This window comes from Altererythrobacter sp. H2 (assembly GCF_035319885.1).
Classification (GTDB): domain Bacteria; phylum Pseudomonadota; class Alphaproteobacteria; order Sphingomonadales; family Sphingomonadaceae; genus 34-65-8.
Map to the genome: position 1 here is coordinate 727,545 of NZ_CP141285.1, position 57,671 is coordinate 785,215.

Genomic DNA, 57,671 nt, shown 5'->3' on the forward strand with positions numbered 1-57,671 from the left:
CATCAGCACCAGCCAGACCTTCCCCAGCAGCTTGTGGCGCGGCGTGCCCTTCGCCGCCAGCAACAGGTAACCGCCGAGCGGAACCGTGGGAATGACGGTCGCGACGTGGATGATGATCGGCAGCTTGGCGTAATGGTGCAGGTTGGGCACCATGCCGAGCGCCGCCTTGCCCAGCGCCAGCACCATGACAAAGGTCATGGTGAAGCAGGCCAGGCTGACGGCCGTGCGGGCCACCGGGCCGATATCGAACCCGGCGGCCGGGCGGCGTGCTGTGTTGGCGGCGGGGGCGGGGGCGGGGGTAGGGGCAGGGGCGGAAAGCGAAAGAGCGGTCATGGCTGGTCTCCTCTGGGGCATTCGTGGTTTGCCTGCCCAGAATGTCGCCGCACTGTTCGCGGGCAATCGCCCCTGCGCCAGCCGCACGGTCTGTACGTGAAATGAGGCGCTGGTGCGCGGGTTTGCCACTTTACGAAGCGCGAACGGGCGCTAGGCTGCCGGTCCATGCCAGACACCGCCACCACCCCCACAAGCCAGTCGCACCGGTTCTGGCGCAAGCTCGTGCTCGACTTGGCGGTCATGGTGGGGATCGGCGTGGTGCTGGCGGTGATCGGCCCGTTCGGGACGTTTGAGACCAGCCTGCCGGTCAGGCTCGCTTACTGGACCAGTCTCGCAGTGGCCGGATACGCCTTCTACCGTCCGATTGGCTGGCTGATCGAACATCATGGCCGGAAACTCGACCTGCCGACCTGGCTGCTGTGGACCGGCGCTTGCCTGATTGCGACGGTGCCGATGTCGCTGGCGGTGGCGGCAGTCGACCGCCTGCCATACGGGCAGCCGTTCCCGCCGTTCGAGGTGCTGGCGGTCAATTATGGCTACGTGCTGGTGATTGGCGCCATCGTGACCTTGCTGTTCTTCCTGTTTGACCCTGACCGGGCCGCGGCTGCGCAGGCCAAGGCGCTGCGGTTGCCCGAACCGGTTTCCGATTCTGTTCCGGCGCCGGTTTCGGAACCCGCGCCTGCGGTCGGGCGCTTCCTCGAGCGACTTCCGCCGCACCTCGGCACAGACCTGATCGCGCTGGAGATGGAGGACCACTATGTCCGCGCGCATACGGCGCTCGGCAGCGAGCTGATCCTGATGCGGCTGCGCGATGCCATCGCCGAACTGGACGGGATCGAGGGTCTGCAGGTCCACCGCAGCTGGTGGGTCGCGCGCCATGCGGTGGAGGATGTGCGCCGTGACGGGCGCAACCTGCGGCTGGTCCTGCCCGGCGGTCTGGAAGCCCCGGTCGCCCGTGCCAATGTGGCCGTGCTCAAGGAGCAGGGCTGGATCTGAGACCTCTCGCGGGGCTGCCGACCACGCTGCCCCATCGAATATGACCGTTCCGACACCCTGATATCACCGCACTGTCGCAGTCAGGTCGCGGTCGTTTCACACTTGATCGGTAGCCGCCCTGCAACCTTTCAGGGAGCACCCGATGTCCAGATTCATGTCCGTCCACGACGCCTTGCTCTGTTCGACAGTTTTGCTGCCGACTGCCGCATTCGCTCAAACTGCTGCGCCAGAGGCTGTTGTGGCCGACGATACCACCATCGTTGTCACCGCGCAGAAGATCGAGCAAAGGGCGGTCGATGTTCCGATCACCATTTCGGCCGTCAGCGGCGAGCGGATCAAGGATCTGGGGGTCAGCGATCTCGACGAACTGTCGAGCTATATCCCCGGCCTCAACATCCAGGAACAGAGCGCCAACAATCCCGGCATCGTGATCCGCGGGATCACCTCGGACAGCGGCTCGTCGCAGCAGGGCCCGCGCGTGACGCTCTATTATAACGGGGTCGATATCTCGCGCTCGCGGGGGTCCTATCAGGCAATCTACGATCTTGAACGGGTGGAGGTCATCAAAGGCCCGCAGGCAACCCTGTTCGGCACGGCTTCTGCCGTTGGCGCGATCAGCCTAGTGTCGGCCAGGCCGCGTCCGGGCCTGGCGGGTGAACTGACCGGCGGATACGGCAATTTCGACCAGACCCTGGTTGGCGGCTATCTCAACGCGGGATCGGACGTGGTGGCCGGGCGGATTGCTTTCGAAGGGCGGACACGTGACGGCTACGTCGAAAACCTGGCGGCATCGCAGGAGGAGGAACTCTACGCGCAGGATCAGCTGGGCGTTCGCGCCTCGTTGCGCTTCACGCCCACTGATGCACTGACGATAGACCTGGTCGGCACTTATGATCGCCAGCGCAACGGTGGCACACCCTTCATTTCGGGCACCCTGCCGACTGAAGCAGGCCCAGCCGATCCGTTCGGCGCGGCCAATCTGGGTGGTTCGCCCTTTTCCGCGCAGGCCCTGGGCAACAGCCAGCTGGGTCTCGACCGAGACGTCTATGACGCCAACTTCACGCTGGCTTACGGTTTTGCCGATGGCTGGACCTTTACCACGGTCAACGGATACCGCGAATTCGACAGTGCCGAAGTGTTCGACGCCGATGGCAGCGCCGCGCCTTATCTCGAGTTCGCCGAGATCGCCGATGGCTGGCAAATGAGCCACGAGGCGCGCTTCAGCTACGCTGATCCGTCATGGCGGGCATCATTCGGGTGGAACTATTTTACCGAGAAAGGGCGCCAAAACGTGCCCTTTTCGACTGAGGAAGGCGTGTTCATCCAGTGCCTGACCGGGGCATTCAGCGGACTAGGCGTCGCGTGCGTCAATCCCGCCGGTGCAGTGACTGCGCTCAATATCACCCCTGCTCTTTCCGGTGGCACCATCGCCGCGCTGCCATACAGTTCCGTATTCGAAAACCAGGGCGACAATCAGAGCTATTCGGTCTTTGCCGATGCCACCTGGATCGCTGCGGAGGCGCTTGAACTTACTGCCGGGGTGCGGTTGCTGATCGAAGAACGCAAGTCGGGCTTCATCTCCAGCGTGCCCGTGCCGGTGCTGCCGCAACTGCTGCCTGAGCCCAACCGGACTGGCCTGCTGCGAGCAGTGCCGTTCCTCAACTTTTCGCTCATCCCGGGCCAGATCGACACCGGTGGGCAGACGTTCGAGGCGGATCGCAGCTTCTCGGCCGTCTTGCCCCGGTTCAATGTCCTTTACCGCCTTTCCGATCAGGTCAACGTGTTCGCCACCGTATCCAAGGGCCGCCGGTCGCCGGTCGTCCAGTTGTCGGCGGCGCGGTCCGGTGGCTTTGCTGTGCCCAACCTGCAAGTGGTGCCACAGGAAACGGTCTGGAACTACGAGGTGGGTTTGAAGGGCGCGGCGGGCATCCTGTCGGGGTCACTTGGTATCTATTACCAGAAATATGACGGTTTCCAGGTCAGCGTGACGCAGTCCGATGGGAGCACACGCACGGAAAGCGCCGGCAAGGCGAGCAACCTGGGAGTCGAAGCCGAGGTGCAGCTGCGCCCTGCCAGCTGGCTCAGCCTGTTTGCCAACGCCGGCTATATCGACGGCGGAATCGACGAGAACAACGATTTCGCCCCAGCCTTTTCCGGTGCCCGTTTCCGGCTCCAGCCCGAGTGGCAGGCCGCTGCCGGTTTCACGATCGATGCGCCGGTCAGCACCGGCACCCGTTTCTTCGCCACGCCCAGTGTCACCCACCGCAGCCGGATCTTCTTTGAACTGCCCAACAGCCCGGTGACCTCGCAAGAGGCAGTCACCCTGCTCAATGCGCGCGCTGGGTTCACCTTTGCCGACGAGGCGTTAGAAGTCGCGGGCTTCATCCGCAATGCGACCAACGAACGGTACCTGCTGGATGCCGGCAACACCGGCGGGGCATTCGGCATTCCCACCTTCATCCCGGCGGAGCCCCGGTTCTATGGCGTGCAGGTGACCGCCCGCTTCAGGAACGCCGGGCTCTGACCCCAACAAAAACCTCCCCGAGCCGGGTGGCTCGGGGAGGTTTCTGCAACCCGAAGGGCTCTGGCGGCTCTTCGGTTAGATTGAGCCTTGCGGCTTACTGGTGGTACTTGGCGTAGCTGAGGTCGAACCGGTCGGCGTTCATCACCTTGGTCCAGGCCTTGACGAAGTCGCGCACGAACTTCTCTTCATGGCCCTTCTCGGCATAGACTTCACCTACGGCGCGCAGCTGCGAGTTGGAGCCGAACACCAGGTCAGTGCGGGTGGCGCGCCACTTTTCCGCGCCGGTCTTGCGGCACTTGCCGACGAACTCCTCGTCACCGCTGGTGTCGACCACCGACCATTCCGTGCTCATGTCGAACAGGTTGGTGAAGAAGTCGGGGGTCAGCTGGCCCTTGCGGGTGGTGAGCACGCCGTGGTCGGTGTTGCCGGCCACTGCGCCGAGTGCCCGCATCCCGCCGACCAGCACGGTCATTTCGGGGATCGACAGGCCCATCAGGTGGGCACGGTCAACCAGCAGTTCCTCGGTCTTCACGCTCGCCTTGCCCTTGAGGTAGTTGCGGAAACCATCAGCCAGCGGCTCGAGCGGCTCGAAGCTCTCGGCATCGGTCTGCTCGGCAGTGGCGTCGCCGCGGCCGCCGGTGAACGGGACGGTCACGTCGAAACCGGCATCCCTGGCCGCCTTTTCGACCGCTGCGGTGCCAGCCAGCACGATGGCATCGGCCATCGACAGGTTGCCGCGCAGTTCCTCGATCTTGGCGAGTACCTTGGCCAGTTCTTCCGGATCGTTCGCCTTCCAGCTGGACTGCGGAGCCAGCCGGACGCGGGCACCGTTGGCACCGCCGCGGTGGTCCGAGTTGCGGTAGGTCGCGGCCGAGGCCCAGGCTGCCTTGACCAGCTCGCTCACGGTCAGGCCGCTGGCGAGGATGGCCGACTTGAATGCGGCAACATCGGCGTCTGAAGGCGTGGTGCCAGCGGGAACCGGGTCCTGCCAGATCAGGTCTTCGGCCGGGACTTCAGGGCCCAGGTAACGGATCTTCGGCCCCATGTCGCGGTGACACAGCTTGAACCAGGCGCGGGCGAAGGCATCGTCCAGCGCCGCCTGATCATCACGGAAACGCTCGGAAATCTTGCGGAATTCCGGATCGCGCTTCAGTGCCATGTCGGCCGTGGTCATCATGGTCGGCACTTTCTTCGACGGATCGCGCGCGTCGGGAGCCATGTCTTCCTCGGTCTGGCCGATCGGCTGCCACTGGTTCGCACCGGCAGGGGACTGCACCAGTTCGTAGTCGTACTTGAACAGCAGGCGGAAGTAGTCGCCGCCCCACTGGGTCGGGTTGTTCGACCAGGCGCCTTCGATGCCCGAAGTGGTGATGTGGCCCTTGCCGATTTCGTCCTTGTCGGTCAGCCAGCCCAGGCCCTGCAGGGCCAGATGCTCGCCTTCCGGCGCACCGCCGAACGTGTCAGCCGGCTTGGCGCCGTGGGCCTTGCCGAAAGCATGGCCGCCGGCGGTCAGCGCGACGACTTCTTCGTCGTTCATCGCCATGCGGGCGAAAGTTTCGCGCATGTCGCGGGCCATGCCCACGTCATCGTGCGGGTTGCCGCCCGGACCTTCGGGGTTGACGTAGATCAGGCCCATCTGGATCGCGGCCAGCGGGTTTTCCAGCGCCTTGCCTTCATCGGGCAGGATGCGGGTGGCAACGCCCTCATTGACCCACTGCTCTTCGGTACCCCAGTAAACCGTTTCGGGCTCGAACACGTCCTTGCGGCCGCCGCCGAAGCCGAACACCGGGCCGCCCATCGATTCGATTGCGACGTTGCCGGTCAGGATGAAGAGGTCGGCCCAGCTGATGTGCTTGCCGTACTTCTGCTTGATCGGCCACAGCAGGCGGCGCGCCTTGTCGAGGTTGCCGTTGTCGGGCCACGAGTTGAGCGGGGCGAAACGCTGCTGGCCGCTCGATGCGCCGCCGCGTCCGTCACCGGTGCGATAGGTGCCGGCTGCGTGCCAGGCCATGCGGATGAAGAACGGGCCATAGTGGCCATAGTCAGCCGGCCACCAATCCTGGCTGTCAGTCATCAGCGCGGTCAGGTCAGCCTTGAGCGCGTTGTAATCGAGCGCGTTGAACGCTTCGCAATAATCGAAATCCTCGTCCATCGGGTCGGCGCGGCGACCGTCCTCCTTGAGGATTTCAAGCTGAAGCGAATCGGGCCACCAGTCACGGTTGGTGCGGCCAAGCAGGCTGCGGGCTGCGCCTGCGCCGGTCACTGGGCATCCGCCGCTCATTTCTCCGGTTTTCATGTCCATGGGGTGTTCCTCCGATAGTGTCATCTGGATAGGGGTGTGATGCTGCTCTGCCGCAGGGCCTTTGATTAGTCCAATCGATTAATTGCCAGATAGTAATCGCTTCTGCCGGTTTTAGCAGCGCGCATCCGCCAGCCGTGCGGGGCTTGCGGCAAATGCTGCCGGGCCCTAAGCGCCGCGGCCATGACAGACTATCCCAAGACCGCCCGCCTGATGGCCCGGGGCACCGCCTTCCTCGGCTGCGAAACCGCGATCATGTGCGGGGCGATGAGCTGGGTTTCGGAACGCAATCTCGTCTCCGCGATCAGCAATGCGGGCGGCTTCGGCGTGATCGCCTGCGGGGCGATGACGCCGGAACTGCTTGATGCGGAAATCGCCGCCACGCGGGCGCTGACCGACAAGCCGTTCGGGGTGAACCTGATTACCATGCACCCGGCCTTGTTCGATCTGATTGCGGTCTGCGGCAAGCACGGCGTCGGCCATGTCGTGCTGGCCGGGGGCATCCCGCCCAAGGGCAGTGTCGAGGCGATCAAGGCGAGCCAGGGAACTGCTGGCGGCGCCAAGGTGATCTGCTTCGCCCCGACGCTGGCGCTGGGCAAGAAGCTGCTGCGGTCAGGCGCCGATGCGCTGGTGATCGAAGGGATGGAAGCGGGCGGGCATATCGGCCCGGTCTCCACCAGCGTCCTGGCCCAGGAAATCCTGCCTGAACTGGCGGAGGAGCACCTGATCTTCGTTGCCGGGGGCATCGGCAAGGGGCAGGCGATTGCGGGATATCTGGAAATGGGCGCGGCCGGGGTGCAGCTCGGCACCCGGTTCGCCTGCGCCAGCGAAAGCATCGCGCACCCCGATTTCAAGAAGGCCTTCTTCCGGGCTTCCGCACGCGAGGCGATTGCCAGCGTGCAGGTCGATCCGCGCTTGCCGGTGATCCCCGTTCGGGCGCTGAAGAACAAGGGCACCGAGGCATTCACCGCCAAGCAGATCGAGGTGGCCGGAATGCTCGACCGGGGCGAAGTCGACATGGAAGCGGCGCAGTTGCAGATCGAACATTACTGGGCCGGTGCCCTGCGCCGGGCGGTGATCGACGGCGATATCGAGGGCGGCAGCCTGATGGCGGGCCAGAGCGTCGGCATGGTCAAGGCCGAAGAACCGGTGGCGGACATCATCGCCCAGCTCATGGCCGAATGCGAAGCCGCACTGGACCGGCGCTGAGATCGTGGCAGCGCCGTTTGTCCTGACGCTGTCGTGCCCGGACCGGCCCGGCATTACCGCCCGGGTCGCCTCGTTCCTGTTCGAGCGTGGCGGCAATGTGCTGGAGGCGCAGCAGTTCAACGATGCCGCCAGCGGGCGGTTTTTCATGCGGGTCGAGTTCGCGCCCGGCCGCGCCTGGGGCGATGCCTTGCGGGCTGATTTCACTGCCCTTGCGGGCGAATATGCGATGGACTGGAAGCTGGTTCAGCGCGACCGCCCGCGGCGGGTCATGCTGATGGTCAGCAAGTTCGACCATTGCCTGGCCGATCTGCTCTATCGCTGGCGGATCGGCGAGCTGGTGATGGAGCCGGTGGCGGTGGTGTGCAACCACCCCCGCGAGGCGCTGACCCATACCAATATCGGTGAGGTTCCCTTCCACCACCTGCCCGTGACCGCCGATACCAAAGCCGAGCAGGAAGCGCAGGTGCGCGCGCTGGCCGAGGAGACCGGGGCCGAACTGGTGGTGCTCGCGCGCTATATGCAGATTCTGTCCGACCAGCAGGCGGCGCATTTTGCCGGGCGCTGCATCAATATCCACCACAGTTTCCTGCCAGGCTTCAAGGGGGCCAAGCCCTATCACCAGGCCCATGCGCGCGGGGTCAAGATGATCGGTGCGAGCGCGCATTACGTGACCAGCGATCTCGATGAGGGGCCGATCATCCACCAGGATGTGGAGGCGATTACCCATGCCGACACACCCGATGAACTGGTCCGCAAGGGCCGCGATATCGAACGCCGGGTCCTGTCGGAAGCGGTGCGGCTCCATCTGGAAGAGCGGGTCCTGCTCAACGGCGGGCGCACAGTGGTATTCCGGGGCTAGCCCTGTTTTTCCTGCAGGAGTAAGCGCCGCCGATGGTCGCCTTGCGTACCCTGCTGTTGCGGCATCGTGCTGCCTGGATTGTGCTGGCCGTGCTGGCGCTCGGCCTGCGCGCGCTGGTTCCGCAGGGCATGATGGCCAGGCAGGGCGACAATCTTGAACTGACCCTGTCGATCTGCCGCGACGCCGGCCTCGGCCCGGCGACCGTGACGCTGGCTATTCCACGCGAGATGCCTGCGCCCGACCATGCCGCCGAGCAAGGCGAGCAGTGCGCATTCAGTGCGCTGGGGCAGGCAGCCACCTTGCCGCCGCTCGACCTGCTGCTGGCCGCGCTTGCCTGTGTCATGGCGCTGGCACTGCTGCCTGCGCCCCGGATCGTGCTGCACCGGTTGGCACGCCTGCGCCCGCCGCTGAGAGGCCCGCCGATCGTTTCCTGAACCATCCCCTCAGGCTGCGCGTGCGGCCCGATTTTCACCTGTTCAGGAATATCTCATGACTGATTTCTCCCGCCGCCTGCGCGGCCTTTTGCTGTGTGCGCCTGCCCTGCTGGCCGCTGTTCCCCTTCATGCCGAGCACGCCGGCGAGCCCCCGCGCGATCCCGTGCTGACCGACGTGATCGTGGTCACCGCTGCACGAGACAATGCCGCCGCCACCGATGCCCTCGAACCGCCCGCGACCATCGCCCTGCCGGCCGATGCGGCCGCCCTTGCCGCCCGCACGGCCGGGGGCGCGCTGGTCGGCAACGGGGCGCTGTCCGGGCAATTGTCCTATCGCGGGCTGTCGGGCGAGCGCTTGGTGGGCCGGGTCAACGGCCAGCGCTTTGCCACCGGCGGCCCCAACGCGATGGACCCGCCGCTGCACTATGCCCCTGCCGTGTTGCTGGAGCGGATCGAGATTGCACGCGGGGTCGCGCCGGTCTCGCAAGGTCCGGGCCTGGCCGGGGCGGTCAATGCCGTGCTGCTCCAGCCAGCGTTCGGCAGCGGCCCGGTGCTGGAGCCGGCCGGGACGGTGCGGGCACACTATCGCGGTGTGGACGACAGCCTTGCCGTGGGCGGCATGGCGGGGCTTGCCAGTGACCGCTGGCGACTAGGTCTGATCGCCAGCCGCGAAGAAGGCGAAGATTACCGCATCCCCGGAGGGGTGGCCCGGGGCACGTCCTACGAGCGCAATCTCTACGGGGCCGTGGCGGGATTCCGGTCCGGGGCGGGCGAACTGTTCGTCGAATACCGCCGCAGCGAAACCGACCCCAGCGGCAACCCGCCGTTCGCGCTCGATATTGTCTACTTCGATACCGATTTCGTGCAGGGCGGTTTCGCCGGCGAGATTGCGGGCGATGTCACGCTCGACCTGCGGCTGGGCCATGTCGCGGTGCGGCACCTGATGGACAACCAGACGGTCCGCCGCCCGGCTGCGCCCGCCGCAATGGCACGGGCGACCTTCGCCGATGCCGATACGATGACAGCGGAAGGCTCGGTCCGGTTCGGGAGCGAGCGGCGGCATGTCTCGGTGGGTGTGGGCGCGGAGCTGAGCGACAAGTTTGTCCGCATCACCAACCCTGCCAATGCCGCGTTCTTCATCGACGCTCAGCCGCAGCTCGCATCGGAACGGCTCGGTGCGTTTGCCGAATGGCGCGGCGCGCTGGGGGCGCTCGAACTGGAGGCCGGGGCGCGGGTCGACCGGACCAGCCAGAGCGCGGGTTTGCCACAGCTTGGCGCAGGAGTGCCCGCGGGGCCGCGCACGCTGGCAGCGCAGTTCATCGCCAGCGACCGGGCGCGGCGCGACACCACGGTCGATGCGGTCATCCGGGCCTGGCTGACGGGGGACAGGCTCACCCCGCGCCTCGCACTGGCACGCAAGACCCGGGTGCCGGGCTTGCTTGAACGTTTCGCCTGGCTCCCGACCGAGGCCAGTTATGGCCTCGCCGACGGCAACATCTACGTCGGCAACCGCACGCTCGCACCGGAAGTGGCGTGGATCGCCGAGGCCGGGATCGACCTTGCCACCGGCGCGCTGACCCTGCGCCCGACGCTGTTCTACCGCCGGGTGGATGACTACATCCAGGGGACGCCGTTCGATGCCACGCCGGGGGTGATCAACAGCCCGGTCGAGCTGGTCGCCAGCATGAGCGGGGATGCCACGCCGCTGATGTTCCGCAATGTCGATGCCGAGCTGTTCGGTGTCGATGTCGATTTCGACAGTCGAATTGGCAAGACCGTGCGGATGGAGGGAACATTGAGCTGGGTCCGGGCCAGGCGGCGCGATGTGATCGGCAACCTCTACCGGGTCGCCCCCGCCAACGGGCGGCTCGCCGTGCTGTGGCAGCCGGGCCAGTTCACCCTCGGCGCCGAGATGGTCGGTGCTGCAAAGCAGGGCAAGGTTTCAGCCACCAACAGCGAACTGCCGAGCAAGGGCTATGCCGTGCTCAGCCTGTTCGGCGAGGCACGGCTGATGCGGGGAATGACCCTTGCGGCAGGGGTCGAGAATCTGTTCGACACGCTCTATCGCCCGCATCTCTCCGGCCTCAACCGGGTCGGCGCATCGGACGTACCGATTGGCTCCAGGCTGCCCGGGGCCGGGCGCGGAGCATGGGTGCGGCTCGGGTTCGACTTCTGATTGCAATCGCCTGTTACGTGGCCCATTTTCCGCCCGACGGAAGGGGGCCGCGTGACAGAGCGAACAAGAAAGACAATCTGGAGCCGGGCGCGGGAGATGGCGGCCCAGGCCCCGCCGGAGCGCAACCGCTACGTCGATTTCCTGCGCGCGCTCTCCATCCTCGCAGTGGTGATCGGGCACTGGCTGGTCGCCGCGCCCTACGTTGACGGCAGCGGCGCGGTGCAGGGCGGGCACCTGCTCGGCATCCTGCCGTGGACCCAGTGGCTGACCTGGGGCTTCCAGGTCATGCCGCTGTTCTTCCTGGTCGGCGGGTTCTCGAACGGGGTCAGCTGGTCGGCCAACCGGCGGCAGGGGGCGAGCTTTTCGCACTGGTTCTCCAGCCGCTTCCGCCGCCTGATCTATCCGGTCCTGCCGCTGTTCGCGATCTGGACCGGGATTGCCATGTTCGGCACGGTCCTGGGGATCGAGCGCCCGATCGTCGCGATGGCGGCGCAACTGGCGCTGATCCCGGTGTGGTTCCTGTCGGTCTATATCATGGTCACGGCGGTGGTGCCGCTGACCCACGCGGCATGGCGGCGCTGGGGGCTGGCGTCTTTTGTGGCGCTGGTCGCAGGCGCCGTCGCGGTTGACGTGCTGACGCTGCAGTTCGGGGTGCCGCACATCAAGTTCGCCAACTTCGCCTTTGTCTGGCTGGCGGTGCACCAGCTCGGCTATGCCTGGGGCGAGGGGCACTTTGCCAAACCCGCCAAGGCACTGGTGTGGGGCATCAGCGGACTTGCAGCCCTGTTGCTGCTGGTGTTTGCCGGCCCCTATCCGGTGGCGATGATCGGCGTGCCGGGGAGCGAGATCTCGAACTCGATGCCGCCTACCATAGCGCTGCTGGCGCTGGGAATTGCGCAGACCGGCTTCGCGCTGGCGCTGGAGCCGCAGGCGCGGCGGATGCTCGATAACCTGCGGCTGTGGACCGGCGTGGTGCTGATCAACGGCATGATCATGAGCATCTACCTGTGGCACCTGACCGCGTTCGTGCTGGTGCTGGTCGGGGCCTGGCTGCTGGGCGGGCCGGGGCTGGCAGTCGAGCCGGGCAGCGGCGCATGGTGGTTTGCGCGCCCGATCTGGTTTGCGCTCTATATCGCGCTGACCCTGCCGCTGGTCATGCTGTTTGCCCGCTATGAGCAGGCCCCGGCGCACCCCAAGGCAGCGGGCAAGGGCGATGTGCCCGAATGGCGGCTGTTTCTGGGGCTGATTCTCGCCTGCGTCGGCCTCGGCGCCACTGCCGTGCTCAGCATTGCCAGCCCGGAAGGGGTGACCGGGGTGCGGCTGTGGATCGTGGTCCTGCCTTTTATCGGAGGTGCGCTGGTCCGCTTCGGCAAGCTCTATGACATCACCGCCAGTCGCCCGAAAACCAACCAGTGAGGCCAGCCTGTGAACAATGAACTGAACGCGTTTCCCCTGCCCAATGCTTCAACTGACCTGACCGGCCGGGTGGCGCTCGTCACCGGCGCCTCGTCCGGCTTTGGCGAGCGGTTCGCCCGCGTGCTGGCGAGCCAGGGCGCCGCAGTGGCGATTGCCGCGCGCCGCATTGACCGGCTCGAGGCGCTGGCGAAGGAGATCGAGGCCGCCGGGGGGCGGGCCCTGCCGGTCCAGATGGACGCGACCGATGCCGATGCCCTGGTCGCTGCGGTGGCTGCGGCGGAAGCGGCGTTCGGCACGGTCGACATCCTGGTCAACAATGCCGGCATTCCCGACGCCATGCGCGCGCACAAGATGCCGCTCGATCTGGTGGACCGGGTGCTGGGCGTGAACCTGCGCGCGCCCTGGATCCTCGCCTGCGAGGTGGCCCGGCGGCTGATCGATGCGAAGAAGCCGGGCAACATCGTCAACATCGCCTCGACCGCGCATTATAGCTACAATGGCGGCGGCGCGGCGCTCTATGCCGTCACCAAGACGGCTGTGGTGCGGATGACCGAAGCGCTCAGCGTCGAGTGGGCCTATGCCGGGATCAACGTCAACGCGATAGCCCCGGGGATGTTCGTGACCGAAATGACCGATGGCATGTTCGCCCGGATCGGCGACCCGACCGACATGGTCGCGCGCCGCCGTGTGCCGGTGCCCGCCCAGCTCGATTCGACGCTGCTCTACCTCGTGAGCCCGGCGAGTGAATGCGTCACCGGTGCGACCATCCGGGTCGATGACGGGCAGAGCGCGCAGATGGGAATGCGGAAAGGCTAGGCGGATGATCGTCGAACGGCTCGACCATGTGAACATCATTACGGACCGGCTGGCGGAGACCGCCCGGTTCTATGCCGAACTGCTCGATCTGGAGGAGCGCGACGGTCCGCCGCCGCTCAGGCCGGAGCAGGTGCGCTGGATGTACGATGGTTCGGGTATCGCGATCCTGCATCTCAATTCGGTCGATTGCCCGCGTGCGTTTGATCGGGCGGTGCAGCCGGGAGCGGAAACCGGCGCGATCCACCACGTCGCGCTGCGGTGTGGCAATTTCGACGAGGTCAAGGCGCGGCTCGATGCGCGCGGGGCGGACTACCGGGTGAACGATTTGTCCTCGATCGGCCTCAGGCAAATCTTCACTGCCGATCCGAACAATGTGCTGCTGGAGCTGAATTTCTTCGCGCCCGCTAGCTAGGCCAGCTGCTCCAGCAAGGCTCGCCACGGCGCGGCACGCGGGTTGTCTGAGCCGAGCGGGTCCCACTGCTGTGCCATCAGCGCATGGGCCTCGGTCTCAGGCATGCCCTGCTCGCGGTGCTGCAGGTAGAAGAAGGCTGACACCCGCCAGTTCATGATGCAGTGGACGTGGACCGGCTCGTCACCTGCCAGCGCGGCCTTGAACGCGGCGTAATGCCCTGGCTCGGGCGCATCGAACGGCACCGGGATATGGGTATAGGCCAGACCCGCCGCCGCCATCCGCTCCGCTTCGTCCGGCAGGGCCTCGGGATGGTCGGCCAGCGCGAGGTTGACCACCCGGCGAATGCCCAGTGCAGCCAGCCGTGCCGGGTCATCGGGATCGAGCTTGCCCGATGTGGTGATCCGGGCCGACAGCCGCTGCCAGGCGCGGATGTCGGCCGGATCTCCTGTTCCCATCACTTCATGCCCCGGTCACTTCACGCCCCCGGTCACTTCACCCCGGCGTCCTTGTCCTGGTTGGCACGGAAGATCACGTATTGGCGGATTGCGTCCATCTGTTCCGGGGTCAGCGACCCGGCGAAGCTCGCCATGCCATTGTCCTTGAGCAGGCCGTCATTGACCACCGCCAGCCAGGCGCTCTTCTCCGCCAGGGTGGCACTGCGGCGCAGGTCCGGCAGCACGGAAGAACCCACCGCAGCGGGTGCATGGCAGACCGCGCAGTAGCGGGCGTAGTGCTTCGCCCCGTCGGCGATGACGTCCGCACTGGCCCGGCTGGCAGGCGGATCAAGCGGCAGTTTGGCCAGCGCCGGCATCTCCGGCAGCTTGGCGGTACCGCCCAGCTTGAACACCAGCAGGCGGCTGAGGTTCTGCACCGGCTTCAATCGGTCGATCAGCTCGCCGTCGACCGACAGGGCATAGGCACCGCCCCAGCCGGCCAGCACTGCGACATACTGTTCGCCGTTGACCGTGTAGGTGATCGGCGGGGCCACCACGCCGGTCTGCGCGGGGAAGCTCCACAACTTCTTGCCGTCCCTGGCGCTGTAGGCGTTGAACTCGCTCCCGGCGGTGCCCTGGAACACCAGTCCGCCTCCGGTTGCCAGCAGGCCGCCGTTCCAGGGGCCGGGGTGCGGCACGGTCCAGCGGGCCTTCTGTGCCACCGGGTCCCATGCCACCAGCATGCCCTTCAATGTGCCCGCGACCTCCTTGCGAATGCCGAGATCGGGCGGCAGGTCGCCGGCGCCGAGATCGAACCCGACATTGAAGCCGCGGTTGCGGTCAGGCTTCCAGTTCGCTTCCGGGGCATAGGCCATCGCGGCCTCGAACGCCGGGATGTAGACCAGGTTCTCGCCCGGGTGATAGGCCATCGGGTGCCAGTTGTGCCCGCCCAGCGCGCCGGGGGTGACGATTGCAGGCTTGCCGGTCTTGTCCACCCGCGTTTCCGGGTTTTCGGTCGGGCGGCCCGTCTTGGGGTCGATCCCGCTGGCCCAGTTGACCGTGACATAGGGCTGGGCGCTGATGAACGCGCCCGTCTCGCGGTCGATCACGTAGAAGAACCCGTTCTTCGGCGCCTGCATCAGCACCTTGCGCGGTTTTCCGCCGATTTCCATGTCGGCCAGCATGATGTGCTGGGTCGCGGTATAGTCCCAGGTTTCGCCCGGCGTGGTCTGGTAATGCCACACATATTCGCCGGTCCCCGGCCGGATGGCGACGATGCTGGAGAGGTAGAGGTTGTCGCCTTCGCCGGTGCCGTCCGCACCTGGGCTGCGATAGGCGCGGTTCCACGGGCTTCCGTTGCCGACCCCGATATAGAGCAGGTCCAGCTCCGGATCGTAGGCCATCGAATCCCACACCGTGCCGCCGCCGCCGATGTTCCAGTATTCGCCGCTCCATGTTTCAGCGGCTTTCTTGAGGTATTCCGGATCATCGTCAGACGGCTGGTCGGGCACGGTGTAGAACCGCCACAGCTCCTCGCCGTCGGCCACATCATAGGCGGCGACATAGCCGCGCACGCCGAACTCCGCCCCGCCATTGCCGATGATGACCTTGCCGTCGATCACGCGCGGCGCGCCGGTGATTGTGTAGCTCTGCGACTGGTCGACAGTGACCTTTTCCCACTCGACTGCGCCGGTTTCGCGATTCAGCGCGATCAGCCGCCCGTCGAGCGTGCCGAGGAAGAGCCGGTCTCCCCAGGTGGCGAGGCCCCGGTTGACCACGTCGCAGCAGGCCTTGACCGCGGTTTCGCCCGGCACCTTGGGATCGTATTCCCACAACAGCTTGCCGGTGGCGGCATCGAACGCCTTCACCTTGCTCCATGCGGTGGTGAGATAGAGCTTGCCGTCGAGCACCAGCGGGGTCGCTTCCTGCCCGCGCGCGGTGTCCATGTCGGCCGACCAGGCGAGGCCGAGCTCGCCGACGTTGTCCATGTTCACGGCATCGAGCGGAGAATAGCGCTGCTCGGAATAGGTCCGCCCGTGGGTGATCCAGTTGGCGGTATCGGCATCGGCGGCCAGCAGGCGGGCCATGTCGATCCCGCCCTCGGGCATGGCGGTATCCTTGCAGCTACCCAGAACCACCGTTGATGTGATCAGCGTAAGCGCTGCCGCGATTGCGAACCTTTTCATCCCGTCCTCTCCCCTTCTGGCGACTCTACCGGTCGCGCTTTGAAACCTTTCTTGCCCGCTCGCACAGCGCTTGTCCATTGCTCCAAAATGATGGAACAGTGACAAGCGGCCTGCGTTCAGGCGGGAAGACAACACGGGAGCGGCGACGATGTGCAATGAGGAACAGCTGACACGGTGGGCCCGCGAAGGCCTGAGCCGGCGCCAGTTCGGCGCGCTGGGCGTGATGGCGGTCGCAGGAGCAGCCTGCGCGCCGGTCGCAGGGGATGACAGCGCGATAACCCTGCCAGCCATGGCCGAGCGCGATGTCGCATTCACGACCGCCAGCGGCACGATGGACGGCTGGTTCGTCCATCCGATGACCAGGCCTGCGCCCGCGGTCATCCTGTGGCCCGATATTGCCGGGTTGCGCGAAAGTAAGAAAGACATTGCCCGGCGGCTGGCCGGTCGCGGCTATGCCACGCTGGTGCTCAACCAGTACTACCGCGATACCAGGGCGCCGATCTGGACCGACTTTGCCGACTTCGCCGGAAACGGCGGATGGGACCGGGCGCGTGCCATGCGCGGCAAGCTGACCGCAGAAGCGATCATGTCCGATGCCCGCGCGGCAGTGGCCTGGCTCGACGCGCAGGAGGAAGTCGACACCGCGCGCGGGATCGGATCCCAGGGATACTGCATGGGCGGCCCCTTCGCGGTGTGGACAGCGGCGGCCGTGCCGGACCGGGTCAGGGCGGCGGCCAGCTTCCATGGCGGCGGACTGGTGCGGGCTGGTGAGCGATTGAGCCCGCACGCCCAGATGCCGGGTACAAAGGCAGGTTTCCTGATCGCTGTGGCCCGCGATGACCACGCCAAGGCACCTGCGGACACCGAAGTTTTGCAGGCGTTTGCCGAGAAGATCGGGCGCGGCTCAACCACGCAGGTATACGATGGCGACCACGGCTGGACCGTGCCGGACAGCCCGGCTTACGCGCCTGCAGCCGAAGCCGCATCCTGGGATGATCTGATGCGGCTCTACGCTGCCAACCTGTAGCGTCAGATAAAGCCGAGCGCGCTGAGCTTGGCCGAAAGGCCTGCCTCGTCGAACGGCTTGACGATCCAGTCATCTGCGCCCGCGCCAATCCCGCGGTGAATGTCCTGCGCCCCTGATTTGGAGGTGCAGAAGATCACCCGGGTGTTCTCGGCGCCGGGCAGGGCGCGTAGCGCGGCCACGAATTCCGGGCCGGTCATGACCGGCATGTCCCAATCGGTCAGGACCAGGTCGGGCATGGCAGCACGGCAGCGGGCAATCGCTTCCTCGCCGTTTTCCGCCTCTGCGACCACGAAGCCGTGCTGTTCCGCCATGCGCCGGGCGACCTTGCGGATCATCCGCGAATCGTCCACCACCAGGCAGGTGAGCGCCGCCGCTGCAACCGGGGCGCTGCCGGAGGCCGCCGCGCGGGCAGCCGCAACTGCCGCAGCTACGGCATCGGCCTGGCTCTGGGCGGGCACAGGCTGGTCTGTTACCGGCGGAGCGGCGGGCTCGACCAGGCTCAGATTGCGCTTGATCAGGTTCTCCACGGGGCGATCTCCTGACGGGGGGACAGGCTGGCGAAAGCAGCCGGTGCCTGCTGGCGCAAAGGTGGAACAGGTACCGCAACCTCGGGTGCAAGGCGGGCCGCTTCGCTCTCGGTCATGCAGACATGAAGGAAAGGGACCCAGACATCGCCGAACTCGGCCTTCTGGTACCACACGTCGAGCACGTCGTAGCTGGCCCAGCAGCCGTCAGGCTCGCGCAGGCGCAGGCCCTCGCCGATGCGCGGCACGGTGGCAAAGCGCAGCCGCTCCTGCGTCTGGTGCGTTTCGTTCTGGACTTCGATTTCGATCACAGCGTCGCCCCGATTGCCTGACCATGCAGGGCTAGCGGCAATTCCTTGCCGAATTGCAAACCGCGCGCGCCGCGTTACAAAAGATCTACTTACCTTTGCGAGGATATCAGCCATGCTCGAACTGCTCGTCGCCATCGTTTTTCTGACGGTGGTCTTCATGATCATGGGCGTGCGCGTGGTGCGCCAGGGCTATGTCTATACGATCGAGCGGCTCGGCAAGTTCACGCTCGCCGCCCAGCCGGGTCTCCATGTGATCATCCCCTTCGTCGACCGGGTCGGGCAGAAGGTGAACGTGATGGAGCAGGTGCTCGACATTCCGGGGCAGGAGATCATCACCGCCGACAATGCCATGGTCGGGGTTGATGCGGTGGTTTTCTTCCAGGTGCTGGACGCCGGCAAGGCGGCCTACGAAGTATCCAATCTGTACCAGGCGATCATGGCGCTCACGACCACCAACCTGCGCACCGTGATGGGCAGCATGGATCTGGATGAAACCCTCTCGAAGCGGGACGAGATCAACGCGCGCCTGCTGTCCGTGGTCGATCACGCGACCTCGCCCTGGGGCGTCAAGATCACCCGGGTCGAGATCAAGGATATCCGGCCGCCGCTCGATATTTCCGAAGCCATGGCGCGGCAGATGAAAGCCGAGCGTCTCAAGCGTGCCGAAATCCTCGAGGCCGAGGGTGCCCGTGCCAGCCAGATCCTGCGCGCCGAGGGCGAGAAGCAGTCCGCCATTCTGGAAGCCGAGGGGCGCCGCGAGGCCGCCTTCCGCGATGCCGAAGCGCGCGAGCGCGAAGCCGAGGCCGAAGCCAAGGCGACCCAGATGGTGAGCGATGCCATCGCCGGATCGGGCTCACAGGCAATCAACTACTTCGTTGCCCAGGAATACACCAAGGCGATCGGCAAGTTTGCCGACAGCAAGAACGCCAAGACCATCCTGTTCCCGGTCGAGGCAACGCAGCTGATCGGCTCGCTTGGCGGCATCGGAGAGCTGGTGCGTGATGCCATCGGGGGGCCGGGTAGCGGCCCGGCGAACCCGGCCAGTCCCGCCCGTCCCCCTGCCCGGCCGGGCGTGCCGCCCGCTGGCGGAGAGCGTTGATGGGCTGGCTGGGCGAAATCGCGCCGCATTACGTCTGGCTGGCGCTGGGCCTGTTTCTGGCTGCGGCGGAAATTCTGGTGCCGGGCTTCTTCCTGATGTGGCTGGCTGGCGCGGCTATCCTGACCGGGCTGGTCGCCTGGTCCCTGCCGATCGGCGTGCCCCTTCAGATCATCGTTTTCGCGGTGAGCGCCTTCATCGCGGTGTTTGCCGGGCGGCGCCTCATCAAGGATCATCCGGTCCACGAAGCCGACCCCAAGATGAACCGGCGCGGGTTGCGGATGGCGGGGGAAACCGCAGTGGTGGTCGAAGCGCTTGAAGGCGGATCAGGACGCGTCCGGCACGGAGACAGCGAATGGCTGGCCCGCGGCGCCGACCTGCCGGTCGGCACGCGGGTCCGGATTACCGGCAGCGACGGTTCCGTCCTGCTGGTCGAACCGCTTGGCTAGCGTGGTCTGCTAGGTCATCTTCGCGCGGCCGGTGAAGCGGCCGTGCTTGCGGTATCGCTCCATCCACCGATCGAGAAACAGGTCAAGCGGCTTGGGCTCGATGCCCAGTGCGGCAAAGCCCGGCAAGGCGCCTGACGGTACGCTGCCCTCCTGCAGCATGATCCACTGATCGCGCCCCATCGGGGTACCGGGCAGGGCGGCAAACAGGCCCGAAAGCGAATCGGGCACCGGAAGGAAGGTGCGGCTGCGTTGCTGCCCCGCGGCAATGCGCTGGTTCAGCTCGAGCATGGTGAGCGTTTCCGGCCCACCCAGTTCGAATGTCTTGCCACCATGCCGCGCCGGATCGAGCAGGGCTGCCGCAACGGCTTCGGCCAGATCGTCGACATGGAGTGGCTGGAGGCGCGACTGCGGTCCGAACACCGGCAGCACCGGGGACATCCGGATCAGGCCGGCGAACATGTTGATGAAGGTGTCCTCCTCGCCGAACACCACCGAGGGCCGCAGGATGGTCGCCGCAGGAAATGCCTCCAGCACCAGGCGCTCACCCAGTGCCTTGGCCCGGGCATATCCGGACTCGCTGCCGGTGTCCGCCCCGATCGCGCTGACATGGACCATGGCGCGCGTGCCCCCGGCTGCTGCCAGCCGCGCGATCCGGCCTGCGGCATCGCCCATCAGGGCCTTCAGATCGCCGTCAAACGCGCCGACCAGGTTGACCACGGCATCGGCACCATAGAGCGCGCCCGCCACACTGGCCTCGTCACGGATGTCGCACCGCAGGAACTGGATCTGGCCAAGGTTGGCGAGGGGCTTCATCCGCAACGCGCGCTCTGGTCGGCGGCTGGCGATGCGGAGGCGCGCTCCGCAAGCCAGCAGGGCCTGGGTGACATGGGTGCCGATAAAGCCGCTGCCGCCGAAAACGGTGACGACGCGGTCCTTCAGGATGCCAGTCTGAGTCATGGTCTGTTCCGGTCAAGTGGAGGGCCGCCCTGCGCGGCCTGTCGGCTTGCGCCCATGCCGCAACGCGCGCCTCGCCGCAACCGCTGCAATATGCTTGGCGAATGCACATTGACAGAGGCCCCCCGGCTTCGCTAGTGGCGCCGCCTACCCGCGGCCCGGCTTCGATGTCCGGCGTCGCTCCGGTGCCCAGATGGCGGAATTGGTAGACGCACCAGCTTCAGGTGCTGGCGCTCGCAAGGGCGTGGAGGTTCGAGTCCTCTTCTGGGCACCATTTGTTCTTCTCACGTTCTCCCAAATAATCTATAAAACCCGCAGAAATCCTAGGGATTTGGCCCTTGGATCGTTCCGGATCGTCCCGCCTGTTCTCGGGGGTTCCAGACACTTTTGTGGGCCTTTTGAGGCCGTTTCGCAAAGGCCCAGATGAAAAGGCCCCCACATGCCGCTGACAGATACTCGCCTCCGCGCTCTCAAGCCCAAGGACAAACCGTACAAGGTAACCGATGAGCGCGGCCTATATGTCGAGGTCACGCCGACCGGCAGCAAGCTTTGGCGATTCCGATACCGGATCGGTGGTGCGCAAAAGAAGCTCTGCATCGGCAGCTATCCTGACATCAGCCTCAAGCAAGCCCGAGACGCAGCCTACGAGGCACGACGAGCTGTTGCTTCTGGGGGCGACCCGGCCTTTGAGAAGCGGAAGCGGAAAATCCGCGCCGAGTTCCTTTCTGCACAGACGTTCGAGGCAGTCGCGCGTGAATATATCGAGCAGATGATGGTCCAGAATGGCCGCGCCGATGGCACGATCGTCAAGGCCAATTATTTCCTCGACAAGCTTGCGCCTGCCATCGGTAACCGACCCATCCACGAGATCGAGCCGTTCGAAGTCCTGGCTCCTCTGAAACGACTGGAAGCCACTGGTAAGCACGAGACTGCGAAGAAATGCCGCTCGTTCGCAGGCCGCGTGTTTCGTTACGGTGTCGCTACCACCCGCTGCAAATCCGATCCGACCAGTATGCTGAAGGGCGCTCTCGTAACGCCGAGAGCCACGCATTATGCAGCAATCCTCGAGCCCACCGAGCTAGGCGGGCTGCTGCGCGCAATCGACGACTTCACTGGCTACATGGTGACCAAGTTTGCTTTGCAGATCGCGCCGCATGTGTTCGTACGTCCCGGCGAACTCCGCCACGCCGAATGGCATGAGATCGACCTGGTCGATGGGGTCTGGAAGATCCCTGCCGGTAAAATGAAAGCGCGCCGAGCGCATGCCGTCCCGCTGTCCAAGCAAGTTAGAGGTTATCTCACAGACCTGGCCGAGATGCTCGGCCGCGAAGGATATGTCTTCCCGTCTGCGCGCAGCTCACCGTTGCTGGGAATGCCGCGTGATCGGGAGACGGCACCTGGGCCCGCATTGTAACCAGCCAAGGCCAGGTGGACCGCGTCGAACCGGTCCAACATATCGCGAAGATACCGGGCGCCACCGTCGATCGATGCAAGAGGGTCATGACGGTTCCGGACGCCCAGTTCGCGCGCCGTGGCCGGCATAAGCTGCGCCAGCCCGGCAGCACCGGCTGGACTCACAGCCATCGGATTAAAGCGGGATTCAGCCCAGATAAGAGCACGAAGCAGGTTGGTCGGAAGCCCGTAACGGCGCTCAGCCTCGGCTATCGCCGCCATATACAGGCTTTCCCGATAGGATATGTTTGCTGGCTCGGCCTGGTAGATTGCAGGAAGATATTGCCTTGCCGGCTGCTGGTCCGTCTTCGGCGGAACGACCGCGTGTTCGAACAAGGTGAAATCCTGGGCGCGGACTTGCTGAGAGGAGGTCGCGATCATTCCCAAACAGGCGACCGCTATCGCGGTCCGACGATTGAGGCGGGTCATCTCGAGTGGTGCTCCATTGATTCGAATCGATATAGAACATAAGTAGAACATATGCCTGTAGGAAAGCAGCGAATGCCTGCCTTCGGGAGAGGAGAGGAACGCTGATGAGGGGGCCACTTTGCTTGCTGAGGAGCTCGCATGTCCCTGTCTGTCCAAGCTCATCCCAACCGGTCGCTTGCCGGGACCGCCCGTCGCATTTGTGAATCGCGAGGGGGCAAATGGTCAGGCACAAGGGGCATGGCCTGCTGCCCTGCGCATGATGACCGCACGCCGTCACTCGGTGTGTCGCTCGGTCGACAGGCTATCCTTTTCCATTGCTTTGCGGGATGCGATCAGCAGAGCGTATTGTCTGCATTGGCGCGTGAAGGTTTCGAGGCACCGGCGCTTTTTTCAGGTTCTGCGACCACCAACGAGCCCGAATCGACCAGCACCCGCAAACCTTCGGCGGCAGCGCTGAGGATCTGGCGCGATGCACAGCCACTGCGTGCCAGTCCGGCAAAGGCATATCTTGAAAGCCGCGGCATCCTCGCCGCATCTCCGGCGCTCCGCTTCCATCCACGAACGCCGCTTGGCCCGAAAGGACGGGCCCGTTTTCTGCCCGCCATGATCGCGGCAGTCAGCCTCGACGAGGGCCCGATCGCCATCCACCGCACGTTCCTGTCTACCGAGGCTTCAGGCAAGGCCGCTTTCGAAAAGCCGAAACGCGCGCTCGGCGCGCTCGGTGAAGCTGCTGTTCGTCTCTTCGCTCCAGTTTCCGGCAAGCTTGGCCTTGCCGAGGGGGTCGAGAGCGCGATGTCGGCCTATGCTCTCACCGGCATTCCCGTCTGGGCGACCCTGGGCAATGAGCGCTTCGGTCTCGTCAGCGTGCCTGAGAGCGTGACCGAGCTTCACCTCTTCGTCGATCACGATGCTGGCGGCGAGCTGGCCGCGTCGCGTGGCCTAGCCGCTTATGCCCGCGATGGGCGGACGATCCACGTTCGCAAACCATCCTCACGCGACACCGACTGGAACGATGAACTTACAGCATGCACTGCTCTGGCTTCGAGAGTCCTCACGGATCGATCTGGCGACGAACGTGCACGAAGCGGAAGCGCGGTTCGACTGGCTCGAAGCAGCCTTGCCGCCGCGGCATGTGCGCAGCGAAGCACAGGTCGAGCTCCAGCAGTTCTCGACCCCGCCAATGCTGGCCTGGCTGATGGCGAAGGCCGCAGCTGTCTCTGCGCAAGACACCCTACTCGATCCGTCCGCAGGCAATGGTGCCCTTGCGCTGTGGGGCAACGTTCGGAACGCCTTGTTGGTCCTCAACGAGATAGATCCTGTGAGACGAGACAGCTTGGGTCACATCTACGCTGCCCAGGCATTCGCACGCGATCTCCCGGGGCGCTTCAAGGTCAGCCAGGAAGGCACCTCGCTCGAATTGTCCGGGGATGGGCACGCCTACCGCCAAGGCTTCTTCCTCGGCGACGGAACCGGAGCGGGCAAAGGACGGCAGATCGCCGCGGTCATCATGGATCGCTGGCTCGCAGGCGAGCGCCGACATGTCTGGATCACCAAGAACGAGGCGCTGCTCGAAGATGCACGCCGCGACTGGGAAGCGCTTGGCGGGCTGTCGCTCGATCTCCAGCCGCTCTCGCGCTGGAAACTCGGCCAGCCCGTAACGATGTCCGAAGGTATTCTCTTCGTCACCTATCCGACGCTGCGCTCGGGCCGCGCCGAGGATACGCGGCTCGACCAGATCCTTGCCTGGGCGGGCGAGGATTTCGACGGCGTGATCGCTTTCGACGAAGCCCATGCGATGGCTAATGCGCTCGGGGGCTCTTCAATCCGCGGCAAGGTCAAGGGCTCCGAACAGGGTATGGCGGGCCTCAGGTTGCAGAACCATCTCCCGCGCGCCCGCGTACTCTATGCTTCGGCCACCGGCGCCTCGGACATTGCCAACCTCGGTTACACCTCCCGGCTCGGCCTGTGGGGACCCGAGACCGCATTCCCGACCCACGAAGCCTTCATGACCGAGATCCGCGCTGGCGGCGTCGCGGCGATGGAGCTCGTCGCCCGCGACCTCAAGGCCCAGGGCCTCTATCTTGCCCGTGCGCTGTGCTTCGCCGGGGTGGAGTACGAGATCCTCGAACATCGCCTGACCGACGCACAGGTATGGTGAGCGCCGCATTGCGGATGCTAGTAATCATGTCCGGTTTCTTTCGAGGTGAGGAGGTAAATGCGGTCCTGCAGCTCGTCGGCCGAGAGCACGCCGTATCCGATCGGGATCGGGCGCCTGATCGGCTCGAGCAGTTGCAGGTTGGACGGAGCCACTGCCGGAGTCACCGCCTTGCGCTGCTGATCGTGCTTGGGCGGGTCCATCGCTATGAACATTTCAAGTTCGAGCGCGCCTTCCACCGAATGCATGTCCTGGATTGCAATTCCGCCTAGCTTCGCTTCCGAAGAGAAGACCTTATGATTGGTGTCCACCGCCATGATGTCGTCGAACTTGGTAATGGACCAGTAAGGGCCGACATAGCTCTCGCGGCAGTAGTGGACAGGTTCTTCGGCGCGCAACCTGTCAAAAAATAGACCGATGGTATCGTTCTGAAACAGGCTTGGCCGGGCCACGTCGATTTCCTCGATCGGAATTGACGCGATCCTCGCCGCGGCATCCGGCTCGGCGATCTGGCTGTCCATAAGAACTATTCCTTCTACATCTCAGGCCTGATCGGCCTTCAGTCATCCTTAAGGGAGACATCTCGTGCAGTCAATAAATCGTATACTCTTTTAGTCCCTTGCAGACACCAATCCCATCGGATAGTGTGCCGATCCAACGAAGGTTTGCTAATATCCTTATACTTTTTATTCGAGAGGTGCGGGTGTGCTGATGAGTGGCGGATGTCAGCGGTGAAGAAGGCCAAGCGTGCCCTTTCTCTTGCGCAAAGCATCGTGCGGGACATCGAGGCGGGTCGCCATAACCCGGGTGACAGGCTTCCGCGCGAGGATGAAATGCTCGCGCGTTACGAGGTTGCGCGCGCAACTTTGCGGGAGGCTTTGCGGTTCCTGGAATTGCAAGGGGTCATCCATCTCCAGCTCGGCCGTGGTGGAGGTCCCGTCGTAGCCCGTCCGCAGACCGGCGATTTTGCAAGCAGTTTGTCATTGATTCTGCATTTCATGGAAGCCGATTTGCGTGGTTTGCTTGAATTGCGCGAAGCAATTGCTCCCGATGTCGCAGGGTATGCAGCCCAGCGTGCAACTACCGCTGATCTCAGCGCGTTGGCAGGGTGTCTGGCGGAATTGAGGCATCATGAAGCCTCTGATCAATTCGAGGAACTTAATCGCAGATTTCACGACTTGTTGGGTTGGGCGAGCGGCAATCCGCTGTTCGGTTTGCTGACCTCTGCGATGCATCTGTTGACCCGCGAGTTTTCCCATTCGCTGGGATATTCGGCACAGGAACGGGCGGTGCAGATGAAGTTTCTGGTGCGGGTGCTCGAGGCAGTGCGGACTGGCGACAGCGCCGCGGCCCGTCAAGCAATGAGCCGGTTGGTGGCCGGCTCTGCCGTCTATCTTTCGGAGCGCAGCCCCGAGCTGGTCTCGCAGCGGGTGCGGTGGGGGCAGCTGTAGAATTTTCAATAGTTTGAGTGTGCGTTTAGGCAAGTGGCTGGAGAGGAAGAATGGCGTTGAAGAGCCGAATATGCGAAATGCTGGGGATCCGGTACCCGATCCTGCTTGCCGGGATGGGCGGAGCGAGCGTTCCGGCGCTGGCGGCTGCGGTTTCGAATGCCGGCGGGCTCGGGGTCCTGGGTGCCGCGGCGTGTTCGCCCGATCAGTTGCGTGACTGGATTCGCCAGACCCGGGAATTGACCGACAAACCTTTCGGTGTCGATACGCTGCTCCCCGCGTCGGTCAGGCGCGGCTCTGCCCCTCAAAGCGGTGCTGCACCCCAAAATCCCATGGATCTGATGGGTGAATATCAGCAGTTCGCGCGCGACTTCATGGATCGTGAAGAGCTTCCGGAGGTCGATGCTGCCGCCGCCATGCGGGCGGCGGGCGCGCCTGAAATGGGCAAGGGCGGCCCGCAGTTGTTCTCGAAGGAATTCTTTGAGGCGCAGATGGAAGTGGTGATCGAGGAAAAGGTGCCGGTTTATGCTGCCGGCCTTGGCAATCCTGAACCGTGGATGGATCGGCTCCATGCCAATGGCACCAAGGTCATGGCGGTGATCGGCAAGGTCAAGCACGCCGAACAGGTCGTCGGGTCGGGCATCGACATGATCGTCGCGCAAGGGCACGATGGCGGAGGTCACAACTCGCCGATCGGGACTATTTCCTTGATTCCCCAGGTGGTCGACGCCGTTGGCGATCGTGTTCCTGTCCTTGGGGCCGGCGGTATCTCGGATGGCCGGGGTGTTGCCGCTGCGATGATGCTGGGGGCAGAGGGCGCGTGGGTCGGCACGGCATTTCTCGCGACCGAGGAAGCGGGCATCGAGCGCTTCCAGAAAGAGGCGATCACCGAAAGCGGCGATGCCGATACGGTCGTTAGTCGATCGCTTACCGGCAAACCGGCGCGCATGATCCGTAACAAATGGGCCGACGCCTGGGTGCAGGCCGGAAAGGAGCCTCTGCCGATGCCCTATCAGTCGATGATCTCCGGCCCGGTCATGGCCTCCGGGATCAAGGCAGAGCGCAAGGATGTCATCCCCGGCTTCGCGGGGCAAGGCATCGGCCTGATCGATTCGATCCGGCCTGCCGCCGAAGTGATGCGCGACCTGGTCGATGGAGCCGAGAAGGCGTTGGCGTCCGCTGGTATCTACAAGTGAAGCGCAGGAGGCAAGAAGATGGCTTACGCCAAAGGTCATGAATTGCGCCGCCCCGTAGAGCCTCTCAGAGCGCTGGGGCAATGAGGCAGTTGATTGCCGACAAGGAGGATACGGCGCAGGTGTTCCGTATCGTCAAGGCATTGTCGGGCAATTCCTATTATCGGAATTTCAATCGCTTCATGAAGTCGAGCGATGGGCGGCGTATCGCTTCCGACCGGGCCGACCTACTTGAAACCTTGTGCGATCGCAAACGCCTTGCGACCTGTGCGTCTGGCACGCTTGGCCGAGCCTACCTCGATTTTGTTTACGGGGAGGGTCTGACAGCAGAAGGTCTGGCGGAAGCCAGCGAGGCCGGAGGTCTGGAGGACCTCGGCGACCCCGATGTTTCCCTCTATCGTCGGCGCCTTCGCGATTCGCATGACCTGTTTCATGACGTCGCCGGATACGGCAGGGACGCACTGGGCGAATTGTGCGTGCTGTCCTTCGGAAACGCGCAATTCTATAATCACGGGATCGCTTTCATCTTGGGCGTCGGCATTCCCAAGATGAAACTGGAAGCTGCCCAGTTGCCAGTGGCGCGCGCTGCATTTGAAGCGTGGCGCCGGGGCCGGGCTGCAGCCGATCTGACCACCTTCTACTGGGAAGAAAATCTCGATCGTCCGTTGGAGGATGTCCGCCGCGAGTTGCGACTGCGTCCGCCGGAGACCTATCAGAGGGTGCGCGCTCTTTCCGAACAGCTCGAACGCGATTACCAGGCGGTCAGGCAGGCATGAGCTTAAGCGACAAATCGGCCATCACCGGAGTGGGCGAAACCGCTTTCGTGAAAGGCACCGAGAAAACCGCGGTCGACATGATGCTGGAAGCATCGCGCAAAGCCATAGCAGATGCAGGGCTGAAGCCGTCGGATATCGACGGCATGGTTCCTCCGCCGATCTACACCACCTCGGAAGAGATGGCGGCTAACCTCGGTATCGAAGTTCTGCGCTATGCCTCTACGGTCCACATGGGCGGGGCGAGCCCTACCACGGCACTCCAGAACGCCGCGATGGCAATTGCCAGCGGCTTATGCGACCATGTGCTGGTGACGCTCGGGTGGAACGGTTATTCCGCCTTGCGGCCCAAGCCTGGCGCACCGCCGACGCGGCCGATGAACATGAACACCCTGACGAATACGATCCAAGGCTATTACATTCCGTATGGCGTGTTCCTGCCGGTGCAGATGTATGCCTGGCTCGCCACCCGGCACTCCCGAATTTACGATATCGGCCCGGAAGCGATGGCGGCCGTTGCACTGGCGTGCCGTCGCCATGCGCAGATGAATCCGCAGGCCTTCACTTATGGCCGGGAACTGGATGCCGAAACCTACCATTCCGCGCGCTGGATATCCGAACCCTTTCGCCTCTACGATTGCTGTCTGGAGACTGACGGGGCATGCGCAGTCGTGGTTTCGCGAATAGACCGCGCCAGGGACATGCCGCATGTTCCCGTGAGCATCGCCGGTGCGGCTGAAGGGCATCCTTACCCCGCCGACGATATCCCTTCGCGTCCCGACCCCTTCAAGATCGGCCTGAGCTACGCCGCGCCGCGCGCGTTCGAAATGGCGGGGGTCGATCGCGAAGACATGGATTTTCTGCAGATCTACGACTGCTTCACCTACGTGGTTCTCCTTCAGCTGGAGGCCCTGGGCTATTGCGAACCAGGTGGACAGGCAGAGTTCGTCGCGAATGGCCAGATCGAGCTGGGCGGGCGCTATCCCGTCAACACCCATGGCGGCCTGCTGAGCGAGGCCCATGTTTGGGGACTGAACCATGTCGTCGAGGCGGTGCGTCAGTTGCGCCACGATTGTGGGGAGCGGCAGGTCGAAGGCGCCCAGACCGGCCTGGTGACCGGCTGGGGCGATCTGGGTGACGGCAGTATAGCGATTTTGAGGAGGTTTGCGTGAGCGACGAGAAAGATCTGCCGCCCAAGATGCGCCCCTCGGCGCAGGCCGCACCAGCCAAGCCAAAGCCGCGCCCGCAGGATCCGGTGGAGCAGGAATTCTGGAACCGGTGTCAGGACGGCAACCTTTACTTCCAGCAGTGCGAAGGATGCGGCAGTTTTCGGCATTTGCCGCGCTATATGTGCGCCCGATGCGGTTCTCCTGAATGGTCGTGGGAGCGTAGCACCGGCAATGGCACGCTGTTTTCCTGGACGGTGACCCATCAGGCACTGCATCCCGCCTTCGCCGGCGAGATTCCCTTCATCGCTGCGGTGGTGGAACTGGAGGAGGGAGTGCGCATGGCAACCCGGCTGGTCGATTGCGCGCTCGACGAGCTTGAGCTCGATCTGCCGGTCACGCTGGATTTCGAGCCGATCTCCGAAGATTTTCGCCTGCCAGTATTCCGACCCGTCGCGATCGCGCGCGCAGAAGGATAGACCAAGATGGATCTCGACTACGGACCCCAGTATGACGCGTTTCGCGAGGAAGTGCGCCAGTTCCTGCAAACCCACGGTCACCGCGCACCCGATGGCCAAGGCCGTGCCGCGCGCCCTTCCCCCGAAGCCGTCGAATGGCAAAAGCTGTTGATCCTGCATGGTTACACGGCGCGTACGATTCCCAAGGAATACGGCGGATACGGAGCCGAGCCGGACATCCTGAAATCGCGGATCATTGCCGAGGAATTTTCGCGCGCTGGCATCCCCGCAGGCCTTGCGAACCAGGGCATTTCCATGCTCGTTCCCACGCTGCTGGAACTCGGAACCGAAGCCCAGAAACGGCAATGGATCGAGCCGACCCTAAATGGCGAGATAGTCTGGTGTCAGGGATATTCGGAACCTGGAGCGGGATCGGACCTCGCCGCGCTCAAGACCAGCGCCCGCGTCGAAAATGGCGACTTTGTCATCAACGGACAGAAGATCTGGACCAGCACGGCCAAGCAGGCGGACATGATCTTTTGCCTTGTTCGGACCGAACCGGACGCGCCCAAGCACGGCGGCATCTCCTACTTGATCTTCTCGATGGACACACCAGGGATCGAGGTCCGACCACTCAAGACCATGACCGGTCATGCCGAGTTCAATGAAACGTTCTTTACCGACGTGCGGGTTCCCCTGGATCAGATCGTCGGGCAGCGCGGGCAGGGGTGGTACGTGGCCAATGCCACACTGGGCCATGAACGTGGCATGCTGGGCGACCCCGATGCACTGGAAAACCGGCTCCAGGCGCTGGTCAGGCTGATGCAAAAAGAACGCATCGGCCAGGGTTGCGCAATGGACAACGCCGTTCTGCGTGACCGGCTGGTTGCATTGCAAGCCGAAGTCGCGGCGATGAAATTCAACGGCATGCGCATCCTGTCGAACAGCCTTAGGGGGGATGCCGGCGGCATGGCGAAACTTGTCGTGAAGCTGCAGAGCTGTGAGCTCGCCCATCAGATTTCCGCGCTCGCGATCGACGCAATGGGCGAGATGGGCATACTCTATCACGGAAGCGAGCGCGAGCGCGAAGACGGTGCCTGGCAGTGGAACTACATGTTCCAGCTTGGTCTGATCATCGGTGGAGGCACCGCCCAGATCCAGAAGAACATCATCGCCGAACGCGGGCTGGAAATGCCGCGCGAACCCAAGTTCGCAACGCCTCCCGCCGTCGAACAGGCGACGGCCGTTGCAAGCGGGCAGAATAAGGGAGCCGCCTGATGGATTTCGGACTTTCGCAAGACCAGGAGATGCTCTGCGACGCGATCAGCCGCACTCTTGCTGATACTTGTCCGCTCGATCATGTGCGCGAATGCGCGGAGGGCTCGGTTCCCTTCAGCGACAACGTGCGTTCGGCGCTGGGCGAAATCGGCATTTGGGGAATGATGGTTCCCGAGCAACATGACGGGCTCGGGATGACAATGCTCGATGCCGCCGCTGTGGCCGAGCAGCTCGGCTATGCCGTCGCGCCGGTGCCTTTTATCGGTGCCCATGTACTGGCACCCCTTGCGCTGGCACAGGGCGGTAGCGAGGAGTTGAAGGCGCACTGGCTGCCGAGGATAGCGAAGGGCGAGGCGCAAATCGCCGTCGCGATCGCGGAAACGGTGGAGATCCGGGACCGGGCAGGCGTGGACTTCGACGGCGCAAAGCTCGACGGAACGGCTTTGTTCGCGCTCGACTTCCTGGAAGCCGACGCGTTTCTGGTAGCCGATACCGCCGGTCGTATGCACTTCGTAGCTGGCGATGCTGCGGGTCTGGAGAAGGTTGCTCTCAAAACGATCGACCGCACCCGGAGCGTAGGGGAGCTGCGGTTTTCTGGCGTAGCGGGCGAGGCTCTCGCGGACGATGGTGGGGCCACAGTCAGGCGCCTGCGGGACGCCGGCCGGGTGCTCCTGGCCGCCGATAGCCTCGGTGCGGGCCAGGCTATGATCGAAAAAGCGGTCGACTATGCCGGGCAGCGCGAACAGTTCGGACGAGTGATCGGCAGCTTCCAGGCGGTCAAGCATATGTGCGCGGAAATGGCTGCCCGCCATGAACCATGCCGTTCGCTGGTCTGGTATGCCGCCCATGCGTTCGATGCGACGCCCGACGAGGCTTCGCTGGTGGCATGCCATGCCAAATCACATACGGGCGAAGTCCACCGTTTTGTCGCCCGAACCTCAACCGAGGTGCATGGGGGGATGGGTTTTACCGATCTCCTAGGTCTGCATTTCTGGTTCAAGCGAATCGGTTTCGACCGCCAGGTTCTGGGAAGTCCCGAAGCGGTCCGGGCCGAAGCAGCGGCCTTGCAGGGGTGGACGCAGGTCGCATGAGACGATGAATTAGGCGCACGCTACCGACAAAATCGTGGCCACCAAGGAGAGAGGAATTAATACGTGATCGACTGGAACCTTGGCGACATCCTTGATGCAATCGAACCTGCGGTCCCGGAAGATGCTCCGGCGCTGATTCACGGCGACCGGATCATTAGCTGGCCCGAAATGTCGAAGCGTTCGAACAATTTGGCGCGCAATCTGCGCGCGCAAGGTGCAGGCGACGGGGCGAAGATAGCCTTCTACATGCGCAACCGTTCCGAATACGGGGAATTGATGGCCGCGTGCTTCAAGGGCCGCCTCACGCACGTGAACATCAATTATCGTTACCGTCCCGAGGAGGTTTTCTACATCTTCGACGATTCCGATAGCGAGGTAATTGTTTACAGTTCCGAGTTCCGCGACTGCATTCTTGAACTGAAGGAACGGTTGACCAAGGTTCATACATTTGTAGAAATCGGCGATGCTTCGCAGATCGCTTCCTTCGCGCTTCCTTACGAAAAACTTGTAGAAGGTAACGGCGCGCCTCTCGATATCGAGCGTTCTCCCGATGACCTGCTGTTCATATATACAGGCGGTACCACCGGCATGCCCAAGGGCGTGATGTGGCGACACGATGATATGCGCAAGGCTCAGCTCGACGCGCAAAAGCTGCTGGGTCCGGTTCCCCAGACCATGGAGGAAATGGTGGCCCTGGTGAAGCAGGGCGAGCTTGCGCGCATCACTTTGCCGGCGTGCCCGCTGATGCATGGAACCGGGTTCATTACTGCTATTGGCACGCTCATGTCGGGCGGGGCCATCGTCACGCTGTCCGATCCATCCTTCGACGCGGAAGAATTGTGGGATGCGGTGGACCAGCACAAGGTGCAGAGCATCGCCATTGTCGGTGACGCTTTTGCCAAACCCATGCTGCAGGCGCTGGACGCCCACCCGAAGCGCTGGGACACGAGCAGCCTGATTTCGATCATCTCGTCCGGCGTCATGTGGAGTAAACAGGTAAAGGCGGGCCTGTGCAAACATATCCCCCAGGTCATCCTCATGGACAGTTTTGGCGCTTCGGAAGGGCTGGGCTACGGCTTGTCGGTGACGACCGCACAGGGCGGCACCAACACCGCGAAATTCGGGATCGGGGAATTTTGCGACGTATTCGACGAGAACGACCGGAAGGTCGAGGCGGGGAGCGGCGTGCCCGGCTTTATTGCCCGCAAGGGCGCAATCCCCACAGGATACTACAAGGACCCGGAAAAGTCGGCCAAGACTTTCAGGACGATCGATGGCGTGCGTTACTCCATCCCGGGCGACTGGTGCCGGGTGGAATCCGATGGAAGCCTGACCTTGCTGGGCCGCGGCAGCGTCTGCATCAACACCGCAGGTGAAAAGGTTTACCCCGAGGAGGTGGAGGAAGTGCTCAAAACCCATCCCGCCATTGCCGACGCGCTTGTCGTCGGGGTGCCTGACGAAAAATGGGGCGAAGCGGTGACCGCTGTGGTGCATTTGACCCAGGATGCGGACTTCGACGCGCAAGCGATCAAGGATCACGTGCGCCAGCAATTGGCAGGCTACAAAACACCCAAGGCGATTTGCCCAACGCAAACCGCCTTGCGCGCGTCAAACGGCAAGGCGGATTATACTACGGCCAAAGAGATCGCGAAAGCGGGTGCCGGGGCCTCGTGAGCCATTTGCCCCCTCCTGACTATGATGTCGTAATCGTCGGGGCCGGGTTCAGCGGAATATACCTGCTTTACAAGCTGCGTCAGGCGGGGTTCGACGTTCTGCTGGTAGACGCAGCGGAGCAGCCGGGGGGAATCTGGTACTGGAACCGCTACCCGGGAGCACGGGTCGATTCCCAGGTTCCACTTTACGAATTTTCCATTGCGGAAGTATGGAAAAGCTGGACGTGGAGCGAACGATTTCCAGGCTGGGAGGAACTGCGCGCCTATTTCCTCCACGTCTGCGATACGCTCGACCTCTGGCCGGCAATGCGAATGAAAACACGGGTCGAAAGCGCGCAGTTCGATGAAGACACCGCCTACTGGCGATTGAAGCTCGACGAAGGCGGGAAAGTAAGCGCGCGTTTCCTTTTGCCGGCCCTGGGGTTCGCCTCGAAACCCTACATTCCCGATATCCCGGGTCTTAGCGATTTCGAAGGCGACTGGTGCCATACCGCCCGCTGGCCGCAGGAAGGCATCGACCTTTCTGGCCGCCGGATCGCCCTGATCGGCACGGGTGCCAGCGGCGTACAGGTGGCGCAGGAGGCGGCAAGCTGCGCGGAGCAGCTGACGCTTTTTCAGCGAACCCCGATTCTCGCCCTTCCCATGCGGCAGGAAAAACTGGACGCTGATCGTCAGCTTCGCGAAAAATCCGAATATCCCGCTGTCTTCCAGAAAAGGCTTACGACAAGTGGCGGTTTCGAATGCCAATCGCTGGACATCTCGGCCCTGGCTGTGACCGAGGAAGAGCGGACTACGCATTTCGAGGATTTGTGGCAGCGAGGAGGGTTGCGCTTCTGGTATCATAATTTCGCTGACATACTGACGAACGAGGACGCCAATCGCCACGCCTACGAGTTCTGGCGTGACAAGGTGCGCGAGCGGATCTGCGACCCGACCATTGCCGAGAAGCTCGCTCCCGATGAGCCGCCACATCCCTTCGGGACCAAGCGACCATCGCTCGAACAGAATTATTACGAGATCTTCGCACAAGACAATGTGACGCTGGTCGATCTGAACGACACCGCGATCACTCGCGTCACCGAGGCCGGGATAGAAACAGCCACTGGCATGATCCCGTGCGATCTCATTGTCTTCGCGACCGGCTTCGATGCCGGTCGTGGCGGGCTCATCGACATGAACATCACCGGCCGCGGTGGGCTGGGGCTGGCAGAAGCATGGAAGAGCGAGATCAAAGCCTATCTAGGCATGGCCGTCGCCCAATTTCCGAACATGCTGTTCGCCTACGGCCCGCTCAGCCCTTCAGGCTTTTCCAACGGTCCGACAAGCGCCGAAATCCAGGGTGACTGGATCTGCGATTTCCTGATCTGGCTGCGCGATAACAGGATCGGCCTTTTCGAAGCCGATGCGCTGGCCGAGCGAAGCTGGACCGATATGGTCGCCCAAGTAGGGTCGATGACGCTCTTCCCCAAGGCTGAATCGTGGTACATGGGCGCCAATATTCCCGGCAAACCCCGACAACTGATCAATTTCCCCAGCGTATCTGGTTACGCCGATCTATGCCACGATGTCGCACGGCACGATTATCGTGGTTTTATCAGGAATACACTATCCGGTATGGAGACTGCGCCGAAATGAATGAAATGAAACCAATCCACGACGGGTCAGCAGATATCGATCCCGTATGGGCCGGCGACGGGGCGGATATACCCGAATGGTTCGCCTGGGCGCTGAGCGTGCCCCGTGAGGAAGGCTTCGTAGAGGTTGGTGGCGCGCGGGTGCATTATCTTCGCTGGGGCAAGCGTGACCGGCCCAAATTGCTCATGACTCACGGTTTTCTCGCCCATGCCCGCTGCTTTGCCTTCATCGCACCGTACCTTGCCGAAGACTACGACGTGGTGGCGTTCGATCTGGCCGGTATGGGCGATAGCGAGATGCGCGGCGTGGCCGATATAGCTGCGCGGGGAAAGGAATTCGTCGAGATCAGCGAAGCGCTCGATTTGTTTGCGGATGGAAGCAGACCGACGATCATCGCCCATAGCTTCGGCTCGGGTGCAGCGCTGACCGCCGTTTCCCAATCGCCGGATGCCTTCGCCGGCGTTATTGTCTGCGATCTCATGGTGATGCGGCCCGAAAAGCTGGAGAAATACTGGACCATGGGCAGATCGAGCCCCGGGTCGGGTAATCCTGACAAACCGGTGCGACGCTACCCCACCTACGAAGCGGCGCGCGAGAGGTATATCCTGTCGCCGCCGCAGGCAGTTGGTGAGCCGTTCCTGATGGATTACATGGCCTATCACTCTCTCCGCCGCGATGGCGAGGAGTGGACATGGAAGTTTTCTCCCGAAGTGTTCCGGCGCAGCAACAAGCCCGACGAATGGCTGACAGTAGGCCAGAGGCTGGTCGATGCGCCCGGGCGCAAAGCGATTGTGTACGGCGAGAAAAGTCAGCTCTTTGATCGCGATTCCGCCCGCTATATCCGGGAACTGGGAGGGGGAAAGATACCAATTGTTGCAGTGCCCGATGCACGCCATCATCTCATGCTGGATCAGCCGCTCGCGTTCGTCGCTGCGCTACGGGCGGTACTGGCCTTTTGGAGCCTCTGAGATCCCCCATACTAAGAGGCTGGTTCCTGGTCAGAGGCCAGCGAGATGGGGGCAAAGGGCGTCCATATTCATCTTGTACTATATCCGAACTATTGTCGCCGTCGGCACGGCGAACGCTTCGTTGGTCTCGATGCCAGCTGGGGCAAAAGCTTTATCGGGAGCAACTCGCTTAGCACGCCAACCATTGCTGATCTTTAGCAAACGTTCACTCCGCGTGCGATCTGGATCGTGGCCCATGGGGTCAAAAGATAAGGCGCTTTACTAATATCACGCGGATGTATATGCCCATGGACGGGGATTGGGCTAATTCTCTCCCTCTCCTCTCCACAGACTAAGGGGCGACCCTCGAGGTCGCCCCATTTTGCAGTAAGCGGCGGAGCCAATTATCGTCGCACTGAAGAGATGGGAAGGGATGCTATATGACACTGAGAGCGATGGTGCTCGCCACTTCGGCCATCTTGGCTTGGCCGCAGATGGCTTTAGCGCAGGATTCCACAACTGATGAGGCGGAACCCCAAGGATCCGTAATCATCGTGACGGCCCAACGCCAATCTCAAAGTCTGCAAGAGGTGCCGATCGCGGTCAGTGCCTTCGATGCTACGGCTCTCGAAAGCCAGCAGATCGAGAACGCTGCTGACCTTCAATTGACGCTCCCGAACGTCTCATTTTCGAAGGGCAACTTCACCGGGTCGTCCTTCACCATCCGTGGTATCGGCGATCTTTGTGTTGGTGTGACGTGTGACGCAGCGACGGCTATCCATATCAATGGTTCCCCTCTTTTTGGTACCCGGCTGTTCGAAACAGAATATTTTGACCTTGAGCGAATTGAGGTCCTACGGGGGCCGCAGGGCACCCTCTTCGGCCGCAACGCTACCTCGGGTGTTGTCAACCTTGTGACAGCCAAGCCTGACCTCGGTTCTTTCGGCGCGGCCGGAGAGTTCGAGTATGGGAATTACAACAGCATCAAGGCCGAAGGGATGGTCAATGTCCCGATCGGCGATTCTATCGGCGTTCGGGTAGCCGGATTCTTTCTGAATCGCGACGGTTACACCACAAACCTTTTCGACAATTCGGATGTCGACGACCGAGACATGTACGCTGTTCGTGGTTCTCTTCGTTTTGAACCCGGTGCCGATACCACTCTCGACTTCATGGCATATTATTTCAGGGAAGATGACACCCGTTTACGTAATCAAAAGCAGGCCTGCCAGCGTGACCCGCTCGGCGTGCTGGGTTGTCTGAACAATCGCCGCGACTTTGACATCACCAATGCCAATTCCACAGTCGGCGCAACGCTCAGTTCGCAAGAGTTCTTCGCTATTCAGGGAATTCCCTCAGTACTGGGATTGGGAAGCCTGTACGGCCCCGATGCATTTGCAGGATTCGATAAGCCCGACGATGTGCGCACGGTAAACACGGCGTATACTCCATTCTATTTTGCCGATGAAGTGCAGCTACAGGCCCGTCTCGAGCAGCGCATCGGAGCTATGACACTGACTGCAACCGGTCTTTATCAGGACACCGAAGTCGATTCCCGGCAGGACTACTTTCTGGGCATTCAGGATCGTACCGGCTTTGCTACGGCCTTGAACGTGTTGTCCGGCTTCGCGGCCAACGGTTTGCCTACCGGCCTCCCCGCACCTGCACCGGCGTTCGTGCCAGGTTCGTCGGCGTATTTTACCCCGATTGTGGAGGCTCTCATCCCCAATGGCCCAGGGGGCTTATTGTGCACCTCCGATAACGATGATGGGAACAGGGGCGCGTTCGAAGGTAATGTATTGTGCGGCGAAACGCCGCTATCCTTCGACAGGTCTTCAGAGCAACGCGAATCCTGGAGCGGCGAAATCCTCCTTTCCAGTGATTTCGACGGAGCATTCAATTTCCTGCTCGGAGGGATCTATGCAAAGTCCAAGACTACCGACAACAGTTACTATGTAAACTCATTCGCGCTTGACTACGCCAGTGCCATTCTGGGATCGTTTGGTACTTTGGCAGGCGGTGCACCGCCATCCTACTTCGCAACATCCATGTACCGCAACAATTCTCTCGAGGCTAATCTTGAGAGCTTCGGTGTGTTCGGGGAGATCTACGTCGACCTGACCGAGCGTCTGACCTTCACCGGAGGTTTGCGGTATAACGACGACAAGAAAGACGTGACTGCGCGCACGACCTTGATTAGCTTCCTCAATCCTTACGCGAATGACGGGGAGCCGTTCGACAGCCCGATCACTCCCTTAACCGGTCCCTCTGGTCTTTTTGATGCCGATCCTGGTACGCCAGGTGAGCAGCTGACGCAATTTAGAGAAGTAGGTTTCGATGAAATAACCGGGCGTGCGGTGCTCGACTACGAAGTTACGCCTGACAATTCGATTTACGCATCTTATGCCAGGGGCTATAAATCCGGGGGTATCAACCCGCCCCTTTCGCCCGTTTTCGATGTGGCTGAAAGCTTCGGATCAGAAACCATCGACGCATTTGAAATCGGATCGAAAAATACCTTTGCGAATGGCGCACTGCAATTAAACGCTACTGCATTCTACTATAAGTATAGCGGGTTGCAGCTTAGCCGCATCGTCGCCCGTACCTCAGTTAATGATACTATCGATGCCGATATCTGGGGTGTGGAACTAGAGTCCGTTATCCGGCCCGATCCCGATTGGCTTGTCAACTTGACGTTCAGTTATCTCAACGCGGAAGTTGCCGGCGACCAGTTCTTCTCCAATCCGCGCGACCCGGGTGGCGGCGATCCTGATGCCGTCATCATCAAGGATATCAGCAACGGTGCTAATTGTGCCGTAACCGGGCCAGCCCCCGGCGTGGCCGACGCATTCGTCGCCGGAGTGAACGCAGCTCTGGGTCTTCGTGGTCCCGAAGAATTTCCTAATGACGGCAATCTTGCGTCAAGCGGCGCATTCAGCATTTGCGATGTCTTGGCCGGAGCCGTTCCGGCGGGCAGCGGCCTTGCGGTATTAAGCCCTGGCGTAGAGGTCAACTTAAAAGGGAACAAGTTGCCGCAGGCCCCCGAAATGAAGGTTTCGATGGGTGTGCAGTACACCGCCACTTTCGACAATGGCATGACTCTGGTTCCTCGCGTGGACGTAGCGCTGACTGGTGAGCAATACGGCAATATCTTTAACGGCAGGGTCAACCGGATCGAGCCATTCGTGCAAGCCAACGCGATCGTGCAGTTGAACAGTGCGGATGAGCGTTGGTTCGTGCGCGGATTTGTTCAGAACATTTTCGACAGCAGCTCGGTGACAGGATTGTACTTGACCGACGCATCCTCGGGGAATTTTACCAATATCTACACTTTGGATCCTCGTAGATATGGTGTTGCTTTGGGGTTCAGTTTCTAACAGGTCCAGATCGTGTTGGCGGGGAGATCGGTGGTCCTCCCAACGACCCGAAAGGACAGTGCCAGCTAGTTCGTATTTCGACCCATGACTTTATAGCTTTTCCAGAGCGGCGTAATGCTCGATGACCGCCTCGTAAGCCTACCGACGAGGCGGTCATCGAACCGGCCAAATGCGAGCTGCACTCGAAATGCCTGTACGATCGCTCGTTGATGTCGCTACGAGATGCTCGCGGAAAGCTTAAGGCCTTACATAGAAACGACAATGAAGAGTCACCGAATAGTGCAATCGGGATATCCGATGGTGATACTGGCAAACGCACTCTGCGAAAGGCGGAAACATGCTGACCCCTATGATCCAAGATTGGGTCGCAGTGCACGAGGTGCTGACGCGTTAGGAAAAGTTGGAAGGGGCTGCGGGGCAGACTTCTGAGAAAACTTATCCTAACTCTGTTCAGGTTTCATAACTGATTTTCGATCGACCGGAGCAGGCTCAACCGACGTGCGATTGTCGCGAGACAATTCGACCCATCCCAACCCAAGCGACTTCTGGATCGCGATCCAGCCATTTGTCATGGCGGCGATCGCCCGATCGAGATTTGCTCTGGCCTGTTCGCGCTTGCGGATCGAAGTGTTGAGTTCGCCTTGCGAGATTACCCCCGCGGCGCGGCGTTGCTCGTTAAGCTCCGCAGCCGTGTCGGCCTGTCGACTGATCTGCGCCAGCGCGGCTACGTTGGCTCTTTGTTGCCCGAACCGGGCAAGCGATTGTTCGGCGTCGCGCAGTGCGCCAAGGACCACTTCAACATAACGCGCTTCGGCCTCGTCGCGCGCACTCTCGGCCTGATCGATCGATGCTGCCGTGCGGCCGAAATCAAGCAGGTTCCACTGTAGCCGCGGCAAAGCGATTGCCGATAAGTTGCCCGGGTCCAGGATGTCGTCGGGCTCCGATCCGCCCAAACCGAGAATCCCCATGAAGGAAATCTTGGGGAAGCGAGCAGCCTCTGCCACGCCAATGCGCGCATTCGCCGCGGCCAGCATGCGTTCGGCGGCTCGAACATCCGGCCGCCGCGCTATTAGCGCTGCGGGATCGCCCACCGCGACCCGTTCGGGGGGAAGCGGAATTTCGGCCTGAGCCGCCAGGAGCCCGTCGAGTGCGCCGGGCGCTTCGCCCGTCAGCACCGCGAGCGTGTCTTTGAATACATCGATGTCCGCTTGAGCTTCCGCGATCTGCGACTTGAGCAGTTCGAGCTCGGCGTTCGCGTTACCGACCGGGAACAGCGCGAGAGCGCCCTGTGTATAGCGCTGATAGGTCAATTCGAGAATTTGCTGCTGCAAGTCGCGCTCTCGCTGGACAAGCTCGAGCCGCCCTTGCGCTTCTCGCAGGCTCACATACGCCCGCGCGATTTCGGCGGCGAGCTGGACTTTCGCATCCTCGGCGTTCGCCACCGAGGCCGCAGCCTGAGCGTTAATGGCCTCGACACGCCGTGCCTGCCCCCCAGCGAAATCGATCTCCCAGTTTGCGTTGAGCCCGAGGTTGTAGACGCTGAGGCTGTCCTGCTCTTCGGTGTCTGCAGGAGCGCCGGGCGATCCCGGGGGCGGGCCGCTGCCGATATCTAGCCCTGGGATATTCGCCTGGACCGCAGTCGCCTGCGCAGCCACGGCGGGTAGCCGGTTGGCGCGCTCCTGGCGGACAGAAGCCCTTGCCTGTTCGATGCGAGCGCGCGCTGCGGCCACGCCCGGATTGCCGGCCAGCGCACGCGCCTCCAGTTCATTGAGAACCGGATCGCCGAGCAGCGTCCACCAGTCGCCGGCAATCGGCGCCAACGGATCGATTTCGGGGCCGGCCCGTACGAACGCATTGCCTGCGTCGGTCGCAAGTTGCGGGGGGCCGGCATAGTCGGGACCGGACATGCAACCCGCGAGGAGCGCCATGGGAGCGAGGAGGGTTAGGGTCTTGCGCATAGAGTTCTCAGTGCATCGAAAGGGATAAGTTCTTCGGGAGAGGCTTGAGGAACAGTACCAGCGGCACCGTGACCAGGGTAATCGCGCCCATGGCGAAAAAGACATCGTTGTAGGTCATCACGAACGCATCGCGCTGAATGATGCCGGAAAGCATCTCCAGCGCGGCCTGTGGATTGCCCAACGACGCCGTCATGGTGTCCAGGTATTCCTGTAGCCGGGGGCTGTTGGCGTTGAGAGTTTCTTCCATCCGCCGACTATGATGCCACAGGCGCTGGTCCTGGAACGAAGCAAGCCCGGCGAGCGCGAAAGAGCCCCCTAGGTTTCGCGCCGCGTTGAAGATGCCCGAAGCATCGCCGGCATCCTCCTTGGCAACCGAAGCTACCGTCGCCTGGTTGAGGAACATCATCGTGAGGATCATGCCGATGCCGCGCAGGAACTGGCTTTCGGTGAACACTCCACCTCCCGATTCCGCTGTCAGATTTATGCTGACGAAACAGCTTAGCGCCATGATGAACATGCCCGCGCCGACCGCAATGCGGATGTGAATCCTGCGGATCATGAACGGGAGAACGGGCATCAACAGGAAAGCCGGAACGCCCATCCAGAAGATCACAAGTCCGGTCTGCAAGGCATTATAATCGGAAATTATCGCGAGAAATTGCGGGATCACGTAGGTCGAGCCATACATGACCATGCCAAGCGCCAGTGCCATCACCACGACGCTGGCAAACTGCCTGCTGAGCATCAGGCGCAATTTGAGCACGGGTTTGCGCGCGTAAAGCTGTCCGTAGGTCAGAAGTGCAAAACCCACGACCGTCATCAGTGTGAGCTGGACGATCAGCGTGGAATCGAACCACTCCTCACGGTGGCCTTCTTCCAGAACGATGGTCAGCCCACCCAACCCAAGGATCATACCAGCTATTCCCGCCCAATCAGCCTCGCGCAGGTAAACCCAGTCGGGCTTTTCATGGGGTAACCCGATGAATAGTAAAGCAAGGAGCAACGCGCAGACGGGCACGTTGACGAAGAAGGCGTAGTGCCAGCTCAGGTTCTCGGTAAGCCAGCCCCCCACCAACGGGCCCATTACCGGCCCAAGAACCACGGTCATTCCGAAGAGCGCCATGCCAATCGGCTGTTGCGATGGAGGCAGTCGCTTTGCGACGATGGTCATGGCGGTTGGAATAAGCGCGCCGCCCATGAACCCTTGACCGGTGCGACCGATGATCATCGTCGTCAGATCGGTGGCAATGCCGCACAACACCGAAAAGGCCGTGAAGGCAGAAACCGCGACGATGAGCAGCGTGCGAAGGCCGAGCAGTCTTTCCAGCCACGCGCTCAGAGGGATGATGATGATCTCGGCAACAAGGAAGGCTGTCGCGATCCAGGTGCCTTCGGTTCCGGTCGCGCCGATTTCCCCCTGGATCGTCGGCAGCGCCGAATTGACGATCGAGATGTCAAGCGTTGCCAGCATCGCCCCCAGCGCACCGGCGGCTACGGCGATCCAGGCCGTAGCATCGGCCTTTTCGACCGGCGGCGAAACCGCTGCAGCGGCGCCTGCCATCGGTCAGTCTCCGGCCGCGTTGCGGATCGAATCGAGTTGGTCTCTAGCGGCGCGCGTATCGACACTCGCGACAACAGACATGCCCGGCACCAGCAGACGCAGGATCTCGGGCGAAGCCTGAATGGATATGCGCACCGGGACGCGCTGAACGATCTTGGTGAAATTACCCGTCGCGTTCTGTGGCGGAAGGATTGAGAATTCTGCCCCGGTCCCGGGGGCGATGCTTTCCACTCTTCCTAATAGCTCGAGGTCCGGCAGCGCGTCGATTTCCAAGGTGACGGGTTGCCCCGGGCGGACAAGTCCGAGCTGCGTTTCCTTGAAATTTGCTGTCACGTAGAGGCGGTCGGTCGGTACGAGGCTCATAAGGCGTTGGCCAGGCTGGACAAATTGTCCAGGTCGGACCGTGAGGTCACCCACCCGCCCGGAAATACTGGCCTGGAGCGTGGTCGATGACAGGTTCAGACGGGCGGCCTCGAGTTGCGCACGAGCGGCGTTGGCTTGCGAATTGGCCTGGTCTATCTGCTCGCTAAGCGTGTTCTGTCGGCGCTGTGCCGCCGTGAGCGCGGCGCGCGCTGCCGCGACTTGAGCCTGCGCTTCTCTGGCCTGGGCCTCCAGCTGATCGAGCCTCTCGCGCGGCTCCGCTCCCGAAGCGGCAAGGGGGCGGTACCGGACAACCTGCTCAGCAGCGAGACCAGCCTGTGCAGATGCTGCTGCGAGCTGTGCACGGGCCTGGGCAATTGCCGCGTCCTGCTCTTGTTGCTGGGCGCGTACCGTATCTGCTCCGGCGAGCGACGCGGCGATCTGGGCTTCGACCTGGTTCGTTTGGGCACGATAATCTCGCACGTCCAGCTGGACAAGTGCATCGCCCGACGCGACCGTTTGATTCTCCGTCACTAATACGCGCTCGACGTAGCCCGCAATTTTGGGGGAGATGATGACGCTGTCGGCGGCAATATAAGCGTTGTCGGTGGACTGCTGGAATCTGCCGTACGTCTGATGATTGTAATACCAGTAGCTCCCGGCGAGCAGGACCAGAATGCCGGCGATCAGCAGACCCAGCCGGACCCGCGGACTGGACAACCCCGTCGGACGTGCGCCTTCATCGCTAGCCCCTGCTGTCTCGTCCGCCATGATTATTTCGCTCCTCGCCATCGTTTGAGCCGCTGCGCGAGCGATATAGCGGCCAAAACAAAATGCGAAAGTCCTTTACTATTTTTCTCCGATCGATAGGAATGTCTCATGCCAGAAGATGAGGGCACTCTCGCACTCGACAATGTCATCACCCACGATGATCGAGCGATCTTCATGATGGACCAGATCAGCCGCGCCGCGCGCAAGGCATTCGATGACCGAGCACAGCCGCTGAGCCTCAATCGTACGCAGTGGCGTGTGTTGGCGCAGCTCATCAGAGCTCCTGCCCTGAACCAGACGGACATCGCCAGGAGACTTGAAATCACATCCTCCAGCAGCGGCCTGGAAGACATGACGCCTTCGCGCTTGAGTGACCGGACGCGGCTTGCGCAAGTCATAGCAATATTCGGTCGCCACGGGCGGGGCGGCATCACGCCCGTGTTGGGACTAGGCCGATCTCAAACCAAAACACATTCGACGCGCCCGGATGCCCCGCTCGTGGCGATTGCGCCAGGGGACGAACCTCGGTCATGTTCTATAGCGGACAACCGAATGGAGCATGCGGGACGCGAACTTTCATTGCACCGGCCCTCTGCCGGACGAACAAACCGCTGGCGGCGTGCTAGATGGAAACTAACGCAAACTTCTCCCTAGTGGCGTGGATCGTTGGCATTCTGATGCTTACGACCATCGCTTTCGCGATGTGGCTAATCGATCCCAGACCAAATCAGGAAACATATCAGATCAAGTTTGATCGCTCCGTGGAAGGCCTTCAGTCGGGATCGACTGTAACACTATTGGGAGTCCCTGTGGGACAGGTAACATCGGTCCGTCTGGCGGAAAATGAACCGGAAAACGTGGTCGTTGTTCTGACTCTCGATCCTTCTGCGGCGAAAGTCCACGGCCTTGAAGCGACAATCAGCACGGATCTGATAACTGGAGAGGCTGCGCTCGTGCTCGAGGGCCGACGGGGTCGTGAGGGCATTTACACCGACAAGTCAGGAAAAAAGATCATTCCCGCCGCGGACGAAACCGGACTATTGGGGAGGGATGCGACCGCCACTGTAGAGACCGTGGCAAATAGCATTCGCGCTCTGAACGAAGGACTGGAGCCAGAAAAGCAACGGGTGATCACCTCCGATCTTGTCCGGCTTCGAGTCACGACGGCCGCACTCGCATCGGACGCCGAAGGTTGGGACGAACGATTGGCCTCAACAAAAAGAAGATTGTTAGACTTAGGGCAAAGGGTTGGTGGATGGGGAAATAATCTTCGAGATGCAGATCGGCGGATCTCAGGGCGGAGCGCTTCTGCTATCGCGCAACTACGCCTTCGCCAATTCAGGGAGGGGGTGCAGAACGCTGAAAACAAACTTTCCCAGATAAGGAGTGGCATTCCGGCGGTCGAAGATTCTTTGGTTGAAGGTGAAACGGACCTTCGCGAACTTAGTCGCGAACTTGCTCCTCTCAGTGAAAAAATCGAAGATATTCAGGTTGAGGGAATTACATCAAATCCTCCCCTCCCAGACTATCGGCCAAAAAGAAGAGAAGCTGGAACGAATATCGATGATTTAAAGTAAACCGAACGGATGACTGCTTCCGGGCAGAGCGCGCAGCCCGTAAAATAGCGGAGATTGGAGCGCAAAGCGGATAACGACCTACTCCGCGGTCAAGTTTGAAATTGAAATTCCGAGTCCTAAAAAAGGCATCGAACCAATACATTAGAGGGATTTTGCGGGCCTTTTGCGGGCTTTTCAGCTTGACCGAAATATCTAAACATCAGAAATTAAACGGAAAAGAAGTTCGAATGTGATGCCTCTTCTGGCACCATTTGTTCTTCTCACGTTCTCCCAAATAGTCTATAAAAACCGCAGAAATCCTAGGGAATTGGCCCTCGGATAGTGCCGGACCGTCCCGCGTTTTCCCGGGGGTTCCGCACATTTTTGCGGGCCTTTTGCGGGCTTTGCAAAAACCGCATTGAGAAAAGGCCCGCACGTGCCTCTGACCGAGACTCGGCTTCGTGGTCGCTCGCACGCTCATTGCGAGCCTCAATACCGATGGTGATCGCGGACTTCCGCTCCACGACGCGCTGGGCTCCCTGCTCGAGATCGAGATGGCGCATTGGTGGCGGCCGACGGCGGCGAACTTCTTCGATCGCGTGCCAAAAGCGCGCATCCTCGAAGCCTTCGATGCTGTGGGCGGGCCCGAGCTTGTCAGCCGCTATGCGGGTTCCAAGAAAGCCGATCTCGCCTCCGCTGCCGAACGCATCTTTTCAGGTGAGTTCATCGGCGAGGCCGACGTCAAAGAGCAGGCTCTGGCCTGGGTTCCGGCCGTCATGCGTTTCGGCACTCCAAGGGAAGAAGCCGTTGATGCCGATGAAGCAGCTGCTCTCTCGGGACACATCGAAGAGGTAGTAACCGAGAAAGCCGCCTGAACCTCCTGACAGGTCGGCTTACACGGTTGGCGGTCCGTCCGTTCGGATGGGCCGCCTTATGTCATTTTGACCGGAATTGGGCCGTTAGCCGTCAGTCTGCTTATAGCTCAATTTCTTTGGAAGCTGCAGTTCCGGTTCCGACCTTTGAAGCGGCCAATAGCTCCACAAAAAAGTCGCTCGCCCTCATCTCGGTGGTACACTCCCTTGCGGCCCTATACCGCAACGACCGCTCCCGTGCGAGCGTCGGAGCGCGTTCGGAGCGGAAACTTCAGCACGCTTTGAGACGTCGATACAGGATGCGTGTCTCGAGCAGGTTGGCAATGCGAAGGCCGACCTCGATCACGTCGAAGGGTTTCGCCACGAAATCCTTCGCTCCCAGCGACAGGGCGCGCCGCCGCGCCTGCAAGGTCGTATCGGCCGTCAGAACGAGGATCGGCCGGAATTCTTCCGCCCGGTCATGACGCGAGAAAGCTTCGAGCAGTTCGAACCCGTCGATTTCGGGCATCATCAGGTCCAGCAGGACGATATCCGGCTGGAGATCGATATACGCGGTCTTCAACGCCGACCAGTGCGATGGCTTGCCCGAGATGTATCGCGCGAAGCCTGAGCTCGAGCCAGTCGAGCCTGCGGGACGGGAAGGGCGGCTCGACGCTTTCTTTTCAAGCGTGGGGGCCGAACTTCGGCATCAGGGGGCCGAAGCCTACTACGAGCCTGTCCTGGACAGGATTACGATGCCGCCGGCGACGCTGTTCGATGGCTACGATCACTACTACGCAACGCTGGCGCACGAACTCTCGCACTGGACCGGGCATGGCTCACGTCTGGGTCGCAATCTCAAGAACCGATTTGGAAGCGAATCTTACGCGGCCGAGGAACTGGTGGCCGAGCTGTCCGCCGCGATCCTGGGCGCCGAGCTCGGTCTGCCGGTTGCGCATCTCGACCATCATGCGAGCTACATCGCGCATTGGCTCGAGCTCCTGAAATCCGATGATCGAGCCATGCTCATGGCAGCCGCCAAGGCGGAAGAGGCTGCGAGCCTCATCCTTAGGCTCGGAGGGCGTTCGGGCGCCGGTAGCGAGGCTGCGGCATTCGTCTGACACCGCACCAGCGTTTCGAATTATGTCCGCAGAACTTATAATTACTTGATAAGCCACCATCCGCTAAACAGTGCAATGCATGAGAAGCGGGGCGCAATGAACAATCCGATCGAAGCAGTGCGCAGGTGTCATGCCTTGGCGGGGAGAACCTATGCCTTCCTAACAACGGGAGCGCTTGTCACAGGGGCAGGCGCTCTTGCGGGTTCGCTGTCGTCTTATTTTACGGACTCGGTCGCCCTCGGGATGGGCGGCGCTGCGCTTGTGCTAGGTTCGGCAGGCGGCGCCGCCGCGCTTGTCCGGCGCAAGGCTGACAGCCGGATAGAGCGCTTTGGGGCGGCCGAGCATGTCGTGCAAGAACTGCTCCATGCCGAGTCCTCGGAGGAGATCCTGGATCTGCGTGCCGATCTCGATGCGCGGGCGATGGCCGAACCCGCGGTGGCCTATCTGCTGAATCTGCGCAACCGCGAAATCTCGGAACATTTCTCCAGCGTCAAGGATCGCGAAGTGCGGCTCGAACGCCAAGCTGCGGTCAGGCTGCTTTGCGCACAGGCGAGCGGCAGCCTGCACAAGAAGATCGAGGCGCTGCGCGAGGACGATCCCTTCCTGCGAGCGAAACGGACCTTGCGCAATGCGATCCGTTCCATCGGCGAACAGAAAGCGGCAGCGCAAAGGCAGATCGACGAGGCCATAGCGAAAAGTCTCCTTAAATGGCGCAAACAATGGTCGCGCCCGGACTTTGCCGAAGTCGATGTGAAGATCGCGGAGCTCGAAGACGCGTTGCGCACGCTTGAACAGTCACCGCAATTCCGGGAGGCCGATCAACGCTTCGCGGAGCTTGCCGTTATGGTCGAGAGGCGGGCGCGGGATGTCGAAACCGTTGCGCTAACCGCCATTCCGCAATCGCGCGAAGAGGCTTTCGATAGCGACTGGGTCGTCAGGAACGCGCTCTATGTCTCGGCGCTGTCCGTGCCGGTGTCGGCTTGGGGCGATTTGTCGCAAGCGTCCGACATCTTCGCGACCCTGCGCGATGTGAATGGCAATTACGAGGGCATGAGCGATGTGGACATCTGGCTCGACACGCTGACGATGCCGAGCGAGCAATTGGCCGGATTGGTTTCCCTGACCAAGGGGGCCTATTTCGAAGAGCTTGTTGAAGCAGACTTCGGCGGGGTGCGCTTCGAGCATTTCAATCACCCCGACACGGATATCGTGATCGACGGGATCGAATACCAGATAAAGGCGACCGACAGCGCCAGCTATATCAACAGCGTGGCAGACCATATCCCGACCATCGTTACCTCGGAGAAAGCGGAAATGACGGGCTCGATCGACGGGGGCTACACCAATGAAGTACTAACCGATGGCGTCGAGCAGGTACTTGGCGGACCGATCATCGATTTCAGCGATACCGCGCTGGATGCGGTGTTTGCGGGCCTCGGCTTCATCAGCATCATCGGGCTGGTCAAAGGCATCGCCCGCGGCGCAAGTATCTATCGGGAAACGGGCGATGCGGTGGGGGGACTGGCAAGCGGCGTGGGCGTGACGTTCGAGGAATCAGTCTGGGCCGTCATCAACGTTCTCGAGCTTGCTACCCGCGGCGCGCTGGCCGGCGTGACGTCAAAGCCCGCGCGCTACCTGGGCGGGAAAATTGGCGGCGCTTGGAGTGCGGCAAAGCGCAGCTATACCGGCGAGTGGGAAGACAGGGATGGGTCGGGAGCGCGGCAGCCCAGCGATCAATCGACCCGCTGAATCACCGCGCGGTCAGTGCTTCATTTCATGCGTAGGCTGTGTTGAATTTCGCGGCGAGACGTAGGCCGTCCACGGGTGGCGAACTATCGCATGTGACTGTCATCTCACAGTTTGCCGTGATTTGTTCGGGAGGTTTGGGGTCGGGCAGCGCTGGTGCCGGATCGGCAGCGCGGGAAGTCAGGCCGTAAAATACTTAAGTGCGGCATGACCTCTAGTCGGCCGGAAGCGGAAAGGCAGCTTTTATATCTTTGAGCGGATTAAGCGGACAGCGACTGCTGACCGAATCGCAAGCCGGTGCATTAGACAATGATCTGGAGAAACCCCTCTTGGTATAGACCTTTGCCGTCGTTAAAACGCCCTTGCAGGACAGCCAACACGGAGCCGAGAGCCACAAACTAAATCGGTTTACTATTTAGCGCGCCTTTCCTACCATCCAGAGATGGCGAGAGAAACCTTTACGATTGAGGGCGCAGGCGCGATTTCTCTTACAGCCGAGGCTGAGGGGGATGCCTACGCCATACCCGTCCTTCTTGCGCACGGCGGCGGGCAGACACGGCGCGCGTGGAGAAGGGTGGTCAGCGAGTTGGCTCAAGCCGGCTTTCGCGCAATCGCCTTCGACATGCGCGGTCACGGAGACAGCGATTGGTCGCCATGCGGAGCTTACGAAATGCGCGACTTCGCGGCGGATCTGGTCGCTGCAGCGTCGCGCCTGGACCAGAAGCCAGCGCTGGTCGGCGCTTCACTGGGCGGGCTCGCTGGACTGATTGCCGAAGGGGAGCTTGCTCCATGTAGCTTTGCTTCGCTCACATTGGTCGACATTGCCCCGCGCATGGAGCCCAGCGGTGTGATGCGCGTGGTTGGTTTCATGGAAGAGCATGTCGATAGCGGCTTCGCCTCACCAGAGGAGGCGGCCGACGTGATCGCTCGCTACATGCCGCATCGTCCCAGGCGGGGCGCGAGCGATGGTCTGAAAAGCTATCTGCGGCAGAAGCCGGATGGGCGCTTCTATTGGCACTGGGACCCTGTGTTTATCCGTAAAATAATGTCAGCCAGACAAGGCGACCCAGACAGCCAAGAACGTCAATCGGCAATGCTGAGCCAAGCTGCGGCGAATCTCACGCTTCCGCTTCACCTCATCCGAGGCGGCTCTAGCGATCTTGTTTCCGAAGAGGCCGTTTTGCATCTGCGACAACTCGTCCCCCATGCAGAATACACCGATATTGCCGATGCCACGCACATGGTCGTGGGCGATGCGAATGATGCCTTCTCCGCCGCTATCGTCGATTTCCTAGGGCGCCATCACTCTCGCGATACGGCTCAGCCACAGGGGACGAGGGAGCTATGATCGATCGAGAGCGCTTGCAGGAAATGCTGCATATCGCGCCGTTTCACCGATGGCTTGGGCTGGAGATTGCGACATGCTCCGCCCAGGAAATCGCGATCACCATGCCATGGCGCGAAGAGATCGTGTCGAACCCTATGATTGGGTCGGCGCATGGAGGGATCCTGGCTTCACTGGTCGACCTCACCGGGCTTTATACTCTGCTTGCGGGGGGCGTCGCGGCGAGAGCGACGGTCGATCTGCATGTCGATTACCACCGTCCTGCAACCTCAGGACCTCTCACTGCTCACGGACAGATCGTGAAGATCGGGCGACAGATTTCGGTGGCGGAAACCCGGGTTCTCGAGCCCGACGGCAAGTTGGTCGCCAGCGGCAGGGGCGCCTACTTCTCGTCAACAGGATCAATTGATCATCGCGGCGGGACTATTGAACTCGAACAGGCTCTTGCCACCCAAGGCCCAGCGACTTCTGCAGCGCAATCCACGCCAGCGTAAGGGCGCCTTTTGCCCGGACGAGGTCTGCTGAGGCCTGCTGCTGTTCTCGCAGGGCCCGGTTGAGCTCAGCCTTCGAGATCGCTCCTGCGGCAAAACGTTGGCGGTTCAGGTCCGCCGCGACGTCAGCCTGCTTCTTGATTTGCATACTGGCAGCGAGCGCCACACGCTGCTGGCCGAAGCGAGCCAAGGCACGTTCGGCGTCTTGCAGTGCCAGAAGCACCGTCTGCTGGTAATTGGCGACTGCTTCGTTGCGCGCCGCCCCGGCTTGGTCGATCGCAGCGTCTACCCTGCCGAAATCCAGAAAATTCCACTGGAGGCGTGGGATCGCGAGTGCGGAGAAATCGCCGACATCGACAACGTCGTCCAACGAGGATCCGCCGAGGCCCAGGATCCCCGTGAAGGACAATTTCGGGAACCGCGCCGCCTCGGCCACCCCGATCCGCGCCGTCGACGCGGCAAGAGACCGTTCGGCCGCCCTTATGTCAGGCCGACGCGCCACCAGGCTTGCCGGATCGCCGATCGCGACCTGCTCTGGCGGCATGGGAATGGAATGCGCAGTCGTGAGCGCTGCATCAACTGATCCCGGCACCTGTCCGGTCAGTATAGCGAGTGCATCAGACAGGACTGCGATATCCGCTTCAGCTTCGGCAAGTTGTGACTTGAGCATCTCCAGTTCGGCATTCGCGGTGCCTACCGGGAAAAGCGGCAATGCACCGCGCTGATAGCGTTGGTATGTCAGCGCCAGGATCTCTTCCTGCAACGAAATCTGCGCCTCAAATTGCTCTGCGCGGAATTGGGCCTCCCGCAAATTGACGTAGGTGCTGGCCACTTGGGCAGTCAACTGGACCTTTGCGTCCTCTGCATTGGCCACCGTTGCAGCAGCTTGGGCATTGCTGGCTTCAATGCGCCTGCGCGAGCCACCGGCAAACTCCAGCTCCCAGTTGGCGTTAAGGCCCACATTGTAAAAGCTGAGCGAGTCATCGGTTTCTGCGTCAGGATTGGTTTGCTCTGACGGGGGGGGCGCCCCGCCTTGAAGGTCGAGACCAGGAAGCCGGCCCTGCACGGTAGTGGCCTGTGCCCCAAGCGATGGCATTCGACCCGCACGGTCTTGCCTGATGGATGCCCGTGCCTGAGCAATGCGCGCCTGCGCTGCGGCGAGCGTGGGATTGCCGGACAGCGCAGCCTCCACCAGCCGCGTCAACTCGGTATCGCCGAGCAGCAGCCACCATTGAGCGACAGCCGGGTCAGATGCGCTCACGTCACTGCCAGCGCGTACAAAGCGAGCGCCCGTGTCTGCTGACACAACTTCCGGGGGGCCTGCATAATCGGGCCCAGCCGTGCATCCAGCTAGCAAGGCGATAGTGATAATCGGAGGTAGCAAGTGGCGCATAATCTCGGGCTCAGTGCATCGAAAGGGAGACATTTTCCGGAAGCGGCTTGAGGAACAGAACAAGCGGGACTGTCGCGAGTGTGAGAAGTCCCATCACCAGAAAGACATCATTGTAGGTCATGATGAACGCTTCGCGCTGGAGAGTGCCGCCGAGTGCCGCCATCGCTCGTTCCATATCGCCCAAGCTTCGCGCCAGTCCGTCGAGATAGGTCTGCAGCGAAACGCTGTTCGCATTCAGCGTTTCTTCCATGCGCCTCGTATGGTGCCAAATTCGCTGGTCCTGGAACGAAGCGAGGGCCGAGAGGGCGAATGATCCGCCAAGATTGCGGGCCGCGTTGAAAATGCCCGAGGCATCGCCCGCGTCTTCCTTGGCCACCGACGCAACCGTTGCCTGATTCAGGAACATCATCGCAAGTATCATTCCGGCCCCGCGGATAAGCTGACTTTCAGTGAAGACAGCGCCGCCGGATTCGGCGGTCAGACTCGTGCTGACAAAGCAGCTGATCGCCATCAGCAGCATTCCGGTGCCGACGGCAATGCGGATGTCCACCTTGCGGATCATCAGGGGCAGAACCGGCATCAGGAGAAAGGCCGGGACACCCATCCAGAAGATGACCAGTCCCGTCTGAAAAGCATTATAGTCAGAGATGATCGCCAGAAACTGCGGAATGACATAGGTCGAACCATACATCACCATGCCCAGGGCGAGCGCCATGATCGCGACGCTGGCGAACTGTCGATTGAACAGGAGCTGCAACTTCAAGACTGGCTTGCGTGCCTTCACCTGTCCGTAAATCAAACAGGCAAAGCCGATAATGGTCACCACCGTTAGCCAGCGAATGAGTGAGGACTCGAACCATTCCTCACGGTGCCCTTCCTCGAGTACAACAGTCAGACCGCCCAGTCCGAGGATCAGCCCGAGAATGCCAGCCCAATCGGCGTCCGTGAGATATTCCCACTTGGGCTTCTCGTGAGGCAGCCCGATAAACAGCAAGAGCAGCAGGATTGCGCAGACTGGCACATTGACGAAAAAGGCATAGTGCCAGCTCAGGTTCTCGGTCAGCCAGCCGCCGATCAATGGCCCCATCACGGGGCCAAGAACCACAGTCATGCCGAACAGGGCCATTCCGATTGGCTGTTGGTGCGGCGGTAATCGTTTAGCCACAATAGTCATTGCGGTCGGAATGAGGACCCCGCCCGTGAATCCCTGACCCGTTCGGCCGATGATCATGGTCGTAAGGTCGGTTGCAATCCCGCATAGCACCGAAAATGCGGTGAACGCGCTAACCGCGATGATGAGGAGGGTTCGCAGACCGAACAGCCGTTCGAGCCAAGCGCTCAGCGGAATGACGACGATTTCAGCAACGAGAAATGACGTAGCAATCCAGGTGCCTTCGGCGCCTGTGGCACCGATCTCGCCCTGAATGACGGGGAGTGCGGAATTGACGATTGATATGTCCAGCGTCGCGAGCATGGCGCCAAGCGCGCCCGCGGCCACAGCGACCCAGGCAGTCACGTCTGCGTTCTTTCGGCCCCCGGCCGGCCCGATCGAAGTGTCCTGCGCTGCCAGTATCTCGGTCATTGAGTCCGACTCGAGATCTCTTCCAATTCGCCGGCAGCATTCCGGGTGTCGACCGTAGCCACTACCGACATGCCGGGAACGAGCAGACGCCGCACTTCAGGGGGAGCATCGATACCGATGCGGACGGGTATCCGTTGAACGATCTTGGTAAAGTTGCCGGTGGCATTTTCGGGGGGGAGGATGGAAAATTCCGCGCCCGTTCCCGGCGATATGCTGACCACTCGTCCCGCGATCTCAAGGTCGGGTAGGGCGTCAACTTCGAGCCTGACGCTTTGGCCGGCCCGGATCAGGCCGACCTGCGTTTCCTTGAAGTTTGCCGTCACGTAGATCGCCCTCACCGGAACCACCGTCATCAAACGTTGACCCGGTTGCACGAACTGGCCCACCCTCACCGAGAGATCGCCGACGCGGCCGGCCTTGCTGGCGCGCAGCAAGGTCGATTCAACCGTAAGGTCGGCTGTTTCCAGCTGAGCGCGAGCAGCGTCCGCCTGCGCCTGGGTCTGGTTGATCTGCTCGAACAGGGTCCCTCGGCGCGCGGTCGCGGCAGCCACCGCCGCCTGCGCGGCGACGAGTTCGGCCCGCGCTTGCCGCGCCTGCGCCTCATACTGGTCTAGCTTTTCCCGCGGTTCGGCTCCTGTCGCGGCAAGGGGCCGATATCGCGCCACCTGGTCGTTCGCGAGGTCCAGTGCTGCGCGCGCGGCGGCGAGTTGGCCCCGCGCCTGGCGAATGGCTGCATCCTGTTCGGCTACCTGAGAACGGATTGTGTCGGCACCGGCCAGGGTCGCAGCGATCTGTGCGCGCGCCTGTTGCGCTTGCGCCTGATAATCCCGCAGATCCAGTTGTACGAGGGCTCCGCCGCGAGCAACCTGCTCGTTCTCCCCCACGAAGACCTCTTCGACGTATCCCGCTACCTTGGAAGAGATAACGACGCTGTCGGCAGCGACATAGGCGTTATCGGTCGTCTGCATGTACTGTCCGTAGGTTACGTGCCGGTAGTACCACCAGATCCCGCCAAGCAGCACGGCAAGACCAACGATGATTAGCACGATGCGCAAGCCACGCCGCGATTGCGGTTTCGTTGGGGTTGTGCCCTCCTGCTCCGGTTGGTTGGAGTTATCGGTCATCTGACTCTTTCGGCAGCCTCAGTAAAAGGTGAACGCGTCTCGCGCCCTATGAGCCGTGAGTCAAATAGTAAAGGCATTTAGCAGTTTGCATTTGGGCATCCGAGGCTATCCGACTACACAGCGCTATGGATGAAAAACCAGATACCATGTCACGGTCTCAGCGTCGGCAGAAGGTCATCACCGATGATGACCGCATTCTCTATCTTATGGACGAGATCAGTCGCGGCGCGCGCAGAGTGTACGATGCGAGGGTCGCCAGGATCGGTCTCAATCAGACACAGTGGAGGATCATCGGACAACTTCTTCGCGATCCTGCCCTTACGCAGGCTGAAATCGCCAAGAAACTGGAACTGGAATCGGCGACCATCGGCCAGGCGGTTGCAGGTCTTTGCGCACGCGGGCTGATGAAAAGGCTTCGAGCTGAGACGGATCGGCGAGCGTGGCAGCTCATCCTCACGGAGCAGCTTGACGATCTGCTGCCCGAACTGAGAGGCTCCGCGGATAGGCTTCATGGTCTGCTTTGGCGCGACATTGCCGCCGACGAGAAGCAAACGTTGCAGCAGACTCTTGAAAGGGTATCGGAAAATCTGGACCAACTCCGGGCCGAGGCTGAGTAAAATCATGGCATCGCCCCCGGAAAAGCCTATCAGCAGCATCGCTCGCGCCGCGGAGATCGGCCAAATCCTAATGAGGCACGGCGCGAAGAATCTCGCCGGAGCCCTCGGATTTATTCCCTCTTCGAGCAATGTCATCGATCCTCGCGAATTTCATCCGGCTGCAGTTGTGGCGTTCCTCCGTGACATCGGGCCAGTCGGCATAAAGCTGGGGCAACTCCTCGCCACCCGAAGCGATCTGTTTACCGAACACTGGATCACGGCATTCTCAACCCTGCACGATCAGGTGTCGTCAGTGCCCTTCGCAGATATCGAGCCCGTACTTGCTTCAAGCTGGGGTGAGGACTGGCGGAGCGACTTTGCGCAGTTCGACGAAAAGCCTTTGGCCTCTGCCTCCATAGCGCAAACCTATTCCGCCAGACTGCGGGACGGAAGCGAGGTCATCGTGAAGGTTCGGCGGCCAGGCACTGCCGCTCGGATGGAGGCTGATGTGCGCCTCCTTATACGCCTTGCCGGGATCGTGGAAGCACGGTCGCCGGACATCGCGCGTTACCGGCCAGTCGAGTTTCTGCGGACCTTCGGCCGCAATCTTGCCTGGGAGATGGACCTCGCTGCGGAATCCCGAGCCTGCGAGCGGATCGGCGCATATCTCGATACCATCGGCGTCAGGTCCCCGGCCATCCATTGGGAACTGACCGGGCTGCGGGTGAACGTTCAGGAACGCCTGTACGGCAGGCCCGCGTCTTCGCTGGGCAGCCCATCGGGCGACCCGCGGGTGGCGGCTTTCGCTAAAAGCTATGCCAACGCTGTCCTGCGGATGATCATCCTGAACGGCGAATTTCACGGCGACCCCCATCCCGGTAACGTCTTCATGATCGGCGAGCAGGATGTCGGCTTCATCGACTTTGGATCGGTCGGGACGCTCACCAAGGCCAGGCGCGACGAGATCGTCCGCCTCGTCCTTGCGATCGCTGGTGAGGAAACCAGCGATGTCGCGAATGTCCTGCTCGCATGGGCGGGGGAGCCGAAGGTGGATCGCGATGCGCTCGCGGTGGATCTGGATCAGTTGATCGGAGAGTTCAAGGGGACCGTGCTTTCTGGAATCGAGTTCTCGCAAATTTTCTCCCGCGTTTTCGATCTTTTGCGGGATTATCAACTGGTCCTGCCACCCGATCTGGCTATCCTTCTGCGTACCTTGCTTACGGCAGAGGGTGTCGTCCGATCACTGGCACCCGACTATAGCATTGCCGAGGACACCCGGCCGATCATGACGGAGCTTCTCGCCGAACGGTTCTCGCTCGCTAGCGCTCGGTCGGGTTTGAAGAAACTTCGCGGTCAGCTGCTCGGGTTGTCGGCGTCCTTGCCCGACATACTTGCCACTGCGAAATCGATCGCAAAGTCAGGATATGTGCCGGTTCAGCTCGATCCCCTCAGTATCGAGCAGCTCGCAGCACTTCGCAATGAGCGTCAGTCCTTGAAAGGCCCTCTAGCTGCCGCATTGATCGTGGCTAGCGCATTGCTTGTCGATCAATCCTGGCTTCTGGCTGGCGGCGCGCTTGTGATTGCTGGGGTGGTGCTCATCCGAAAATCATAATGAAGGAGCAACTTAATTCGTGCACGGTCACGTTAGGGCGAGGGCGAAACTAATGAGGATTTGATGCGCCTCAC

At 62.0% G+C, this 57,671-nt stretch carries 45 protein-coding genes, 1 tRNA gene and 6 pseudogenes (1 of these 52 only partly in view); 36 read left to right on the plus strand and 16 right to left on the minus strand.

Annotation, left to right across the window (positions count from 1 at the left end):
- Nucleotides 1–333 carry the 5' portion of a DUF2306 domain-containing protein gene (locus U4960_RS03585; RefSeq protein ID WP_324262242.1) on the minus strand. Its footprint begins 237 nt before the window's first position, so only the first 333 of its 570 coding nucleotides appear in the window; its start codon is at nucleotides 331–333; its stop codon lies off the left edge, out of view.
- A 165-nt stretch (nucleotides 334–498) separates the two neighbouring features.
- Here U4960_RS03585 and U4960_RS03590 point away from each other — a divergent pair, with 165 nt between their 5' ends.
- Together U4960_RS03590 and U4960_RS03595 are read left to right on the plus strand one after the other, a co-directional pair.
- On the plus strand, nucleotides 499–1,329 hold the full coding sequence (locus U4960_RS03590; RefSeq protein ID WP_324262243.1) for a LytTR family DNA-binding domain-containing protein: 831 nt from the start codon (nucleotides 499–501) through the stop codon (nucleotides 1,327–1,329).
- A gap of 142 nt (nucleotides 1,330–1,471) precedes the next feature.
- Nucleotides 1,472–3,853 carry a TonB-dependent receptor gene (locus U4960_RS03595; RefSeq protein WP_324262244.1) on the plus strand — a complete coding sequence of 794 codons (2,382 nt, stop codon included), beginning with the start codon at nucleotides 1,472–1,474 and terminating at the stop codon, nucleotides 3,851–3,853.
- Nucleotides 3,854–3,947: 94 nt separating this feature from the next.
- Here the strand turns inward: U4960_RS03595 and katG are convergent, their stop codons facing one another.
- Entirely contained in the window at nucleotides 3,948–6,155 is a 2,208-nt protein-coding gene (gene katG / locus U4960_RS03600; protein ID WP_324262245.1) for a catalase/peroxidase HPI, read from the minus strand.
- A gap of 180 nt (nucleotides 6,156–6,335) precedes the next feature.
- On the opposite strand from katG, the gene U4960_RS03605 reads away from it, so the two are divergent.
- The 7 genes from U4960_RS03605 (at nucleotide 6,336) to U4960_RS03635 (ending at nucleotide 13,474) form a co-directional block, all read left to right on the plus strand.
- Nucleotides 6,336–7,361, plus strand: a complete 1,026-nt coding sequence (locus U4960_RS03605; RefSeq protein WP_324262246.1) for an NAD(P)H-dependent flavin oxidoreductase — start codon at nucleotides 6,336–6,338, stop codon at nucleotides 7,359–7,361.
- A 4-nt stretch (nucleotides 7,362–7,365) separates the two neighbouring features.
- Complete coding sequence (gene purU / locus U4960_RS03610; protein WP_324262247.1) at nucleotides 7,366–8,220, plus strand: formyltetrahydrofolate deformylase; 855 nt, start codon at nucleotides 7,366–7,368, stop codon at nucleotides 8,218–8,220.
- Nucleotides 8,221–8,252: 32 nt separating this feature from the next.
- Entirely contained in the window at nucleotides 8,253–8,654 is a 402-nt protein-coding gene (locus U4960_RS03615) for a hypothetical protein (protein WP_324262248.1), read from the plus strand.
- 55 nt (nucleotides 8,655–8,709) lie between these two features.
- A complete protein-coding gene (locus U4960_RS03620) occupies nucleotides 8,710–10,830 on the plus strand; it encodes a TonB-dependent receptor (RefSeq protein ID WP_324262249.1) in 2,121 nt (706 codons plus the stop codon).
- 96 nt (nucleotides 10,831–10,926) lie between these two features.
- Entirely contained in the window at nucleotides 10,927–12,246 is a 1,320-nt protein-coding gene (locus U4960_RS03625; protein WP_324262250.1) for an acyltransferase family protein, read from the plus strand.
- A 9-nt stretch (nucleotides 12,247–12,255) separates the two neighbouring features.
- Entirely contained in the window at nucleotides 12,256–13,062 is an 807-nt protein-coding gene (locus tag U4960_RS03630; protein WP_324262251.1) for an SDR family NAD(P)-dependent oxidoreductase, read from the plus strand.
- 4 nt (nucleotides 13,063–13,066) lie between these two features.
- Nucleotides 13,067–13,474, plus strand: a complete 408-nt coding sequence (locus U4960_RS03635; protein WP_324262252.1) for a VOC family protein — start codon at nucleotides 13,067–13,069, stop codon at nucleotides 13,472–13,474.
- Here the strand turns inward: U4960_RS03635 and U4960_RS03640 are convergent.
- Entirely contained in the window at nucleotides 13,471–13,929 is a 459-nt protein-coding gene (locus U4960_RS03640; protein WP_324263167.1) for a protein tyrosine phosphatase family protein, read from the minus strand. The two genes, U4960_RS03635 and U4960_RS03640, sit on opposite strands and share 4 nt — an antisense overlap.
- Before the next feature lie 32 nt (nucleotides 13,930–13,961).
- Entirely contained in the window at nucleotides 13,962–16,094 is a 2,133-nt protein-coding gene (locus U4960_RS03645) for a PQQ-dependent dehydrogenase, methanol/ethanol family (RefSeq protein ID WP_416379097.1), read from the minus strand.
- Nucleotides 16,095–16,242: 148 nt separating this feature from the next.
- On the opposite strand from U4960_RS03645, the gene U4960_RS03650 reads away from it, so the two are divergent.
- Nucleotides 16,243–17,121, plus strand: coding sequence for a dienelactone hydrolase family protein (locus U4960_RS03650; protein WP_324262253.1), 879 nt, complete (start codon nucleotides 16,243–16,245; stop codon nucleotides 17,119–17,121).
- Between the two features lie 2 nt (nucleotides 17,122–17,123).
- Here the strand turns inward: U4960_RS03650 and U4960_RS03655 are convergent, their stop codons facing one another.
- Both U4960_RS03655 and U4960_RS03660 read right to left on the minus strand, forming a co-directional pair.
- A complete protein-coding gene (locus U4960_RS03655; protein ID WP_324262254.1) occupies nucleotides 17,124–17,648 on the minus strand; it encodes a response regulator in 525 nt (174 codons plus the stop codon).
- A complete protein-coding gene (locus tag U4960_RS03660) occupies nucleotides 17,636–17,956 on the minus strand; it encodes a hypothetical protein (protein WP_324262255.1) in 321 nt (106 codons plus the stop codon). Before U4960_RS03660 ends, U4960_RS03655 begins: the two co-directional genes overlap by 13 nt.
- A gap of 112 nt (nucleotides 17,957–18,068) precedes the next feature.
- Between U4960_RS03660 and U4960_RS03665 the strand changes: the two genes are divergently transcribed.
- Together U4960_RS03665 and U4960_RS03670 are read left to right on the plus strand one after the other, a co-directional pair.
- Nucleotides 18,069–19,055, plus strand: a complete 987-nt coding sequence (locus tag U4960_RS03665; protein ID WP_324262256.1) for an SPFH domain-containing protein — start codon at nucleotides 18,069–18,071, stop codon at nucleotides 19,053–19,055.
- Nucleotides 19,055–19,501, plus strand: coding sequence for an NfeD family protein (locus U4960_RS03670; protein ID WP_324262257.1), 447 nt, complete (start codon nucleotides 19,055–19,057; stop codon nucleotides 19,499–19,501). Before U4960_RS03665 ends, U4960_RS03670 begins: the two co-directional genes overlap by 1 nt.
- 9 nt (nucleotides 19,502–19,510) lie before the next feature.
- Here U4960_RS03670 and U4960_RS03675 read toward each other — a convergent pair whose 3' ends face one another.
- Nucleotides 19,511–20,458 (minus strand): complex I NDUFA9 subunit family protein, encoded by a 948-nt coding sequence (locus U4960_RS03675; RefSeq protein WP_324262258.1) that lies wholly within the window; start codon nucleotides 20,456–20,458, stop codon nucleotides 19,511–19,513.
- A gap of 184 nt (nucleotides 20,459–20,642) precedes the next feature.
- Here U4960_RS03675 and U4960_RS03680 point away from each other — a divergent pair.
- Both U4960_RS03680 and U4960_RS03685 read left to right on the plus strand, forming a co-directional pair.
- Nucleotides 20,643–20,729: transfer RNA gene (locus U4960_RS03680), tRNA-Leu, on the plus strand.
- 165 nt (nucleotides 20,730–20,894) lie between these two features.
- Nucleotides 20,895–21,761 (plus strand): annotated as a pseudogene (locus U4960_RS03685) (tyrosine-type recombinase/integrase); the annotation flags it as partial.
- Here U4960_RS03685 and U4960_RS03690 read toward each other — a convergent pair.
- The gene (locus U4960_RS03690; protein WP_324262259.1) at nucleotides 21,749–22,336 is read right to left on the minus strand and encodes a lytic transglycosylase domain-containing protein; all 588 of its coding nucleotides are present in this window, start codon (nucleotides 22,334–22,336) and stop codon (nucleotides 21,749–21,751) included. The pseudogene U4960_RS03685 and the gene U4960_RS03690 overlap by 13 nt on opposite strands.
- 237 nt (nucleotides 22,337–22,573) lie before the next feature.
- Here U4960_RS03690 and U4960_RS16100 point away from each other — a divergent pair.
- Both U4960_RS16100 and U4960_RS03700 read left to right on the plus strand, forming a co-directional pair.
- Nucleotides 22,574–23,305: pseudogene (locus U4960_RS16100) on the plus strand (DUF7146 domain-containing protein); the annotation flags it as partial.
- Between the two features lie 373 nt (nucleotides 23,306–23,678).
- Nucleotides 23,679–24,488 (plus strand): annotated as a pseudogene (locus U4960_RS03700) (strawberry notch family protein); the annotation flags it as partial.
- Between the two features lie 23 nt (nucleotides 24,489–24,511).
- Here the strand turns inward: U4960_RS03700 and U4960_RS03705 are convergent.
- Nucleotides 24,512–24,610: pseudogene (locus U4960_RS03705) on the minus strand (conjugal transfer protein TraF); the annotation flags it as partial.
- 603 nt (nucleotides 24,611–25,213) lie between these two features.
- Here U4960_RS03705 and U4960_RS03710 point away from each other — a divergent pair.
- The 11 genes from U4960_RS03710 to U4960_RS03760 all read left to right on the plus strand — a co-directional run bounded on the left by U4960_RS03710 (nucleotide 25,214) and on the right by U4960_RS03760 (nucleotide 39,530).
- Complete coding sequence (locus U4960_RS03710) at nucleotides 25,214–25,942, plus strand: FadR/GntR family transcriptional regulator (RefSeq protein ID WP_006834189.1); 729 nt, start codon at nucleotides 25,214–25,216, stop codon at nucleotides 25,940–25,942.
- A gap of 50 nt (nucleotides 25,943–25,992) precedes the next feature.
- Entirely contained in the window at nucleotides 25,993–27,135 is a 1,143-nt protein-coding gene (locus U4960_RS03715; RefSeq protein WP_006834188.1) for an NAD(P)H-dependent flavin oxidoreductase, read from the plus strand.
- Nucleotides 27,136–27,224: 89 nt separating this feature from the next.
- On the plus strand, nucleotides 27,225–27,908 hold the full coding sequence (locus U4960_RS03720; RefSeq protein ID WP_253521909.1) for a ubiquinone biosynthesis protein COQ4: 684 nt from the start codon (nucleotides 27,225–27,227) through the stop codon (nucleotides 27,906–27,908).
- Nucleotides 27,905–29,077, plus strand: a complete 1,173-nt coding sequence (locus tag U4960_RS03725; protein ID WP_006834186.1) for a thiolase C-terminal domain-containing protein — start codon at nucleotides 27,905–27,907, stop codon at nucleotides 29,075–29,077. The genes U4960_RS03720 and U4960_RS03725 overlap by 4 nt, the downstream gene beginning before the upstream one ends.
- The gene (locus U4960_RS03730) at nucleotides 29,074–29,550 is read left to right on the plus strand and encodes a Zn-ribbon domain-containing OB-fold protein (RefSeq protein ID WP_006834185.1); all 477 of its coding nucleotides are present in this window, start codon (nucleotides 29,074–29,076) and stop codon (nucleotides 29,548–29,550) included. The genes U4960_RS03725 and U4960_RS03730 overlap by 4 nt, the downstream gene beginning before the upstream one ends.
- A 6-nt stretch (nucleotides 29,551–29,556) precedes the next feature.
- Nucleotides 29,557–30,807 carry an acyl-CoA dehydrogenase family protein gene (locus U4960_RS03735; RefSeq protein ID WP_063506922.1) on the plus strand — a complete coding sequence of 417 codons (1,251 nt, stop codon included), beginning with the start codon at nucleotides 29,557–29,559 and terminating at the stop codon, nucleotides 30,805–30,807.
- Nucleotides 30,807–31,898 carry an acyl-CoA dehydrogenase family protein gene (locus U4960_RS03740; protein WP_050599567.1) on the plus strand — a complete coding sequence of 364 codons (1,092 nt, stop codon included), beginning with the start codon at nucleotides 30,807–30,809 and terminating at the stop codon, nucleotides 31,896–31,898. The genes U4960_RS03735 and U4960_RS03740 overlap by 1 nt, the downstream gene beginning before the upstream one ends.
- Before the next feature lie 63 nt (nucleotides 31,899–31,961).
- Nucleotides 31,962–33,572, plus strand: a complete 1,611-nt coding sequence (locus tag U4960_RS03745; RefSeq protein ID WP_324262260.1) for an acyl-CoA synthetase — start codon at nucleotides 31,962–31,964, stop codon at nucleotides 33,570–33,572.
- On the plus strand, nucleotides 33,569–35,206 hold the full coding sequence (locus U4960_RS03750; RefSeq protein ID WP_067182402.1) for a flavin-containing monooxygenase: 1,638 nt from the start codon (nucleotides 33,569–33,571) through the stop codon (nucleotides 35,204–35,206). The genes U4960_RS03745 and U4960_RS03750 overlap by 4 nt, the downstream gene beginning before the upstream one ends.
- Nucleotides 35,203–36,174: an alpha/beta fold hydrolase gene (locus tag U4960_RS03755; protein WP_067182404.1), complete on the plus strand. Its 972-nt coding sequence runs from the start codon at nucleotides 35,203–35,205 to the stop codon at nucleotides 36,172–36,174. Before U4960_RS03750 ends, U4960_RS03755 begins: the two co-directional genes overlap by 4 nt.
- 419 nt (nucleotides 36,175–36,593) lie before the next feature.
- On the plus strand, nucleotides 36,594–39,530 hold the full coding sequence (locus tag U4960_RS03760) for a TonB-dependent receptor (RefSeq protein WP_269420494.1): 2,937 nt from the start codon (nucleotides 36,594–36,596) through the stop codon (nucleotides 39,528–39,530).
- Between the two features lie 440 nt (nucleotides 39,531–39,970).
- On the opposite strand, the gene U4960_RS03765 is transcribed toward U4960_RS03760, so the two are convergent.
- The 3 genes from U4960_RS03765 to U4960_RS03775 are packed head-to-tail and all read right to left on the minus strand — an operon-like array spanning nucleotide 39,971 to nucleotide 44,180.
- Entirely contained in the window at nucleotides 39,971–41,458 is a 1,488-nt protein-coding gene (locus U4960_RS03765; protein WP_067506500.1) for an efflux transporter outer membrane subunit, read from the minus strand.
- Nucleotides 41,459–41,495: 37 nt separating this feature from the next.
- Complete coding sequence (locus U4960_RS03770; RefSeq protein WP_063511168.1) at nucleotides 41,496–43,049, minus strand: DHA2 family efflux MFS transporter permease subunit; 1,554 nt, start codon at nucleotides 43,047–43,049, stop codon at nucleotides 41,496–41,498.
- 3 nt (nucleotides 43,050–43,052) lie between these two features.
- Nucleotides 43,053–44,180, minus strand: coding sequence for an HlyD family secretion protein (locus tag U4960_RS03775; protein ID WP_063511170.1), 1,128 nt, complete (start codon nucleotides 44,178–44,180; stop codon nucleotides 43,053–43,055).
- A 177-nt stretch (nucleotides 44,181–44,357) separates the two neighbouring features.
- On the opposite strand from U4960_RS03775, the gene U4960_RS16040 reads away from it, so the two are divergent.
- The 3 genes and pseudogenes from U4960_RS16040 to U4960_RS03790 form a co-directional block, all read left to right on the plus strand.
- On the plus strand, nucleotides 44,358–44,834 hold the full coding sequence (locus tag U4960_RS16040; protein ID WP_225082872.1) for a MarR family transcriptional regulator: 477 nt from the start codon (nucleotides 44,358–44,360) through the stop codon (nucleotides 44,832–44,834).
- A complete protein-coding gene (locus U4960_RS03785) occupies nucleotides 44,807–45,757 on the plus strand; it encodes an MlaD family protein (protein WP_324262261.1) in 951 nt (316 codons plus the stop codon). The genes U4960_RS16040 and U4960_RS03785 overlap by 28 nt, the downstream gene beginning before the upstream one ends.
- A 431-nt stretch (nucleotides 45,758–46,188) precedes the next feature.
- Nucleotides 46,189–46,611: pseudogene (locus U4960_RS03790) on the plus strand (chromosome partitioning protein ParB); the annotation flags it as partial.
- Nucleotides 46,612–46,879: 268 nt separating this feature from the next.
- Here the strand turns inward: U4960_RS03790 and U4960_RS03795 are convergent.
- Nucleotides 46,880–47,170: a response regulator gene (locus U4960_RS03795; RefSeq protein ID WP_324262262.1), complete on the minus strand. Its 291-nt coding sequence runs from the start codon at nucleotides 47,168–47,170 to the stop codon at nucleotides 46,880–46,882.
- Between U4960_RS03795 and U4960_RS03800 the strand changes: the two are divergent.
- The 4 genes and pseudogenes from U4960_RS03800 to U4960_RS03815 all read left to right on the plus strand — a co-directional run.
- Nucleotides 47,157–47,708: pseudogene (locus U4960_RS03800) on the plus strand (zincin-like metallopeptidase domain-containing protein); the annotation flags it as partial. The gene U4960_RS03795 and the pseudogene U4960_RS03800 overlap by 14 nt on opposite strands.
- 96 nt (nucleotides 47,709–47,804) lie before the next feature.
- Nucleotides 47,805–49,457, plus strand: a complete 1,653-nt coding sequence (locus tag U4960_RS03805; RefSeq protein ID WP_324262263.1) for a hypothetical protein — start codon at nucleotides 47,805–47,807, stop codon at nucleotides 49,455–49,457.
- 439 nt (nucleotides 49,458–49,896) lie between these two features.
- Entirely contained in the window at nucleotides 49,897–50,802 is a 906-nt protein-coding gene (locus U4960_RS03810) for an alpha/beta fold hydrolase (protein WP_324262264.1), read from the plus strand.
- On the plus strand, nucleotides 50,799–51,293 hold the full coding sequence (locus U4960_RS03815; RefSeq protein ID WP_324262265.1) for a hotdog fold thioesterase: 495 nt from the start codon (nucleotides 50,799–50,801) through the stop codon (nucleotides 51,291–51,293). The genes U4960_RS03810 and U4960_RS03815 overlap by 4 nt, the downstream gene beginning before the upstream one ends.
- Here the strand turns inward: U4960_RS03815 and U4960_RS03820 are convergent.
- The 3 genes from U4960_RS03820 to U4960_RS03830 are packed head-to-tail and all read right to left on the minus strand — an operon-like array spanning nucleotide 51,223 to nucleotide 55,389.
- Nucleotides 51,223–52,683, minus strand: coding sequence for an efflux transporter outer membrane subunit (locus U4960_RS03820; RefSeq protein ID WP_324262266.1), 1,461 nt, complete (start codon nucleotides 52,681–52,683; stop codon nucleotides 51,223–51,225). The genes U4960_RS03815 and U4960_RS03820 overlap by 71 nt on opposite strands.
- A 10-nt stretch (nucleotides 52,684–52,693) precedes the next feature.
- Complete coding sequence (locus U4960_RS03825; protein ID WP_051051456.1) at nucleotides 52,694–54,265, minus strand: MDR family MFS transporter; 1,572 nt, start codon at nucleotides 54,263–54,265, stop codon at nucleotides 52,694–52,696.
- A complete protein-coding gene (locus U4960_RS03830) occupies nucleotides 54,262–55,389 on the minus strand; it encodes an HlyD family secretion protein (RefSeq protein WP_061926347.1) in 1,128 nt (375 codons plus the stop codon). The genes U4960_RS03825 and U4960_RS03830 overlap by 4 nt, the downstream gene beginning before the upstream one ends.
- 206 nt (nucleotides 55,390–55,595) lie before the next feature.
- Between U4960_RS03830 and U4960_RS16045 the strand changes: the two genes are divergently transcribed.
- Nucleotides 55,596–56,006, plus strand: coding sequence for a MarR family winged helix-turn-helix transcriptional regulator (locus tag U4960_RS16045; RefSeq protein ID WP_224199439.1), 411 nt, complete (start codon nucleotides 55,596–55,598; stop codon nucleotides 56,004–56,006).
- A gap of 4 nt (nucleotides 56,007–56,010) precedes the next feature.
- Nucleotides 56,011–57,597: an ABC1 kinase family protein gene (locus tag U4960_RS03840; protein WP_324262267.1), complete on the plus strand. Its 1,587-nt coding sequence runs from the start codon at nucleotides 56,011–56,013 to the stop codon at nucleotides 57,595–57,597.
- The last annotated feature ends 74 nt before the right edge of the window (nucleotides 57,598–57,671 follow it).

Excerpts from the sequence above, each read along its gene's own strand:
- U4960_RS03590 (WP_324262243.1), top strand. The coding sequence starts at position 499 with ATGCCAGACACCGCCACCACCCCCACAAGCCAGTCGCACCGGTTCTGG.
- U4960_RS03595 (WP_324262244.1), top strand. The coding sequence starts at position 1,472 with ATGTCCAGATTCATGTCCGTCCACGACGCCTTGCTCTGTTCGACAGTT.
- katG (WP_324262245.1), bottom strand. The coding sequence starts at position 6,155 with ATGGACATGAAAACCGGAGAAATGAGCGGCGGATGCCCAGTGACCGGC.
- U4960_RS03605 (WP_324262246.1), top strand. The coding sequence starts at position 6,336 with ATGACAGACTATCCCAAGACCGCCCGCCTGATGGCCCGGGGCACCGCC.
- U4960_RS03615 (WP_324262248.1), top strand. The coding sequence starts at position 8,253 with ATGGTCGCCTTGCGTACCCTGCTGTTGCGGCATCGTGCTGCCTGGATT.
- U4960_RS03620 (WP_324262249.1), top strand. The coding sequence starts at position 8,710 with ATGACTGATTTCTCCCGCCGCCTGCGCGGCCTTTTGCTGTGTGCGCCT.
- U4960_RS03625 (WP_324262250.1), top strand. The coding sequence starts at position 10,927 with ATGGCGGCCCAGGCCCCGCCGGAGCGCAACCGCTACGTCGATTTCCTG.
- U4960_RS03635 (WP_324262252.1), top strand. The coding sequence starts at position 13,067 with ATGATCGTCGAACGGCTCGACCATGTGAACATCATTACGGACCGGCTG.
- U4960_RS03640 (WP_324263167.1), bottom strand. The coding sequence starts at position 13,929 with ATGGGAACAGGAGATCCGGCCGACATCCGCGCCTGGCAGCGGCTGTCG.
- U4960_RS03645 (WP_416379097.1), bottom strand. The coding sequence starts at position 16,094 with ATGAAAAGGTTCGCAATCGCGGCAGCGCTTACGCTGATCACATCAACG.
- U4960_RS03650 (WP_324262253.1), top strand. The coding sequence starts at position 16,243 with ATGTGCAATGAGGAACAGCTGACACGGTGGGCCCGCGAAGGCCTGAGC.
- U4960_RS03665 (WP_324262256.1), top strand. The coding sequence starts at position 18,069 with ATGCTCGAACTGCTCGTCGCCATCGTTTTTCTGACGGTGGTCTTCATG.
- U4960_RS03670 (WP_324262257.1), top strand. The coding sequence starts at position 19,055 with ATGGGCTGGCTGGGCGAAATCGCGCCGCATTACGTCTGGCTGGCGCTG.
- U4960_RS03675 (WP_324262258.1), bottom strand. The coding sequence starts at position 20,458 with ATGACTCAGACTGGCATCCTGAAGGACCGCGTCGTCACCGTTTTCGGC.
- U4960_RS03690 (WP_324262259.1), bottom strand. The coding sequence starts at position 22,336 with ATGACCCGCCTCAATCGTCGGACCGCGATAGCGGTCGCCTGTTTGGGA.
- U4960_RS03710 (WP_006834189.1), top strand. The coding sequence starts at position 25,214 with ATGTCAGCGGTGAAGAAGGCCAAGCGTGCCCTTTCTCTTGCGCAAAGC.
- U4960_RS03715 (WP_006834188.1), top strand. The coding sequence starts at position 25,993 with ATGGCGTTGAAGAGCCGAATATGCGAAATGCTGGGGATCCGGTACCCG.
- U4960_RS03725 (WP_006834186.1), top strand. The coding sequence starts at position 27,905 with ATGAGCTTAAGCGACAAATCGGCCATCACCGGAGTGGGCGAAACCGCT.
- U4960_RS03735 (WP_063506922.1), top strand. The coding sequence starts at position 29,557 with ATGGATCTCGACTACGGACCCCAGTATGACGCGTTTCGCGAGGAAGTG.
- U4960_RS03740 (WP_050599567.1), top strand. The coding sequence starts at position 30,807 with ATGGATTTCGGACTTTCGCAAGACCAGGAGATGCTCTGCGACGCGATC.
- U4960_RS03755 (WP_067182404.1), top strand. The coding sequence starts at position 35,203 with ATGAATGAAATGAAACCAATCCACGACGGGTCAGCAGATATCGATCCC.
- U4960_RS03760 (WP_269420494.1), top strand. The coding sequence starts at position 36,594 with ATGACACTGAGAGCGATGGTGCTCGCCACTTCGGCCATCTTGGCTTGG.
- U4960_RS03765 (WP_067506500.1), bottom strand. The coding sequence starts at position 41,458 with ATGGCGCTCCTCGCGGGTTGCATGTCCGGTCCCGACTATGCCGGCCCC.
- U4960_RS03770 (WP_063511168.1), bottom strand. The coding sequence starts at position 43,049 with ATGGCAGGCGCCGCTGCAGCGGTTTCGCCGCCGGTCGAAAAGGCCGAT.
- U4960_RS03775 (WP_063511170.1), bottom strand. The coding sequence starts at position 44,180 with ATGGCGGACGAGACAGCAGGGGCTAGCGATGAAGGCGCACGTCCGACG.
- U4960_RS16040 (WP_225082872.1), top strand. The coding sequence starts at position 44,358 with ATGGACCAGATCAGCCGCGCCGCGCGCAAGGCATTCGATGACCGAGCA.
- U4960_RS03785 (WP_324262261.1), top strand. The coding sequence starts at position 44,807 with ATGGAAACTAACGCAAACTTCTCCCTAGTGGCGTGGATCGTTGGCATT.
- U4960_RS03805 (WP_324262263.1), top strand. The coding sequence starts at position 47,805 with ATGAACAATCCGATCGAAGCAGTGCGCAGGTGTCATGCCTTGGCGGGG.
- U4960_RS03810 (WP_324262264.1), top strand. The coding sequence starts at position 49,897 with ATGGCGAGAGAAACCTTTACGATTGAGGGCGCAGGCGCGATTTCTCTT.
- U4960_RS03815 (WP_324262265.1), top strand. The coding sequence starts at position 50,799 with ATGATCGATCGAGAGCGCTTGCAGGAAATGCTGCATATCGCGCCGTTT.
- U4960_RS03820 (WP_324262266.1), bottom strand. The coding sequence starts at position 52,683 with ATGCGCCACTTGCTACCTCCGATTATCACTATCGCCTTGCTAGCTGGA.
- U4960_RS03825 (WP_051051456.1), bottom strand. The coding sequence starts at position 54,265 with ATGACCGAGATACTGGCAGCGCAGGACACTTCGATCGGGCCGGCCGGG.
- U4960_RS03830 (WP_061926347.1), bottom strand. The coding sequence starts at position 55,389 with ATGACCGATAACTCCAACCAACCGGAGCAGGAGGGCACAACCCCAACG.
- U4960_RS16045 (WP_224199439.1), top strand. The coding sequence starts at position 55,596 with ATGGACGAGATCAGTCGCGGCGCGCGCAGAGTGTACGATGCGAGGGTC.
- U4960_RS03840 (WP_324262267.1), top strand. The coding sequence starts at position 56,011 with ATGGCATCGCCCCCGGAAAAGCCTATCAGCAGCATCGCTCGCGCCGCG.